The organism is Bacillus sp. RCC_6_1 (genome assembly GCF_041360755.1).
GTDB classification, from domain to species: domain Bacteria; phylum Bacillota; class Bacilli; order Bacillales; family Bacillaceae_G; genus Bacillus_A; species Bacillus_A cereus.
The window spans coordinates 57,672-109,123 of record NZ_JBFUPV010000016.1 but is presented as its reverse complement, the minus strand read 5'-3'; the positions used below and the strand labels follow the sequence as shown (position 1 = coordinate 109,123).

The following is a 51,452-nucleotide window of genomic DNA, read 5'->3' as shown; positions in this document are numbered from 1 at the left end:
TTCCCCGATAGAATATCGGGAAAAGGCCGTGGCATAATACTCTTTTTATTTCTGTCTACTTGACAGGGAGATGACCAATCCTCTTATAAAGAATTCGCTCTTTTTTCTGTATTTAAACTTATTTCACTATATTGGATCTCCCACTATCTAATACTCTATTTGCTGGTACACTGGACATTTCAACCACTGTATTCATACTCTTATCAGTCAGTTCAATGAGTTCGTTTTCATGTTTTATCTTATTTAAATCCCACACCATCCCATGAAATTCATTATGTTGACCACTTACCTGTATAATGCTTTTTGTTTTATTTGAAGGCTGTATTTGAAGGTTTGTAAATTGATTCCCACTAATTTCATTTGGCGTAGTTACTTGACTATCCATATAAATCATATTTACACAGTCTTCTAAAGAAAAGTTCATAAAACGATTGGCATTTATCCAAGCTTGTCCGGTGCTCGGTTTTTTCGCTACTAATTTCAGTCCAGTTTCCATTCCTACAACTTTAATATTTTCGAAGTTAACAAACGAAATTTCATTTTCTTTTCCAGCAGAGTATAAAGAAATTCCGGTACCTTTATTCGTTTCCGTCCAATTGATAATATTTATATCTTTTATTTGTGTTTTGTTCCAAGTGTTATAATATTTATTTTTACCGTCTAAATAAATAACTTCAGAGTTAAATTTAGGATCGTCAATAGTTATATACGCTCCTTCAATGGATGCGTTTTTCTCTAGTTCTAAAACTCTAAAGTTTCCCTCAACTACAAATTGAGATCCATAACCAAATAATAATTTCACACCTTTTTTAACAATGATTGGTGACGTGATTTTATACTTTTTATCATCAAGCAATACAGTTTTAATTTTACTAGACTCTGCTTTATTAATAGCAGATTGTATTTTTATTGAATCATTTTCCCCTTTAAAGTTTTCTACATACAAGTTAGTACTTTTAGCTGCATAGTCTTTTTTGTTGTATTGATAAAAAGCAAAAATAATTAAAACTATACCAATGAGTAAAACAATTATTTTCTTCATCGTACTCACCCCATATCGATTAATCTATGGCTTTTATATTCAGGTTATTATTATTTTGCTTTGTATTTCAGATTACCATTGCTGCTTTGTCTATTAATCCCTTCCTCTATCCTTAATAAGCTCTTACTGGCGATATAAGATGTACTGCTGCAGATTGCTCTCCTGCTTCAATCAATATCGGTCGCATAGAACCTCCAAAACTTAAAGTAATCGTTTCTTCTTTTATTGCTCTTAAAGCATCAACCATAAAACGCCCATCGAAAGATATATTTAATTGTTTTTCACCTTGAATCGCATCTATTTGTTGCGTTTCAGATATTTTCCCAATTTGAGAAGCGTTTGAAGAAATTTTAATTGTGGATTCGTTTATGATTTCTAAGTTAACATTGTTATTAGCCCATTCACTTGCTAATAAACTTGATCGGTCTACACCTTGTAATATCTTTTTTCTATCTACGTTAATAATCGTTTTAAAATCATTTGGAATAAGGTTAGAAATATTAGGATATTTCCCTTCAATTAGTCTTGAATATAATGTAGTTGTTCCGAGCGTAAATATAATATGACTCTCTGAAAGGTAGATATATACGAATTCCGAATTGCTGTTCATTAATTTTAGAAGTTCACTAATGGTTGCGCTTGGTACAATACAATTTGCTTTTACATCTGAGGAAAGTAATGTTTCGCGTATCGCTAGTCTATGTGAGTCAGTTGCAGCACAAATTAACTTATTATTAGCTAACTCTATATGCACCCCAGTAAGAACAGGTCTAGATTCATTTTTTGCTACCGCAAAGACTGTTTGTTTAAATACTTCAATCAATTGCTCTGTCTCTACCTTGATTTCTGCATGATTGTCTATAAGCGGTACATTCGGAAACTCATCTGCAGGAAATCCATTTAAACTTAATGTGATTTCTTCTGATTGTATCTTAATAGTTTGCTCATTCTTACTTTTTATTGCGATATCACTTGGCATTTTCTTTATTATTTCAATGAAATACTTTGCAGGTACAACAATAGTTCCTACCTTTAAAATAGTTGCAATCTTTTCGTCTTCAATTGAAACAGGAATGAATTTTTCAATAAAAATATTTGAGTTACTTGCAATTAAAGTAATTCCAGATTGATCTGCAGTTATTTTTATACCAGATAATATAGGAATTAAAGATTTTGTTGATATTGCTTTGTTGACTTCTGAAAGTGCTTGAGTGAATTGTTTGTGATTAACGATAAACTCCATGTTTCCCCCGCCTTACATGAGATAATATTTTTATGAAGATTGATGAACGATTGTTCCGTTAAAAAAATAAGGTACTGTTTCTTTCTTTTGTAATAAATATAGTAAATGTTCTGGTATGCGTAAATACGGTGCTGCTATATGTAATTCCATCCAAGTAATCTCTTCGATTTCTTTTGGCCTTGATATATATGTCTCCCCGCCGATTATTTCGCCTAGAAAATTAAAGAAAATTGCATGATGATCTCTTTCCTCGAAAAAGGCTTCACTGATAGAACAAATCCCGTTTACGTTTATATGTAACCCTGTTTCTTCTTTTACTTCTCGAATTACTGCTTCTTCTAATGTTTCTCCTAGTTTAACTGCGCCACCTGGTAATGTATAATAAGAACCATTTTCCCCTTTGTTTTTTACCATTAAGATCTTTTCATTAGTTTTATCGTACAAAATCGCGTATGTAACATTAACTTTTTTCATATGTACCTCCTCTATTTTAAATAAAAGGAATTTTCTGCCTTCTATTCATTCTACCATTAACTCCTTTTAATATATATAAGTTAGTTAAGTCTTGCCTTTACCGCTATTGTTGGAGTTAATAAGAATAGGCTACTGATATAAAAAAAGAACGTACCTTAGGAAGATTATCCAAAGTACGTTCTTGCAGTTTTAGTATAAAAATTGATTCAATTAATACTGAAATTAATAATAACCTCGCCCTTATTGCATTTGTATTTCAAATACTAACGTTAACAAATTCTATATACTTTTTAACCGTTTTTCTAAATAATAATGATTATGTCCTTTCGGATGATCTTCACTTACTCCAATTACTTTATATCCATGTTTCTTATAAAAATCAGGTGCTTGGAAACTAAAAGTATCTAAATTAATTAACCTACACCCTTTTTCAATTGCAAATTCTTCAATAAGCTTTATTAACTTGCTTCCGTAACCTTCATGCCTATATTCTTCAGAAACCCATAGAAAGTCAACGTGTACATGGTGCCAAAAAGTTATTGCTGTTACCCCACCTACTATTTCTTCTTTTTCATTTCTTACTATGAAACTAACCTTTTCTGAAGGTGTTTTTTCTTCATCTGCAAGATATTTTTGATTGTATTCAATTACTTTCTCTCTTATGTAATCACTATCTTCTTGTACCCACTGCTGTACTATTTTCATTTTAAGTGTCACGCTCCTTTTTACTTATCTATTCAATTTTATAATGAAATTGTCCTGTCTTTAATAAGTTCGTAAAGAAGCAAAGTTAATGGAATAAAAAAAGAGCCCTAGCATGAGGACTCTTTTTAAAATTAAGCTACTTTCCGATGTAAATGTTTTAGTTCCTTTTTCTTTTCTACATTTGGTGGACGGATTAATATTGAAATAATGAAGGAAATAACACTTAAAACACCGATTATAATGAAAGTTGGTTGAAATCCCCCGAGTATCGCTCCAATAAATGATCCTGCAAGCGCACCAAATCCGAAACCTTGGTAGACAATCCCGTAATTTGTACTATGGTTTTTTAATCCAAAGAAATCTCCGACAATAGCTGGGAATATAGTTATATTACCGCCGAAGCAAAAGGCGACACTTGCTACACAAGCAAAATAGATTCCGTAATTTAGCGGAATAAAACTTAAAGTAAAGACTGACAATCCTATAATAATAAACGTTGCAGAGACAATTTTCATTCGGCCGATTTTATCTGATAACGTCCCAAGAATAATTCTACCTACTGTATTAAAAATTGCAATCATAGCAACGGCGTTTGCAGCGGTTGCTGCGCTAAGTCCAACGAGTTGTACACCGATATCTTTTACCATACTGATTAAATACAAACCACCCATACACGAGGTGAATAACATAAAAAATAGCAGATATACTTGTTTCGTTCGCATCATTTCACGCGGAGTATAGTCATTGTGCAATGTTTCAGTTACAGCATTACTTACAATTGCCTCACGTAAGAAGAACGATCCGATTAATACTAAAAGTAACACGATAATGCCCCAATATAAGAATGCTTGTGATACACCAAGATTATCGATAAGATTTCCGTTTATATATCTAAAGATTAAGCTGCCCATTCCATAAGCTGATACAGATATACCTGAAATAAGCCCTTTCCGATTTGGAAACCATTTAATTAAATTAGATAGTGATGTAATATAAGCTGTTCCATCCGCATAACCAACAACGACACCAGCTAATAAATATAAGAGTGGTAAGGAAGAAACTTGTGAACTAAGTATTAAGCCGAGTCCTAAAACAATTCCTGCAGTAGCAATAAGTTTCCGAAGTCCTAATTTTTTCTGCAATTTTGCTGCAAATAAAGTTGAGAATGATAAAGAAAAACTTGTTATAGAGAAAGTTATCGCTACTGAATTAAGATTCCATCCAAACTTACTTACAAGGGGTTGATTAAATAAACTCCATGTATAAATTGTTCCAAGGCCAATTTGAACAATGATTGTACCTAGAACAATTAGTAACGGATTTATAGAAGTTTGTTTCATACTAACTGTCCCCTTCTTTTATCTTGACATAGATTTTCACAGTTAGTATATCCATCGTAAATTGCAAGATACTGTACGGAAAATGGTAATTAAGTTCATATACACAAAAAGACACTTCATAAAGAAGTGTCTTTTGCAGGTTATATCAGATGTTTCTAAAGAAAGCTTTGTTAAGATAAGCCATTTTCGAATGCTTATGTATATATGTTATCAAATAATTTCTTATATGTGATGAGACTTAAGACGTATTTTTCATTCATCATATAGTCGGATGAAAAATTAATATTCAATTTCATCAAAATCCTTCGGCTGCGGTACAGTTTGCATATTAGCTGCATCTTTAGGATCGCTATAAATTGCATTTTGCTCTGTATTTACATCTTTTATATTTTGTTTTTTATTTTTGTTCACTTTATCTTTCACTTACAATCACTCCTTTTTGTTATAGGAGTAATTATGCCCTATTACCGTTACTAAATGTATCAGCGACTAAATTACTAAATTCACGTAAATAATATAAGTAATTATCACCGCCGTAGTTATATCTTTTGTTATACATTTTTGCAACAACTACATTATATTCAGGTATTACTAAAATAGTCGGTCCAGTAATCCCTAATATTTGATATGACCCTTTTGGAACACGTTCACCAAGTTCGCTTAATTGTGCAGGTTCATTTTGAACGAACCAAAACAAGCCATTTTGTGGTAGCTCTTTATTTACATATGTTGGACTCTGCAAACTCGTAGCGATTTTTATAACTTCTTTTGGAACAATTTGCTTACCGTTTATCACACCTTGATTTAAATGAAGATTGCCCCAATAAGCAAATTCTCTAGCTGAGACAAACAGATTTTTTTCAGTACCGTCATCTACCGTACCAATTTCACTAATTGCGTCTTCATTTGGATTATTAACAACGCCAACTAAATTTTCATCTCGCTGAACTCTCCAACCTGTTTCTTGAAAATTAGCAGGCTTAAAAACACGCTCCTTTAACAATTCAGGAAAACTTTTGTTATATAGCTGATAAATAAGACGTGTCATCATTCTTACATTAATATCTCTATATGCCCATGCTTGTCCCGGTTCAAATTCACGAAAAATTGTCCCGTCATTCATTTCTTCTAATCCGTGTGAATGTGTTACTAAATGTCTTATCGTTGTTTTACCAAGCAATGCAGGATCAAAGTCTTTAAAATATTTTATCGCTTCATCATCAATAGAGTTTATTTTCCCCTCGTAAAGCGCATACGCTATCATTAATCCTAAATAACTTTTTCTAGCAGAAGCAACGTTGAACTGCGAAGATGCGGTTACTTTTTTATTAGTCGATGTATTTGAGTGATAACCGCTATAATGCTCTAATACGACTTTATTATTTTTTATAATACAAATTGCTGTAGCAGAACTATGATTTTTTTCTTTTATATTCTCTACCCAAGAAATCAACTTATCATATGTATACAAATAAATCCCCCTTAATACACATCAAAATTACAGCATGAAAGAAAAGTATAAACAGTATTTACACCTTTCTTTCATATAAAATATTAATGATGTACTATATTTAAATAATCCACCAGTTCCAGCAATTAAAGCAACCAAAACATCCGGCACAACCTACGCAACCACCACATCTGCCACCGCCGCAACCGCCACAGCGTCCACCACAACCTCCGCATCCGCCACAACGACGTGCATCGCCTTGGATGTAATAATATGGATATTGGCTTTGTTGTTGATCCCAATACACAACATTACCAGTTTGATAATCATTAAGGTTTAATGTTTGTAATTCATGTTGAAACTGATTCATTACGAACCCCTCCATTTATAAATATAAATTTCGCCCAAACGTTAAAGTTTATATATTTTTGTAAACAAAATAGAAACAAGACTATAGACTAAATGCGTACATCAACAAAATATGAACTTACACTAGGTGATGTACCTTGTTTTCCAGCCTATTTTCTTTATATTTATTCGATGGACGTATTTACTATAAATAAAGTGATTTAAAAATTACTAATCCAACAATTTAGTAGTTCATCGCTTAACTTTCTTTCTAGTAATTCCTTCACTAAAGGCATTGGCATGATTTCATAATGATTTAAGGCTTCTTTATTATAATCTATCCAGTGAAATGCTAAATGAGACTCGCTCGATTTCGGTGTTAAGTCCGTATGTAAATCTTGTGACTCTACTTCAAAAATGTGATTAATTTCATGATGGAGCACTTCTTTATCTTGCCATTGATTTTCTATGACTCCTAAAAATTGTTGTATACTACAGTTTACTCCAAGTTCTTCTCTTAACTCTCTTATTAATGCATTCTCTACTGATTCTCCAATTTCAACATGGCCACCAGGTAAAAAATAATGATGGCCAATATATTCAGCAACTAATAATTTTTCATCTTTTATCATGACTGCTCGTACAATATGATGGAATTTACTTTTCAATTGATATTCCTCCTAGTTATTCAATGTATAGTTGCTCAAAATAGTCATTTAGTATTGGTATAATATAAATCATAGGTGTTTCATACGGATGCATATCATTAATAACTTCAAGAGCATCTTTTACAAGTTCTCGTTTACACTTTATTTCAACTTTACATTCTTGCCCTTCGCATATTCGACCAATTTCTCCATTAAAAGGAGATGCCTCGTCTAAAGGTCTCCAATATCCTTTCACTGAACTATAGGAAAGACAATGGTCATATTCGCCCGTTTTACATGCTCCAATTTTATTTAATTCATCCCTTAATGTTTCAATATATTCTTCAGGAATGAATACTTCAATTTTCAATTCAGTAAATTGCATATTTCATTTCACACCTTTACTTCATAATAGTTAAACAAATAAACGATATACTTGCTCACCATCATACTCCTGTCCTAATGATATGAAACCATATCGTTCATATAGTTTCTTTGCAGAGATATTATCTTTATGTACTGTTAATCTAATTTCTTTACACGATTTAAAAGTATTTTTTATTATATTAATACTTTCTTGTAATGCTGCTTTTCCATAACCATTACCTTGCTGCGATTGATCAATAATAAATCCGTTAATCCAATACATATCTGATGTCTCTCTTACAACAGCATGCATAACAAAACCAACCATAAGGTCACCATCGTATATAGCGAGTGGTATGTACTCTACATTGTCACCATCTGGTTTTATATATACTTTAGCAAGCGAAACTGCTACGGATGGAACAAATTTCAACTGATTTTCTTTTACTTGTAACTTTAATGTATCTTCCCAATTCTCTCTCGTAACAACCTTTAACTGGACATTCAATATTGTAAGCTCCTTTATAAAGAGGATATATTTTTATATTCAACGTAGTGAAATAATTCCCTTTTTCGACAACAGCTTATAACATGATTTTTATAAAATCTTGAATGAATTTTTGTTCATCTATTTCTAAAGCTATACGGGCTCCTTCAGATTTAGAGTTAGGGCGAAAATCAGCAAATGTTTGTCCTTTCGTATCTCCGTATGTATCTACATTCACTGTACGATGCGCAAATTCAAAAAAACTTTGGTTAACTAATCCACTTATAGCAACCACATCATGAAGCAATGGCCCTTCGATAGATGGATTAAGTTTTTGGTATGCAGAAAAATAGTAATCATACATTGGTTTCATTATCGTATGGAATGGATTCTTTGAATTAGCTTGAATATAGTCAAACACATTTGGTGTTAACACAGCTTTGTTTGTTACATTTAAAGGGAATATTAATAAATTCTTTGCTTGATGGAAAACAATTTTACTTGCTATAGGATCTCCATACACATTTGCCTCTGCTAACGGCGTAACGTTTCCTACTTCTAAAAAAACACCACCCATGAAATAGATTCCTTTTACATTTAGCATTAAATCATTCCATAAATTAAAAGCAATTGCTAACGAGGTAGATCTTCCTACATCAACAATTGTCAAATCTTTTCCGTACTTTATAAGAATCGCAGCAATACTGCCGAAATTATATATCGGAATAGATAATACATTTTCTGGAACATGGATAGGCCCTAATCCTTCTGCTCCGTGAATTTCAGGATAGTACGTAGTAATTTCTTCTGTAAGTGGTTTTGTTGCACCACTAATGACAGGAATGTCTTGTCTATTTGCTAACTGCAAAATATACGCTGCATTATGTGCAGCATGTATATGCTCAACATTTCCGTATCCAGTTACAATACCGACAATTTCAATTTCGGGATGCAGTAAGCCATACATAATGGCAAATGAGTCATCAATACCTGGGTCTCCGAAAAATAATACTTTTTCCAAGAAATACGCTCCTCTCACGAAAAAATTGAGTCATTAGTAACTATGTATATGAAAAAAGCAAGTATATCTATGCAAATTTTAGAATGGATAATGTTTTACAAAATATTAAAAAGGAACTAGCGTATGCTAATTCCTTTCTTGAGTAACCATTCTCAAATTTAATTAATTATCGTATCCTTCATAAATTGCATCATTTATTTGATTTTGTATTTTTGTATCATCAGGTACAGGTTTCCACCAATTTCCTGTAATAAATAACATAGTTAATAAATTATAACTATCACTAAAATAACTTTCTCTCTTATTCTTCATCCAATCCCAACCGCTATTTACCCACTTTTGATTATTGCTACTTGTTATACTTGCAGCAATAAACGGTGAAACAAATACAGCAGTTGAATAACTACCAATATTAGATCCATTTAATTGATAACCATCCACAATTTTAGAAGGATTTCCATTCGTTTTATTTTGAATCCACGAAGAAACTTTATCAGAAATGACTTTACTTCTTTTCTCGCCGTACATCGCATAGTCCATTACAATTCTCAATGGTACCCGACTAGCATTGTAATAATATGCATTTGTATATTCTGACTCATCTAAGAAGTCTTTAGGTGCGGGTTGAGGTGGGTTTTTTACAACGAAATCTGAAATAAGTCCTGTATTTGGAGAGTATTTATTACTAAATTGCGTATAAACACCGTACAAATTATTAATAACAGTAAGCCAAGTTTTATCACCTGTAAATTCATAAAATGCTCTAAGGTGTGACATCATCCAATCAGATGGTCTCGTATCAAGTGAACTTTTAGAATCCCAATCTCCTAAATTTAGTCGGTTATTATTTGTAACATTACTAGCTTTAATACCTTTTGTAATCATGTTTTGTGCTTCTTTCAAATAATTAACTGTTCCATTAGATCCCCACTGCTTATGAGCAAGAAGAAGAGAATACGCAATATCTAAATCTCCATCAGTAGCAGAATCAAAATGACCTTGTGCTTTTTTACTATCTGCGACAACCCATCCCATTAAATTAGGATTTTGAGAACTTTTAAAAGTTCTTGCTGTTTTAAATAAACCGTCATAGATTTTTTGAGCATTCGAATCATAACCAGCCATTAATACTGTAATTATCATCCCATACCCTTGACCTTCTGAAGTTCCAAGTGGCTTAAACCCATCTGCATCACCTGTAATCTCTCCTTTTACGTAATAACCACCAGGTAAAGAAGATAAATCATTTTTCAAATATTTCTTTTTCCAATTATCGTAGTAACTTCTTACAGAAGCATTTAAACTTTCCTGTGTAACATGATTCGGTTTTATAACACCTGCATAATTAACTTGCTGGGGAAATGGTTTCATTTCCTTTGCAGCAGCTACTTGTTGATTAACTACGGGAATAGAATTTTGTACTGAATTGTCCGTTACACTTGCTGCGAAACTAGAATTAGAAAAACTAGCTAGTCCGATTCCTACAATAGAAATACATGTGAAAATTTTTCTTTTTCCATTCATTATGTTGTCAGCTCCTTTTAAAATGCTTACTACATAAAATGTAACATACAATATTTAACTGAAATACAAAATATTATATTTATCAACATAAGAAAGAAACTATATAAAAAAGTATCTTAAAGTCATTATTGAATTACATTATACGGATTGATTATTTGCTAAATTCCCATGTTTTTCTTTTCTTAATACTGGTATATGAGCAATCACAATTCCAAGTATAGTAATCACGCCGCCAATTATCGAAACTAAAGTTGGCACTTCTCCTAACCATATCCAAGTAATGAAACACGCAGTTATTGGCGTTAAATATAGAGAACTTGTTGCTTCAGAAGCACCAGCACGAGATATAATATAGGCCAATGCAATATACGGGAGTACTGTTGGAAAGACACCTAAATATATAACGCTCAAGTTAACTTCAAGAGGAGCTGCTAGTATTTCTTGATAAACTCCAGGTAAGAAAATAAGCATACATATAGTACTAGACAAAATTGTATATATGGTAAATGGTAAGAAGCCGTATTTTTTTAAGTAAGATGTTTGGAAAACGAAAAATAGACTTTCTGAAATTGCCGCTAATAATATAAATAATCCCCCGCTATTTAATTGAATAGCGTCGCCTTGGCTAAATGAAATTAAGGCAATTCCTGCAAAACTCATTACACCACCGATCCAGCCATTTAATTTCATTTTTTCATTCAAAAAAACAAAAGCAAGAATTGCCGTCACTATTGGAGTGACTGAAATTATTAAACTTGCAGATCCAGCATTTACTGTTTTTTCGCCGTAGTTTAATGCGATGTGATAAATAGTAAACCCTAAAGCACCAAATATAAAAAATGCTGGGATATCCTTTAAATCCGGTAGTCGTAGTTTGTATATAAATGAAAATAACAAAAGTATAAATGAAGCGATTAATAAGCGTAGTAAAGTAAGGTGTTCAGGCGTATAAGATTCAAGCCCCATACGAATTGCTGGAAAAGCAGTTCCCCATATAAGAATTGTAAAAGCGTGAGCACATATAATGCGTAAATCCCATTTTTTATTATGCATGTTTTCTCTCCCTCCCTAATAAACCAACCATTTTTAAATTACCAATTATTTCTTTTCATCATATTTAATAGTTGATACAATGTCTTCAACCAGTTATTTATCGGAAAAACCAACCACTTTGAATCTTTTAAATAAACGAGGGAGTTTTTTTATATGACAAACGATAAAAAAGTGCCCAAATATCGGCAGATAATAGACTATATGAAAGAAAAAATTGAAAACGGAGAATGGCCAATTGGAAGTAAAATCCCTAGTCAGCGGCAGTTAGCAAAATTATTTCATGTAAATCGAAGTACTGTAATAACTGCGCTAGATGAACTTATGGCAGATGGTTTAATTCAAGGACAAATCGGAGCAGGAACAATTGTAACAAATAATACATGGTCATTATTAGCAACTAATCCCCCGCCCGATTGGAGTGAATATGTAAAGGCCGGTATTCATAAACCAAGTAAGTTAATGGTGCGAGAAATAAATGAAGCAGAAGCAAATAAAACGCTTATCCATCTTAGTAAAGGTGAACTTGCACCTCATCTTTTTCCGCTCGAAACTATGCAATCTATAATAAAAAACGTCAGTGAGGAATTAGATTATTTCGGATACGAAGAACAAAAAGGTTTTTATCCGTTACGTGAAGCAATAAGCAAATACGTAAAATCATTTGGAATACATGCATCACCGGGTTCTATATTAATAGTCTCGGGTGCACTCCAAGCATTACAATTAATATCAATTGGTCTTTTACATAGAAAATCAACTGTTTTACTTGAACAACCTTCTTACTTATATTCACTTCATGTTTTTCAATCAGCAAATATAAACTTATCCGGTATATCAATGGATCATCACGGTATTTTACCTAACGACTTGTTAAAACAAATTAAATATAGTCAAAAGAATAATATTTTATACTCAATCCCTTGTTTTCAAAATCCAACGGGGATATTGATGTCCAAAGAGCGAAGAAAAGAAATATTAAAAATATGTAAAAAAGAGCAGTTGCCTATCATCGAGGATGATATTTACCGAGAGTTATGGATTGATGAATCACCTCCAGCTCCTTTAAAGTCAATAGATAAACATGGACATGTATTATATATTGGTAGTCTCTCTAAAACACTTAGCCCTGGACTTAGAATTGGATGGATAATTGGACCAGAACCTGTTATTGATAGATTGTCAGATATAAAAATGCAAACAGACTATGGATCAAGCTCTTTATCTCAAAGAGTAGCTGCTGAATGGATAAATGAAGGTTTTTATGAAGAACATGTAGCAAACGTAAGAATGCACCTGAAAAAACGAAGACAAATAATGATACGAGCTTTAAATAAATATTGTGCAGATATTGCATCGTGGGATATTCCTAGTGGTGGAGTTTTTATATGGCTAAAGGTTGTACATAACATTCCGATGAAAAAACTATTTTCAGAGGCACTATCAAAAGGAATTCTTTTAAACCCGGGACGTATTTATGAAGAAGAATCAGATCAGTACATTCGTTTATCATATGGATATGCTTCTCCAGAACAAATGACTAACGGAATTAAATTGCTCAGTGAATTAATTCGGAAGTTAACGGCATAAAAAAATCCTCTTTTGTTTTTGGAGGATTTTTTTACGTATTTTATTTACCACAATTTCATTTCCTGCCCTAATAAAATAAGTTCTTCATAAGGATCTCCGTCAATATTTAATACTTGAGCAAAAGCAGGTTCTGTTTTTAAACCTTGTTCCTTTAAGTGAATAACTTCTTCCCTTATATGAGGATGCTGCATTAATAACATGTGCTCCACTATCATATGTCTATATGCATTTTGATTACGCACTGGCTTAGATTGAGCAAATAATTCAAATTCAAAACCTTCGAATTCAAAATTCACCTTTATCGATTCAGTACCTTTCATTTTTTTCTTTTTTATGTTGAACCCTCTATAAGAACCATATAAAGATCTCATTTCTTGCTCAAAAACATCAAAGTTATATACTTCCATTACAATATCTAAGTCAGATTGAGGAGTATCAATTCTTATCGGGATTGTCCCGCAAAGAACGGGATTATATAAAGCTAAATCCTCCATTATGTTTAGGCTATTCAAAACATCATATATTTTTTGTTGCTTGTCATTGCCCGATTGTAAATATGTAATAGATGTAAACATGGAAGTCTCTCCTTCATTTCACGTAATACGTGTCTCACTAAACTCAAGAAAAATTTGTCCGTTTAAACTTGTTCTTGAAGTACCTTTACTTCAATATATTAAAGTGAATAAACAATATGTTTCAACTTTTCTCCTATGCTGCAATACTATAAAAATAAAAAGGGAGGAATTATGATGAGCATTTTCAACATTCTTTTAACCATCCACATATTATTTGGAACGATATGTTTAATAACTGGGATAATAGCGATGGTTGCTCAAAAGAAGAAAGGTAAACATACGGAATGGGGTGAAATATATCACGCATCCTATGTCGTTATCACCGTTACTGCCATTATATTATCCATTATAAACTGGGATAAAATCGCATATTTATTTTATGTAGCAATCTTCTCTTATTCATTTGCGATTTATGGATACCTTGCACGAAAAAAACGTTGGAAAAATTGGCTCCATCACCATATTAGAGGTATGTTAGGCTCTTATATCGGTGCTGTTACTGCACTTTTAGTAAATGTCGGTATTCATATTCCCTTAATTAATTTATTGCCGCCTATATGGTTTTGGTTTTTACCTACATTAATCGGTATTCCTCTCGTAGCCAGTGTATCAAAAAAATATAAAAAGCGTAGTTAAACTTCATTACATTTTCGTTACTTTCTGATGATTATTATGAAAAATCATACTCAATGTAATATTTTATTTATAAATTCAAGATCGTATTGCTTTAAGTTAGTCACTTAGCGCTAAATAAGAAGAATCCAATAACAGTATTGGATTCTTTTTCAAATTTCATTTCAATATCGGCTTTATGCATTCAATGATCTTACCATTTGGACCAAAAACCATCTTTGTATACTTGTGGGTACTTGTTTTATTGGTTCAGTGATAATTACACCATTATAGTTTAAGATTGTAATAACGAATGTAAACGATCCGGGTAATTCGTAAACATCCCATCAACGCCCCATAAAAGTAACTTTTTCATATCTTTTTCATTATCTACAGTAAATGGATGAACTTCTAATCCGTGTTTCTTTATTCTCTTTACATAAGCGGAATCAATATATTTATAGTTCATCCCAAGACCGATGCAGTATGTTTTATACTTTTTTATCTCTAATTCAGTTAATTGAACTGCCTTTTTGTAAGGTAGTAATTGTACTAGCGGTAAAGTAACATCTAAACTATGAATTTTTTGCAGACTTTCTTCACTAAATGATTGAATAATAACGTTATCACTTATTTCGTAGTGCTTTATAATTTCTAATAGCTTCTCTTCCATACCAGCGTATTCATCTGGTGATTTTGTTTCAATATAATAGTTTGCACCATTCCCGAACGTTTCAATAATTTCTTCTAGTGTTGGGACTTTAGCATCTTCAAAGACTTTCTTTGCTAAACTTGGATGCTTTTCATTGAAAAAAGAACCTGCATTAAGTTTCTTTATTTCTTCTAATGTATGTTCCTTAACTAGACCCGTACCATTTGTAGTGCGGTTTACTGTTTCATCATGCATAGCTACTAAATGTCCGTCTTTTGTCATTTGAAGATCAATTTCTATATAATCTCCTTTTAATTGTTGTCCTAATTTATACGCTGCTATTGTATGTTCCGGCGCATACGCAGAAGCGCCTCTATGTGCAATGTTTTTTATATGATTTGCTTGATTAATAGCTTTCGTGTACTTACGTTCATCTACTTTATGTAAAACGAAAGTACCTAGTAATATAATGGTGCAAATGATTGTAATGATATATATCTTTTTCATAATGATGTATTAACTCCTACATGAAAGCAATTTGGATCGAATAATTTATTCAATTAAATGTCGATTTTCAAATACAGTCATTTGTCCAACAGATTGAAAACCAGCCTTTTTATAAATATTAATCCCATCAGGTGAAGCTTGTAATACGCATTGAGCAACTTTCAATTGTTTTGCTTCTTGCAGCAAGTAATTAAACATAGTGGAGCCAAATCCTTGCCCTCGCATTTTTTCTTTAGTTGCTATATCATAAATACCAATACTATCTTTTGTACATACTAATGAACCAACAGATACGACTTCATCTTTAAAAATCCCTAAATATAGTTTCATATTTTCACTATTCCATAAATCGAAAGAAGCAGTTTCATTATAAAATGTTTGCACATGTATACCTTCCTCTGATGTACCAAATAGATTAGCTAACGTTTCCCCAAACTTTTTAATTTGTCCTAACGAAGATGCTCTTTGTATCGTAAAACCTTCTGGCATTTTTATTGTTGGTTGAATTGTCTTTAAGTCTGCTACCATCGCAATATTTTGTTCTGCTTCTTTTAAGCCAAGTTTTATTAATTCGTTTTTTATAGCCTGTTCATAGCTATTATCCCAAAACCAAACACACATTGGAAACTTCTTTTTATTATAGTTGTTTATCACTTTATATAATTTCTCAATGTCTTCCGTTACATCATTGTTTAGTAAAGTAATGATATTAAATGTATCTGCAGGTAAACCACAATCTACAGCAATGTAGTCCTTCGTTTCTTTTACATTCATTCCATGTACATGACGCGCAATATATGACGTTTTATATGTGAAGTTATCTATTAATAACTGTTTATAATTCATTCTTTTTTCTCCTTTCATAAAAATTCGTATTCAAATCGTTCAGTATTAAATATAACATATACGAAATGTAACTATTTCTATAAAAATATCTCTATAAATCACTCTATACGCTCTGAAAGAATTAAAAATGATATAACGTTGTCGGAATGAAAAAAGTGGTATATAATAAATATTAACATTACTAGTAATTATTTTAGGTATTCCTAGAATAAAGGAGCGATACATATGAAAATTACTATTTATTTCGGAAGTCATGAAGATCAAGATGTTCGTACTATGGACTGTCATTTAGATGTAGAAGATACAGAAGAGATTGTTTCTGTATCATAATATAAATTGTAGGGATGAACCCTCTTCCCTACAGCGTTTAAGGCACCCTTTACAGGTGTCTTTTTTGTTGTTTTTTTCGTCAAAAACCCTTTACTTTATAGCGTTTTAATAGTAAAATATAAATATACGAACAAACGTTCTTTTTATTTTAATTGTACATGAAGGGATGATTTTTACAATGGCTCAAGCAAAGCGCAGAGGAAGAAAAAAGCAAACACCTATCATTTCAAATACAGGCTTTATCGGCTCTGTCTTTATTGATACATTGGAGTTACAAAAGAAATCCTATTATTTCGCTCGTAAAAAACTTCAAATTGTTCATCACGTACTTGATGGCCTCTCTGGGGCAACAAGTTCTCTATTTAAAGAACATAACATTTCAGCATACATGTCATGTGTGTATTTACATAAACAAAAGAAAATCGGCTTTGTTCTTTCAACGAAACCATTTGAACAAAGTGATGGTATTGCTTATTTTGTAAATTATTTAATCGAAAAGAATTTTTACGGTAATGATGAAGAAGTAGAATATCAAGAAGTATTTAATACAGGTTTTATTGGTGTAGTATTCGCTGATTTATGTAGTATAGATCGCTTTAATTTCGAGTTTGAAATGGGTATGTTAACGAAATTAATGAAAGATATGATTATTCCGGTTAAAGAACTCTTTTTACGCCACAATGTACCGGCTTACATCTCCACTTCTCATTTAGAAGAACAAAACAAATTAGGTTTCGTTTTATCTGTAAAACCGTATGATGAACGTGCAGAAGCAGATTTATATTTTGAAGCGTATTTAAAAGAGCGCGGGTTATTTATTGGTGATGAAGAAGATGATATTGATAAGATTGTTATTAGAAAAACAGCTGAATTACGATAGAAAAGCGCAGGATGCTGATCCTGCGCTTTTTAAGTTACGTTAAACACTATAATCTTTTGAATGAATTTCTAAATTTAACTTATTTGCTAAAATTTTATTCAAAGTAAAAAATACAATCCCTCCTGCAATGGGAAGCGTGTAGGCTGGAATGAAATTTAATAACAGTCCTGATATTGCAAGTGCTATTGGCTGCATTATTTTACCTAAGCTTAATCCAATACTAAGAACTCTTCCTCTATATTCTTCAGGAATCTCATTTTGCATGAAATACATTAAAGGAATATCAATTTGTGCTATCATAAATCCTAAAAAGAACATAATCATGCAATACGTAGTAACATATACCAAATTATTTACTACAATAGGTTTAAATAAAACAGGTATTCCTGAAACTATCATAAAAATTGCCAACATAAAACTTATTTTTTTCAATAGATAAGAATAAGAAAAACAATCAGTTATCTTTTTTACTAATATTGCACCAACTATCATACCTATCGGAAAAGTCCCTTGAATCATACCAAATTGCTTAGAATTAAGATTGAGAACTGTGTTAATAATGTATGGCAACGGAACGGTTACAGCAAAGCCTAAAAAGAAATTAAGTGAAATTAAAATACTAAAAGTATTTTTTAAGCTTTTCCGCTCCAATAAGTAAGAGTATCCCTCCTTTATATCTTCAATAAAATTAATTTCTCTAATTGAACATTCCTCATTTATGTTTTGCTCGCACAATTTAAAGTTTATAAACAATATGGATATAGCCGAAAGGATAAATGAAATACCGTTAATAATGATAAAAGTTTTTATATCCAAGATTGCAAAAACAATGCCCCCTAACATAGGCCCTAAAATTAAAGATATAGAATCGATAATTTTACTTATAGAATTAATACTCATTAACCGTTCTTTAGTAACCATATTCGGTTTTACGGCCTCTAATCCTATTCCAAAAAACGTTGTAAATACTGTCATAAGAAGGGTAGTAGTATAAATAATGAATAAGTTTAATCCATAATAGTTGCTTAATATATAAACAGTTATTAATAAGCACCCGCTTAATACATCCATGCAAACGACGAGTTTCTTTTTATCAACCTTATCAGCAATGACACCGGCAAATGGATTCATAACAATCATTGGAATCGTTCCTAATATGAGCGTAATCGCAAAATTTAACGCAGATCCGGTTATTTGTAAAACATACAATCCTAATGCAAAACTATAAATAGAGCTACCGAATAGTGATACTGTTTTTGCAATTGAATATAAACAAATATTTCTTAGTTCTTGGTTTCTTTTTTTATTTTCTATATGTAATCGTAAACTTCCCATCACTTTCCCCTCACTTTTCTTTGTATTACATAAAGTGTAAATTCTCGGGTTAACCCAATATCAATACACTATGTTTAAAAATTACTACAAAGAAATGAAAAAAGATGGGGTTAACCCCGTGCACATCAACTGAAGATATTAGTGCATCCTACAACGATAAAAAATAAAATAATTAATAAGATCACATGTACAAATGCTAATTTTTTATTGAAATCTAAAAAGTAATATGGTATCTTCTATTACATTGATTAATTACATATGAGAATCATGTATAACTCCAAGAATATGGCTTGGGGGTCTCTACCAGGAACCCAAAACTCCTGACTACAAAATGCGTATTATAGCGTTTGTAGTCAGGAGTTTTTTTGTTCTAAGGTAAATAATGACGAGAAGGGATTACAAAAAATGAATTTCAAAGTATTTATATTAGCTTTAGCAACGATAGCGGTAGGTCTTGTAGAGCTTATCGTTGGAGGAATATTGCCAGACATCGCTAAAGATTTTAATGTTTCATTAAGTTCCGCTGGTCAATTAATTACAATTTTCGCCTTTACTTATGCAATAGCAGGTCCTGTATTATTGATTTTCACAAGTAAAGTGGAAAGAAAAAAATTATATATTATTTCACTTTACATTTTTCTAATTGGTAATCTACTTACTTATTTTAGTCCGAGCTTTACTTTTATGATGATAGCAAGAATTTTAACTGCTATGAGTACTGCTTTAGTTGTAGTACTTTCCCTAACAATTGCAGCTAAAATTGTTAATCCCGCTTATCGAGCAAAAGCATTAGGATTAATTTATATGGGTATTAGCTCTTCACTTGTACTAGGAGTACCACTAGGCATATTAATTTCAAACACATTTGGCTGGAGAATTATTTTTTTATGTATAGCTATTTTATCATTGGGGTCTATTATCTTAATTTCAGTATTTTTAGATAAAATACCTGGAGAGGAAAACCGAACTCCTTTATCTATCCAATTAAAGGCCGTTTGTAGTCTTAAACTAGGATCTGCCCATCTAGCTACCATGTTTATGTTAGCAGGACACTATACTCTATATGCTTATTTTACTCCTTTTTTAGAAAATAAGTTTCACCTAAGCCCTTATTGGATTAGCATATTTTATTTAGTGTTTGGTATAGCTGCAGTAAGTGGAGGAGCGTTTGGCGGTGTATTATCAGATAAAATAGGCGCTCAAAAAAGTATTGTGATAGTTATTACTCTATTTGCTCTAATCTTATTTATATTACCGTTTACGGCAGTTTCTATTATCCTATTTATTCCTGTTATGATAGTTTGGGCTGCATTGAGTTGGGGGCTTGCACCACCTCAACAAAGTTATTTAATCCAAACTGCCCCGGATACGTCAGATATACAGCAAAGTTTTAATAATTCAGCCCTACAAATAGGAATTTCACTCGGCTCTGCAGTTGGAGGTATAGCTTTAAAACAAGTACATAATGTCGCCAATATGGCCTGGGTTGGTGGATCTTTAGTTTTATTATCTTTAGGTTTGGCTATCTTTTCTCTTACTAGACATACACCGACAAGAGACTGTCCAGTGAGTGCTAAATATGTAGATTAACATTCTCCTTTTCTTTAAATCACAAAAAGTATAAATCAACATAAAAAGTCCAGTTTTATAACCGGACTTTTTATGTTGAGGTTAACCCCATCTTTTTCCTAAAAATGAATATGTATAAATTTCTTCACCTTGAACAAAGAAATCCTCGTACTTTCCGCCTTGTTTCAAATAATTTGAAGTACTTTCATCAATCGATTGAAACTGTAGATTTTGGATTTCTTTCGTTACTTTTACAGATGTAAAATTCTCTCTGAGTCTAGGTGCAATTTGGCTATTTATACTAAATTTATTAAATAAAATAAACGAACTTAATAAATAACTATTGTGTTTAAAAAGAGAATTTAATTCGCACAATAAGAACTCCTCATGTTCAAAACTATAATTACTTGTACCTGATTGATCAATTACAATATCAATAGAATAATTCTGAATAGGTATGTTTAGAAAATCGGCACAGATAAATACAATATTTCTTTTCACATTTCTTCTCTCAATTACATCTTTTAAAAGTAAAAGTTTATTCAAATCTCGATCAACAGCAATATATAAACACTCTTCCGGTAGTTCTTCATAAATATTTCGTAAAAAGAATCCAATACCAGATCCTAAATCAAGTAGTATTTTTTCATTTTATATATTTGTTTATACATACTTCTTTATTATTTTAAAAAATCCTTTCATCACCCTATACAAAATTATTTATACTATGAAAAAGATGTAATTAATTTTAGGGTTCCGCCACATACCCATTAAGCTAAGCTTATATAAGTTTAGCTACTCCTTTTTTAATCTTGAATTTAAAAAAGAGTAGCAGGTAGTACGTTTATGTCTATATATCTAAAAACTGTGAATTCATGTATGAATTAAAAACTGCGGCGTAAGTACTACAGTTTCTTCCTTTTTCATTGAGTTTAAAATATTTAAGGTTCCGCACTTTTATTGTAGAGGACTTGTACTACGCGTTCATAACAATTTTATAGACATTTAGGATTTTGTTTTATGGGAAGCATTCTTGCTGTGGAATCGGGATTATAAATATAGATGAACGTGATTCAAATCAAAAAAAGGTACTCCTAGAAGTACCTTTTTTACTATTCTATATGTGCGAACGCTTTCAAAATTATTGGATATAAATTGATGTACGCATTGTATTAAATGGTGCATTTATAGATGTCTTTTGGTACTCAAAGGTTCCTTGTTGGTGTCCAGAAGCATCCCATTTATAATACCAGCCAACGATTGGTCTTCCCCCAATTATAGTGGAATCAATACTTTTTACATTAGAACCATTCATTTTAGCAAATGGGTTTTGGCCATAGCCCATTTCTTTCGTTGTAATATATAAATATTTTCCCCCGTGGTTACGCGATGTGCTGAAGCTGTTCTGATTAATTGTTTCTACCCCGCCTAGCTCAGACTCTACTTGTACGACGTTTAGTGAAGTAAGTGGTGCTGCTGGTCCAGCTGAAGCTTCTGTTGCCATTCCTAATCCGACGAACGCTGTAATTGCTAACGATGAAATCCCTAGTGCTGCTTTTTTAAACATAAAAAACATCCCCTTCCATCTATTGTTTTTTCTTTCATTGTCAATATAATCCTAATAATTTTATATGTAAATAGATTGTAGCTGTATAAATATTAGTGTGAATATTCTATTATATATTTCTGCAATTCTATTACTCAATATGAATGATTTACAGTGTAAAACGAAATACACATTACAAATTGATTCTATTATTTTCATTATTAGCTAGCGTATAGCGAATTTAAACCCTATGAACCATTGTTGCTATTTTTTTAGTTCATAAACAGATGCCTATATTTCTTGTTACTATATAATAATGTTACACCAAACTGATATCAGTACACATAGAAACAATAAAAGAGAGCATATTTTAAAAGATTTATTAAAACATGCTCTCTTTTATTAATTTGAATGAATCTTTCAGTAAAAAAGTACATTGATTTGTATCCTTTATGTAACAAAAATAATCGTTTTAAAAATCTTGTTTTTATGCTTTTTTCTATTATTCTTAAAGATAATTTATTGAATATTCTTATTGTACTCTAATTGATTTTGAATTCCTGATCTATCAATTTGAATCCAATACTCTGAAATTTTCCCGTTTTCTATTCTATACACTGCACTTGCTATTTGAATTATAGGGAGGCCTGTAGGTTCATACCCATCTATTTCTCCTATGTGTGTACCTACTTGCTTCCAGCGTACATATACTTTACTATCTTGTACTAATAATTCTTGAATTTCTAATGAAAAGTTTCCATATATTCCTATCATCTCTCTTACATGCTCAGCATAATCTTTTGGCGATCTGTATACTGTTTGTTCCTCTTCAGATATAACTTGATGTGCCAATACTTTATCTGCCATATATCGATTTGAAAAATCCGGATTACTCCCTGAACGCACTTCTTTAAAGAAATTTCTAATAATTATTTCCGGTTTCATTAAACATCCCCCCTTAAAAATAAATCCAATTCTAATATCACCTGAATATATCGGATAAGTGTTATAATTCTCATCCTCACTCTTTCTTAATAAACATGTCAAGTTTGTAGTGTTGACATTAAAAATTGTAAATTTGCTTAGGATTTGCTGAGCATTGATTTAAACATGCAATATTTAATGTTTAAATCAATATATAATGATGTATAATAAATAAGAACTAATCAACATTTTTCGTTTAAGATAGTCTATCCATCTCTTACTACCTAATGACCTCAAATAAACGCTATTCAAGTCATGTTAAGAGGTACCAAAGACGCCCATATGGGCATCTTTGGTGTAAAAACACCTTATAGTATGTAAGGTGTTTTCTTATTTACTATATCTGGAATACCTCTATTTGAATAGTAAAATGTGGCTTAAATTTTACCTCGATTGTTTTGTTTTCTACACCGCCTTGAACATATAAGGAGTTACTACGAGTATAGATTCGTTTTGCCGATTTCATCTCGGCTTCAAAGATACATTTATTTTCATAAGACATGTACAATGAAACAGTTTCCACGTAATTCTTGTTATGAACGAATATCGGAATTTTTGAAGGTTTCAATGAGGCTGGTGAAGCTATCACTGGCATGACCAGTCTTCATGCCGCGCCTGAAGACTTCCAAAACAGTTGCTGGCAAAGCGATGTCGATGCCGGCTTCTTGGGTAGTATGAACAACGTGCTCAACGCTCGCCAAGCCCATTGCGAGTCTGTCCACGTCACCAGGGTGCTCCCCCTCGTCGAGACGCGGGGTATAGAACTCTACGAATTTCGGGAGTGACGACATCATCGCCGAAGCGTATGGTAGGAATTGCTCCGCCGTAATGCCGTTTGCGTTAGCGATTGCAAGAGCATGTAGGTAACTTAGCATTGCTGTCCAGAATATATCCATCTGTATCTGATAGTATAGCATGGCTAATCCGGGGTCCTCGCCCCGGTAATCGGTACTTGTTAACACTTTCAAGGTCTCCCTGTGAGCCTCGAAGGCCACTCGATCACCACTATAGTATGTGTAAGATTCCGACTTACCTATGCCTGACGGTGGAACTTGCACCCCTCCAGTAATATGCCAGGCTCCACGGTCTTCCAACCATTTAGCCGCCTTACGAGCTTTCTCCGGAGTATCCGAACTCAAGTTAACGAGCACCTTACCGAATAAGTTCTCAGAGACGGGTTCAAGAATAGAGTACATCACATTGTAATCTGTAAGGCTAAGGATTACCAACTCGTTAGCAGCTAACGCCTCGTTGACCGTGGACACCCTGATGGCTCCTTTTGCTACAAGCTGGTCTGCTTTACTTGAAGTCCGGTTCCACACGGTCAACGAGTACCCGTATTCCAGAAAAACGTCTGCCATCGCCTGACCCATCGGCCCTAACCCTATGACTGTTACTGATTTTCGGTTCCCAACCGCGTTTGTAGTTTCAGAACCATTTTTCTCATTTTGGCTATTACTTTTCAATGAAAAAACCCCTTTCAGGTGAAATTAAGTAAATCATAAAGGATTACACTAGTGTCAATGTCAACACAAACAAAAATGGCCCCGGAGCAATTTATCATGCTCGGGACCATTTCTACATTAAACAGTTCTCTTTTTCCTAATCGTTAAAGCGATTTGCCTCTCCAGTAATCTCTTTAATCCATGAAGTGCTTCGATTTGATAATTCACATTACTTAGCTTTTTTTCATACGTTTCCAGCATCTCTTCGCAATATTGATATTCGTCAGGATTTGCCGCTTCGCTCTTGAACAATACTTTAATCTCATCTGCTGTTAATCCAAGCTTCAAGTATAACTGAATCGCTTTGACTCGTTCTATGGCCGATTCGTCGAAATCCCGGTAATCGTTCTCCAACCTATCGGCGTTTAGAAGTCCTTTATTGTCATAATGCCGGATGGATCGTATGCTGACATTGGTCAATCGTGCTAGTTCGCTTATTTTCACTCCTAACAAGCCTCCTTGCATGCTCATAATAAATTGATTATACAACGGCGATTTTCCATTATTATTTGCCCTAAATGAACTTGTAGTATTTGTAAAATACAGTTTTTCATAAAAGGAACTTAAAGAAACTCTAACATAACAAACAGTTCACAATGGAGTTTGTGAATTTTTCCCGAAAATATCCTTTATTTGTGATACAAATCCTGGTTCTAGATTTTGAACTACCCTCCATGATTTATATACACAGTTTATGGACATATTTCTAGCTAAAACGGACGAAAAACTCACCCATATGAGAATATTTTAGGTGTTGTTTACGAGTATACTGTATTAAGAGGGCAAAAAACTGTATAATTTTTAGAACTAGCCAGGGCTTATTTATCATGCACATTTATAAGAAAATACTCCTTTTTTAAATGCTTTTATTTTGGTAAACGAAAGCCTTTTTTAATTCTGTTCTTAAGTTAATGGCTATGTAAGGTGACCCCTATTATAAAAGTACGACATTAATACTTCTTTTGATTGATATAATGTATAATAGCGTCATATAAAAATTCAGCTAAGTCTTCATTACTAAATTGATTTATATAATTTTTAAATCGATTATCAAATTTATACGTATTTGCAATACATGTCAACATTTCAGAATCACATACAATAGATTGTTCGAGATAACTTTTCCACTCTACAATTAATTGCTGTACTTCATCGGAAGTAGGTGATTGATTAATATAGGAAGCAATTTTTCTAAACACCCTTTCCATTTTTTGTTCGAATTCGTGAAATAAGTCCGCTTTTTCACTAGGAGAGAGTTCTTTCAGTTTCTCCTCAAATTCTTTGTATTTTTCTGTTTCTCCATAGATGAATTTCGCTTCATGAGCATATTGTTCTTGTAATGGCAAAATAGATGAATTATTAAAAATATTTAAATTGTAGATATCCTTTCCTGATACATACTCATCCACCGCAGTAATAACTGTTTCTAAATGTTGTTTTTTTAACAATAAAGTTTGGTTATGCTTTTTTAATAATTGTAGCTGTTCTTCTCTTGTAAGTTTCAAAACTTCCGCAATTTCCTTTAGAGAAAAGTCCATTTCTTTAAAAAATAGTATCATTTGAAGTCTTGCTAAACTGTTCTTATCATAGAGTCGATAACCATTTTCCGTTAAGTAAATTGGCTTTAATAAATTTATTTTATCATAGTATTGTAAGGTTCTTTTTGTTATGCCTGTAATTTGCACAATATCTTTAACCGTTAAAAATTGTTTCTTCATCCCAAAATTCCTTTATTTCATCTAGTATTTGATTGGCAGGAGTTATTGTGGCTTCAAAGATATTTTTACCTGTTTTTTCTAAATAGTATTTAATTAAATAGTATCCACAGGCATAACCAGCAGCATAAGGCATATCGACTGGTATATAGTTTTGAAGTTTTGCTAATTCATCACCATAAAGATACGGTGCAATTTTATCAAATCCTGTTAATTGTAATTGATCCTTGAGCACGGGTTTGATACGTCTATTAAGCATTTCCATAGTTGTTTTCGATACCCAAGGTCCGAGTAGATCTTCCCCAAAAATAGAAGTAGCAAAATTTTCTGCTAAACCTTCACTAACAATTAATTCACCTAAAGTAACAGTATGGTCCCACTGAATAAATTGATATCGAACATTATGATTACATTCATGTGCTAAAGCAGCTTTCATTCGAGGGATTGTGTATTCATTTGGCAAAAATGTACACAAAATATAACCAGGAATACCTCCATCACCACTATACCCTTCATTTAACATTAATGAAGGACTATTGGGATTCCCTAATAGAATCGTGAATACGTAATCAGATACACGAAGGTTCACATCATACTCTCTAAATAAATGAAGGCTTTTCCTAACAGCTTCTTTACACTCAGACCAAAAAGAATCTGACGAAATCAATTCTAGTTCTGGTGTAATCTCATTTGTAATCTGATTAGGAGAAATGCTCATTATATTATTCAATGTAATAACATCAAAACCATTTGGCTCCTCAGCTTTAAAAGGAACATATTGAATTTCCCATTTCCCCATAAACGGAGCCAACATTTCTTTCCTGTATAACTCAACCTTTTCCTCTTTTGGAGCTTGTAAAATTTTTCGGTATATTCTATCTGACCGTAATGATTTTATATTCATTTCTTTCACTCCTTATTTAATATAGTTAAAATTATGCACTATGACGTTGCGTTATAGTCAAGTGCGTTAACTAAAAATATAGCAAGAGAATGGGATTAGGTGTTTTTTTAATATTAATAGGACACTTTCATTTTTAATTACCTTGGCTTAGTTTGGATGTTAAACATATTTAAAAATATCTCCAAGCCGACTTTTAAACAACCTTATTGGGGTCCCATCACATGCCTATCAAGAATTGATTTTATGAAGATAAAAGAAAAGATTTTAGGTTCTGGTGCAAACCTTCAAAATATCTGCAGTACCTCCCCATACTTGGACATACTGATACTAGTACTCTAAAAAAAGACATGTTAAGTGTGGAAAAGCAAAATCTATTCAAGTGGAAACATTATCAACCTGATATTATTTTATTAACCATAAAATGGTGCCTAAGTACAGCCTCAGTTTTCGGGATTTAATCGAATGGTAGAAATTCATTTTGTTCATAAGCCTTATTTCATTAAATGGGTCCTTTAGTGGAGAAACTTTATTGCTACCCAGCAGTTCCTTAATTCGCCTTACAGTGCAGATCTTCTTTTCACTATAAAAACATCCTTTTAGATAAACTGATTCAAAGGGGCAAAACGTCGCGACTTTATTTCAAATTTAGATAAAACCTAATAATAAACCCTCCCTTGTACTAATGCTCATGGATAGATAAGCCGATACGACCGAAGTAATAATAAATAGCATCCAAAGGGGATTGTCTTGTATATGTTCAAAGCTTTCATGGATCAGATCTTATCCGAGAATGCAAAGTATACCTATAGTTTGTACAAAGAAAAGAATACGGATATTTTGTAGATTCCATAGTACAAGTCTTTCAATTACTGCTAGGTTAAGGGGAACCATCGATTTCTAAGCTCGCTGGAGATATGCCGGGATCCAATTTAATTTTAATTAAAGAAAAACCCGTGAATTATTCACGGGTTTTTCTTTAATAACTAATTGCTATTGTTCCTTCACCTGCATGAACCGCAAATGAAATTGGTAATGGATATAATTTGAAATCCATTTCAGGGAATGCTTGTCTAATATCTGCAATCCATTCTTCCGCTCCAGCTTTATCATTAGCATGGAACATATGAAGTACTTTTGGTAATTCTTTTTCAAGTTCATTTTTAATATATTCTCGACATTTTTGGATTTTACGAACTTTCTTTTCAAGTAAAAGCTCTCCACCTTTTACTTCTAATATTAAGTTAACACTTAATAAACTTCCAAGTAAAAATTGCATGCCCTTTACACGGCCACTTGCATATAGACCTTTTAAACTCTTTGGGAATACATGAAAAGGTCTTCTTTTTTCATCTACTAATGTTTTGTGTATATCTTGTAAAGTCATACCATCATTGTATAACGATTTCGCTTTTCTAATTAGTTCATCCATTGGATAACTTGTTGTTTCACTGTCTAATACCGTTAATGGAAAACCTGCCATTTCTGCAGCTAACTTCATATTTTGATAGGTTCCACTTACTTTTCCGCTAATAGCAACTGCAAATCCTTCTTCATATTCTTCTTTGCATTTTGTAAATAACTCTACCATTTCCCCAATATTAGGTTGTGAAGTAGTGACTGTTTTACCTTCGTTTAACGCATTATAAACCCTTTCACGTACACCTTCTTCACAATCTTTGTACGAAATTCCATCAATAATAACTTCGATTGGGATAACAAAGTTATCTCCTTCTGTTTTAAAATTCGCAGTTGTACTATCAGTAATCCAAGCAACACGCTTCATGTTGTTCCTCCCTTAATTCAATTCCTCTTTTCTAATTTTTCTATATATTTATGTTATGAAAAGAGAATATCCCTGTAATAGTAACAGGACTTTATTGTTTTGGCTATAGTAGATGTATATTAAATGTGACTATTTCTTGTCTATTTCACAAATAAAAAAGAAAATCAAGGAATTTGCTCGATTTTCTTTTTATCATATACTATTTAAAAGTTTCATTATCTAAAATTACAACATAATCATTCGTTAATCGGCCAGCTTCTTTTGTATAACTAACAAGCCTTTGTATATTATCACAGCAAATTTTTGCTCCCCATACGAGTAACGGTACGCCAATAAAATCGATATGGAACCTTCTAGAAAACAGCCCACCGAAAGTCATTGGTAAAGGTACGGTTGGTGATGTATTAGAAAAAATAATCTTTTCATGACTTTGATAATGTTTTTGCAAGATTTCTCCTAAATGCTTCATCGCTGGTACAACAACTTTTGATGCGCCGCATCCAATCGTATATACAGGATGACCATGTTCATCTATGCCATGAAAAATAATTTTTCCCATATCTTCTGTTTTCAATTTATTAAAGTAATCTACATTCAAAATTTCTTCTTTCGTTAACTTGCGATCCGTTGGTAATTTATTTAAATGATACGCTGCAGCTAGTGAGGTAGTATGTGTTCCACCAAAATCTGTGTAAATGTATATCATATTATCATCCCTTGTTGTAAAAGTTCAATGTTAATTAGTATTACCGTTCTTAGCAATGTTAAACAAGGGATGAATGTATTTACGCTTTTTGTGTTAATTCATTATATTTTTTCCAAATATAATAACGTCTACTAATCACAGTGCCTAATGTAATACATAAAAAGGCATTTGTTACAACCATTAATGTCTGGTGCGTACTACCCGAAAACATACTTTGTTTAATCATAATTTTTGCTCCTAAAATAACAAGAAGGATTATTGTACTTACCCAATTTCCTTTTCGTAGTACATGACCTGTTTCACTATCTAATCGAAATGTTAAAGCTCTTCCCCGTATAATCCCAAGACATAAGCCAATTCCAAGCATTACAACAAACAGTAGTCCTTGCAGCAAAGTTATTTGTCCCATATGAATAATGGATTGAACTGTTACAAAACACAACAAAGCCGGAATGAGCCAAATACGGTTTATTTTCACTTTTCGTTCTTTACTTTGCATCAAAACAATAATAAGAACAACAAGTAAAATATCCATTTAGAATCCTCCTATAAACTTGTTTATCTTTAAAGATTATATTCTCCTCTTTTCATTCCATACTTGAAATACGATAGCTACTTTCAAGTGTAAGATGGAAAATGTGATTTCTCATCAGCCTTAAGCATTATTTATAAAAATAAAAAAACGTACTTTTTACTCGTACGCCTTTAATAACTCGTTTAAACTCCTATTTATCAACTAATTCCACACCTTTAGAATTAGCTTTACCCAACACTCGAATGTTAAATTTATTAATAGCTTTTAAAAAGATAATATAAATACAATATCCAACAATAGAACCTATAACATTACAGATCACATCATCAATATCAGTAATACGTCCCACTCCACTAAATAAAGACTCAATTAATTGTAGCAATTCAATACTAGCTGATATAGAAAATCCTAATAAAATTGTATTTTTGAATTTCTTATATTTATCCCATAGGATTGGTGCTAAAAATCCTAAAGGCATTAATAATAAAATATTCCCGCCTACATTTCTTACAATTAGACCAATCATAAATAGGGTATCTCCATCATAAGCACTACCAATTTGATTGATGTCTTTAATAATTGATGCGAATGGTATTATATTGACCGAGCGATTCAGATTTTCAATATTAAAAGGAAAACCGATTGGTAAAGGGAATAAAGTTACTGCAACAACCATACAAATGTAGATCACAAATAAAAAACTTATTATTTCTTTCCACCAAATTACATGTTTTGTATTTTTGGTACCAATTAATATTCCACGTACAATTAAATAACAAATAACTCCTAAAATAATAAACACACTACCGTTAATCATATACAAATTGTTAACACATCCTTTCATATGAATTAATAATAAAAATTTACAACTATATAGTAATGTTTTCTAATTTAAAAATCCATATAATTATATATAATTGTACAGAATTACAAAAAAACTTATTTAATAAATAAAGGGTTCCTCGTTAACTAAAATATTTTTCAAAACAGAAACAATCATGAACCCGTTTAAATTATTTTCGTATCTCTTCTTTTAAATCCATATAATTAAAAAGCTCTTTCTATTTCTGTCATTAATTTTTCAGGTCCTGCCCCTTTATTCGACGTAATAACTAAAGTTATTCCTAATTCTGGATATATAGCCGAGCGAAAACTGACGCCTGGATCATATCCCATTACATGATATTTGAATACCTTGTTCTCTCGTGTTTCAATCCATATTCCATAGCCGTAGGACTGTTTATCATTTACTTGAATGTGAGGAGTTAAAAGTAATTTTGTATATTCCTTTCCTAAAATTTCATTATTAAATAGGGCCGCCCAAAATTTCAGCATGTCTGGCGCAGTAACATATGCACCTCCATCAGCTCCTCCTTTTATCGGTATAGAGTAGGCGTTTGTTCTCCAATTTTGGTTGGTTTCGTCCTTTATATATCCTAGAGCTGTATGTCTTGGTAATCTATCTAACGAAAAATAGCCAGAATCATTCATGCCAATCGGATTAAAAATGTTCTTTTCTATATACTCCGTAAATTTAAGTCCCGTCTGTTCTTCTATTATTAATCCAAGTATGATAAAACCTGCATTGTTGTAGTGAAACTTAGTTCCAGGTGCAAACATCATATTACTTTTTTGGAATAATGGTAAAAAGTCTTTTAAGCTCTTTAATAGATACATAGGTGTTTGTTTCCAAAGATCTTCGAAGTTATCCATAATACTTTCATCAAAATAATCTGGTATACCAGCGCTATGCGTTAGTAGTTGATGTATTGTAATATCTTCATCGAAGTTTGAAAATTTTATCTCTAGACAATCTTTTAATTTTGTATGAAAAGAAATAAAACCTTTTTCAACAAGTTGACAGATGCCAATTGCAGTGAAAATTTTACATCCTGAGGCAATGCTAAATCTTGTTTGTATCGTATTGTTTATACATTCACTTTGGTTTGCGTAACCCAAAGCTTTTTCATAGACTAAGTCTTTTTCTTTTTTTACTAAAACTACTCCAGAGAAATCTATTTTCTTTTGTATTTCTTTTATAATTTTATCAATTTCATCTTTTGTTTTTATCACGACAACCACCCTTATCTTTCGGTATTGTTCTTTCCCCTTATTGATTTTTCCATATAAAGGGGAAAGAACCCTTTTATTAAATACGATAAATTGTTAATGAGAACACAAAGTTCATTTCGAATTTATCCCGCTATTTGTGGGCAGTAAGACCCCCATCTCAAAATTCAGCGAAAGCAAAGAAGTTAAGTGGGGACCCTGCTGCCCGTAAAAGCCCGCTTGGTGAGGGCTGATAATCAGTGGGGGGGATGCCCCCTGATTAAAGTTTCACTTTATTGATTCAGTAAAATACAACTTAGATTGTGATGGGAATAAAGTAAACACACACAAGACGATAGTAATAAATAACATGATGAATGAACCTACAATAACTACAAGTTGTATAGAAATGAACTGAGTCGCAACACCAGATAATATTGTAATAAAGATTGTTACTAACGCAATAACAAGTCCATATATACTCCCGATCCGTCCCATTATATGAACGGGAACGTTATTTTGGTAAAATGTATAAAATCCTGTATTTGCATATGCCATAGAGAAAGATAAAATAAAGAATCCAATAGCAGCTATTAAAAATACATTTGAAAAAGCATAAATTAAATAACCAATTGCGATGAATAATGATCCTATTCCAATTAGAAATGAAGGTGCTAATTTCTTTGATAAAATTGTATTTGTTATGGCACCTAAAATAATTCCTGCACCAGCTATACTAACTAGAAAACCGTATTCGCTATCTGTTAGTAGTAATACCTCTTTCGCAAACGATAGTTCAAGTGAATCAGTAGCAGTTGCTAATACGAACATACTTTGAAATAAGAAATACACACATACGACATACACATGTTTTCTACTAAAATTTATAACAGTGTTCCAATCTTTTTTTAATACTGTAAGAGATAATGTATTACTAGTTGTATCCAAATCTTCTTTCTTATCAGGATTAGGTAAAAGTAATGTAATGAATCCTGATAAGAGAAATGCTATAGCATTTATATATATAGCAATCTCTGGTGTACTCGCAATTAATAAAACCCCTGCTATCGCTGGACCAATTAAAAATGCACCAGATCCTATTAAACTACGTAATGAGTTGAAACGTTGTCTTTGTTCTACTGGAATTAATTTCGTCATATACGTCATAGCAGTTGGCTCATAAATTGCACTGGCCATACTTATAAAGAATACAAATACATAAACAATCCAAAGTGACGGAAGTAAAGGTAAAATAGCGATAAATAACGCCCGATATATATCGAGGTGAATCATTAATTTCCGTTTATTTAAACGATCAATCATACTCCCAGACCAAGCGTTTGTAAATAAAGTGGCTAATGGTTTTATTACATATAAAGCAGCAACAGCTAAGGCTGATCCACCCATATTATAGACAAGTACATTCAGTGCTATTAAGTAAATCCATGCCCCTAAATTCGCAATACCAACACCGGACAGTAGTAATAAAGGATATTTCCAATCTTTAAGAAAGTTTTTCATTTTTGGCCCCCGCTTTCCAAATTGTTTTAAAACAATAAAAAAATCCCACCCCCAAGACTTTTAATCTTAGGGACGAGATTTATCATCGCGGTGCCACCCTAGTTTGTTAATATGTCACCATATTAACCTTATCAGGTACTGCATTCTAACTCATGCTTATACCATAGCTCTATAACGGGAGCTCCCGTCACACCATCCCCTAATAATAGGTTCCGATGCGCTGCTCAGAGGCTTGGTTCAATAAAGAATTTTTACTCCTTTTCAGCTAAATGGAGCTCTCTGTAAAAAATTCATTTTATTTACTCTTCTCTTCACTGCATTTGATTTTTTCCATATTATCACAATTATTTTTAACTGTAAATAAAAAATAATCAGATATTTAATAACGTGTCTCTATTAATTCATTTATTTATTGTTTTTTCTGAAAATTACGGTGCGTGAAATTACTTACAGCTCTAAAGAAAGAGCCATTTGCATCTAGCTCCTTCCAAATACCTGAATTAATTCGTATTCGCCTCTGTTAACGGTTGTAACGGCGGTTCTAATTCTAGTTCTAGTGTATCTCCTTCATGTAAATCTTGTCCTTTTTCAATACTTTGGCTCGTTACATAACCTGTACCAGAAGTTTTCAAATCTAATTTCAAAAGCTTAGAGAAATACATAACATCACGCATGGACCAACCTTTTACATTTGGCATTTGTGCGTTATTCCCTAATAAAAATATACGATCACCTTCACTCATTACCTCGCCAGACTGTGGATATTGTTTTATTATTTTTCCTTCTCCTAAAATTACCGGCTGTAGCTTCTCTTTTTCTACACTTTTCTCTGCTGTACCCATCGATTGATTTACATAATTTTGTACTTTTAATTGAGATTGTTTCGCTGCATCAGCTATTTGTTTTTCGGTATACGGTTTCACCTTTAAATATTCAAGGCTGTTTTTTATAACAGGTTTAAATATTTCAGCAAGAGGCTGAGCTCCATACTCATCTCCTTTTAACTTTGGCTGCTTAATAGCTAAGTATACGATTAACTCCGGATCATCAATTGGAGCCATTCCTAAAAAGGAGAAAATGTAATTCTCTTTCCCTTCCATATATCGGCCGTTTTCAGGATTCGGGATTTGTGCTGTTCCTGTCTTACCTCCAATTGGATAAGCATCCACTTTATACATTGTACCAGTTCCTTTTGAAGATGTTATAACACGCTCCATTAAGCTTCTAACTTTGTCCGCTGTTTCTTTTTTTATCGGATTCCCAATTTCTTTCGGTTGATTTTCCATAATAACTTCTTTGTTTGTTGGATTTACAACTTTATCAACGATATATGGTTGCATCATTTTCCCGTCATTTGCTATAGCAGTAGCCGCTTGGATTAATTGAATCGGAGTTACTGTAGAACCTTGACCGAAAGAAGTTGTAACCTGTTGAATTTGCGTATTTAATAATAAAGTATTTTTACTTTCTCCAGGTAAATCTATTCCTGTTTTTTGATTGAATCCAAATTTATTCATATATTGCTTAAATTTATTTGGTTTCAGTAACTGATCTTCTAAAATAGAAAAAGCTACGTTTGATGATCTTTCAAAACCTTCATCAAATGTAATTGATCCCCATCCAAATCCACCATTATGATCTTTTATATCAGAGGAACCAACGGAATATTTTCCAGATTGAAAATATTCTTTTCCGTTATATACACCTTCATTAATGGCAGCTGCTAACGTAAAAACTTTCATAGTTGAACCTGGTTCATATGCATTTGCAATCGGATCATTTAAAAAGTATTCGATATCACCTACATTAGGATTGTAACTAGGTTTACTAGCCATCGCTAAAACCTTTCCTGTTTTTGGATCAGCAATAATGCCAATTAACATAGAAGGATCATAATGCTCTTGTGCTTTGTTCATCGCTTCTTCTAAAAAGCTATTAATTTGTTTATCAAGCGTTAAATACACGTTATTCCCATTTTTAGCAGGTTCTACTTTACCTATATCATTTGTAAGCGGAATCCCCCTTCGTGTACCCACATATTCTATATTCCCGTTTGTCGAGCGCAAATATTTATCCAAACTCTTTTCAAGCCCAAACTTCCCTTCCGTATTCCCTTTATCATCTGGTCTAGCAAAACCCAGTATATAGGATGCAAAGTCTTCATTCGGATACACTCTTGCTTTTTCCGACATAAAAGATACACCTGGTATTTTTAAATCATTAATTTTTTCCTTCTTTTCCCTAGATAAGTTCCGACCAATTTTCCCAATTTCAACTTGCGTACGCCCTTCATGAAAGTTTTTTAATACTTCTTCTTTATCAATTTCAAGCGCATCGGCTAATTGTTGTGCGGTTTCATCTTTATTTTTCACTTTATCTTTTCCTTTTAAATTAACAACAACTCGATATGTTGTAGAATCTTGTACTAACACCTTTCCGGTTTGGTCATAGATAGTACCACGATTCGCTTCTAAAATACCTTTTTTATTATGTTGTTCATCCGCGAGGTCCTTTACATTTACATTATGCACGACTCCTACTGCCTGAATATAGACTATACGCAAAATCATAATAAGAAACAAAACAATAAAAGCAATCATCATATATCGAGCGCCTTTATTCGTTTGAAGTTTTTGCATACTTATCTCCTCTCTTTTGGAATGGATTCGTACGAAGATGCGTTTTATAATTTGAAGTTTTTGTTTACGATACTATATGTTTCGAAGTTTTCTTTTTAATTCCTTTAAAACAATACGAAACTAACTATTGTTATTTTTTGTTTTTGTTTTATTTCATTAAAATACGGTGCGTGAAATTTCTGAATATTAACTTCACCAAAACTTGATTGCATAGCACTCTAAACTCTTTTCTTATTTACTATAAAAAGTTCCCCTCTGGATTTCCAAAGGGGAACTTTTTATAAGAAAATTATGCGATATGGTTATATTTTGCTAAGAAAGGAATTCGTCTCGCTACTAATGCATACATTTTGAATACGAATTTCGCTATTGGTTCAAACATACGTGTACTTTGCATTACTAAACCGCTCGTAACAAGTGTTATGAAAGCTGCACCAAGTATATCTAAAGGATAATGAACACCTACATACATACGTGATATACCGACTAACACTGCCCATAATAGCGCGATATATTTCAGTTTTTCTCCTCTAAGAATAAATACGAAGGCGATTGAAAATACAAGTACAGAATGATCACTAACAAATGATGAATCTGCTGCATGTGGTACTAATTGATGTACATCATGTGATACGAACGGACGCGGATGGTAATATACCGCATGTATAAGAACATTTACTACTAATGCAATAATAACCGAAAGCGTCGTATATAAAACTGTATATTGTTTTCTAATTGCATTCTCTTTCTTTCCATTATTAAACCATAAGATAAGCATAAATAAAATGGCTACGTATGCAGCGCTATTTGTAATAGCAACCATTATCGTATCTAATAGTTTGGATGAATCAGCAAAATTATTAAACCACTGAAATACTGTGTAATTCATAATACTCTCTCCCTACTTACAAGTGTTCTTGATTTACACAGTATACAATACCATTATGAAAATGGGCTTAAACTTTTCTCATCTAATTCTCATTTTACTATTACTCATGTGACAATTATAAAACAAATTTTATACGCTATTTATGTATAAAGTTCATAAACCTTTATAATAAGGCGATTCGTATTTTTTTCATGTTTGGAATACATAACATGTTCATTTAAATATACTAATTGCAAAATCATATTTTTTAATTCATTTGAAGTACAATATTTCCAAATTGTTCTCCATGTTCCATACGGCTTAGTGCTCGAATTGCTTCTTCTAACGAGTAAACTTTATCAATAATTGGTTTAATTTGATGTTTTTCTATAAACTTTATCATCTCATTAAATTCCTCACGGCTACCCATGGATGTTCCCATAATATCAATTTGATTGTAAAATAGCGCGCGTAATGGTAATTCAATTTTATCTCCTGAGCTTGCACCAAAATTCACGATTCTTCCGTTTGGTTTTAATACATCAAAATATTTCAAAAAAGTTGCTGGACCTATACTATCTATTATTAAATCTACTTTTTCACCTTGTAAGCTCTCTTCCCAATTTCCGGCACTATGAAAAGAAATATCTGCACCATATTTTGCAGCAAGTTCCATTTTATTCTCTACCCTTGAAGTAACACTCACTTTTGCGCCAATTGCTTTCGCGAATAACATGGCAAATGTAGCAACACCACCGCCTATTCCCGGAATTAAAACGTGTTCGCCGCGGTTCAATCTACCTTTAGTAAAAAGCGCTCTATATGCAGTTAATGCGGATAAAGATAAAACACCTGATTCTTCCCAAGTAAGATATGACGGCTTTTCTACAACATTTTCAACTGGTACAATTACATATTCAGCAAACGTTCCATCTTTCGGCCCACCTAGCACTTCCGGTAACTCCGGTACTTCAGTAGCATGTTCCCATCCAATACTAGGATTAATAATAACTTCTGTATGTAATATGTTATCAGAAACACCGTTTCCAATTTCCGTAACAATACCTGCACCATCTGATCCTAAGATTAAAGGTAATTGCATTTCTTTTCTATTATTCATAATAAATAAATCCCGATGATTTAAGCCTGCTGATTTTAATTTCACTTTAACTTCCCCATCATTAAGTGCTCTCTCAGGTGATATTTTATATTCTACACCGTCAAACCCAGTTTTATATTGATGTACGATAGCTTTCATTATTATTCCCCCTTAATAATTTTAATGTACTAGAAATTTCGAAATAAACAAAATGATTTGATCGTAAAAAAAGAAGGAATGCAAAACGCACCCCTTCTTTGAAGGCTTATTTTATTATACATGGTAATGTAATCGTAACGATTGTTTCTTCATTTTCTTTACTCTCTATTTTAATAGCTCCGTTATATTTTTCTACAAGTCGTTTTGCAATAGACAAACCTAGTCCGTTTCCACCTTGTTTTCGACTTCTCGCTTTGTCAACTCGGTAAAACCGATTAAGAACAAATGGTAAATCGGATTCAGGTATTCCCGTTCCATGATCTATTACACGAATTGTAACTTTCCCTGATTGTAAACTGGATTCTATGCAAATATATTTATTAACCTCTTTTGTATACTTAACTGCATTATCCATTATGATAATAATAATTTGTTCTAAGTAAGATGATGGCATTGACACATAAGCTGCATCATCCGAAAATTTCATATCAAATTGAAAATCACTTTGAATTACTATAAAGTTTTGTGTAACATGTTTTAATACGCTATTTACATGGACTGGCTCAGCTGCTATTGGATACATTTGTTCAGATTCAGCTCTTGATAGTTCTAGCAATTCTGAAACTAATTTATTTAAACGCTCTACTTCCTTTAAACTAGATTGAAGAGATTTATCTAATACTGCTGGATCATTTTTTCCCCATCGGTTTAACATCGCTAAGTGACCATGAATAATTGTTAACGGTGTTCTTAGTTCATGAGATGCGTCTTCGACAAACTGTTTCTGTTGTGCAAAAGAAGTTTCTACTTCATCCATCATCTCGTTAAAGAGAAATGATAATTTTGCAAGCTCATCATTATTTTCTCGTACTGGAACCCGTTCATTTAGTCCATTCTTTTTAATACGTTTCATCGTATCTGTTATATTTTGAACACTTGATAATAGTTTCTTCGTTATAAGAATCCCACCTAAAAAACTAAATATCAATCCAAATATTCCAGCAATAAGCATTACCACTAAAATAACTTTTAATAAATAATCAAATGTCTCTAGGTTTTTCGTAAGTTCAATAGTGCCAGTAAACTCTTTCGTTTTAATTGGTATGCGCTTAACTAATATTCGATCTTCTAAATGCCTTTTTATAAATGACTCATCTTTTATAACCTGTTTCGGCTTTATCCACGTTTCATTAAAATCTCGTGAAACAGTAATAATCGGCCCCCCATCCATGTCAATAATACGAATCATTTGATGCTTATCAATCATATTGTTTAGAAAATCTTTACTGTTTTCAAATGTTTTACTCGAAAGGGTATCATTTTTATCTTGGAAATATGCCGCTATTTCCGTCACTTGCCTATTTATTTGTTTCTGTTCATAATCTATAGTCCACTTATTGATTACAATAAACTGCAAAGCACTATATAAGATGAACAAAATAAATACTAGTGTAGTGGACCAAAGTGTTAGTTTCCACTTTATAGGTAGATTTCGAATTCGAAACATAATATTTTTTATCATTTCATTATATATCCCGCACCACGGACTGTTTGGATATACTCCTCCTTATCTACACTATGTAACTTGTTTCGCAAATAACGAACATATACATCAACGATATTTGTCTCAACAATTGCATCATATCCCCATACTTGGTCCAGTAAAACATCACGAGTAAGTACGCGATTAATATTTTTCATAAACATAAGCAATAACTCGAATTCTTTATTTGTAAGTTCAATTTCTTCATTTCCTTTAGTTATAGTTCGAGATTCAATCTGAAGCTGCAAATCTTTGAATGTAAGAAATGAAACCTGCTTGTTTTCAATATGTTCTTCTCTTCTAAATATCACTCTCATACGTGCTAACAGTTCTTCAATTGCAAATGGTTTCGGAAGATAATCATCCGCTCCACTATCTAAACCTGTCACACGGTCCATAATACTATCACGAGCAGTCAGCATAATAATAGGTGTATTTTTAGTCGCTCTTAGTCGACGACATACCTCTAGTCCATTTAATCCAGGCAGCATTAAATCAAGCAAAATGAGATCGTAATTCTTTTCAAGTGCTGCGCTTAACCCTTTTCTTCCATCTAGTTGTATATCTACTTTATACCCTTCATATTTTAGTTCTAATTCTAGAAAATCTGCTAAACTTTCCTCATCCTCAATAATTAAAATGTGTTGCAACGGTAGTTCCTCCTAGACAATTAAATGAATAAATAATCCTATTCCAAATATAATTACAATGATTTGATGCACTTTTCTATACATCATAAATTTTTCTTTCTTATTTATTTTCTGTAAATAAAACCCAACAACCCCTAGTGCGATTAAGGCTAATAGAGAAAATATGCCACTGTATATGAGTAAAATATGAGGACTCCCTTTTATAAAAAAGTAAACACCATGAGTAATTGCAACAGCTATTATAGCGTATCCAATTAATACATGAAACTTTTTTGCAAATAGATACACTTCTTTAACTTTTTTAAATCCTTGTATATTTTTCTTCTTTAAAAACACCCATATATGGCGTAAAAACCATAATGAAGCAGCGATAATAGCCCCATATTCACCAAAAGAGCCTAATTTTTTATTTAACCATTTTACATTCAAAACATTGCCGTATATAACATTAATAAATAGCATCAATACACTACAAATAATAATAGTAATGCCCATAATTTTAACACACACACGAAAATATTTATTTCTTAATATCTTCTCCATTTTATTTAATCTCCTTACTCACAAAAGCTTTGTAACAAGCAGTCTATCAAATAAAAAAGAAAAGAACATGAGAGAAAGATTAAAATAAAATGAGAATTTCAATATCACTGACAATTATTATTGATTTTTTTCAGCTAACTTTATTATGTTTTGAATAAACGGTGCTTTTGCCTTTGTATATGAAACACGATCAAAAGCATATGTAATAGCAAGCATCTCTTTTAATTCTCTATATTCTTTACGTGCCCATTCATGGCTTATTAGAAAGTCACGAAATAAAATATTGTTCCTCCATTCGTCACTATTATAAATATAAACATGCAAATGATGAGTACCTGCTCTCCATTTTCCCTTTCTAAAAAAACGCCAATTGGTTGCATCTTTTGGAACATACTCATATCCAATTTCCGATAGAACTTCAATCCACTTTTCAGTTATTTGCAATTCTGTTACGCCAATCATCATATCAATAAGAGGTTTAGCTCCTAATCCTTCTACTGCTGTGCTCCCTATATGTTCAACAGCGATTATTTCTTGTCCTAACAAGGAACAGAATTTCTCTTTTTCTTTTATATACTCTTCAACCCAGTCTTTTTGATACGGTTTAATAACAATTTGTTGATCCATTGTATCCACCTCTTTATAAGTGTTTATCATTATATTTATAAAATTTCATATTATTAGCATAGGATTTCCATAAAATATGTCGAATAGTGGAATGTACAACTTAATTATATTAAATGTGAGGTAAGCTATGAAAGATAATTCCGTCGAAATTCAGTTAAATAGTGTAACATTCCAATTAAAAGAATATCATAATTTTGATTGGCTTATTAAATTAGGTACCGTATTTGCAGTTTTTGACCAGCAAGACTCAGGTAATATAAGTTTTGGTGTAGAAAAAGATGGTCACAAGAAATTTATCAAATACGCAGGAGCACAAACAATTGCATATGAAGGAACAACGGGTGATGCTATTAAAAGGCTAAAAAATTCAGTTACTATTTATGAAGATTTAAAGCATGAATCGCTCATAAAATTAATTGATCATTTTCCAGTTCAATCTGGATATGTATTAATTTTCGATTGGTTTGATGGTGAATGTCTTCATTCGCATTGGCGCTTCCCACCTCCTGAGAAATATGAAAATCCAAACTCTCCATTTTATAAATTTAGACATTTATCTACTATAGAACGAGTTCATTCCTTACATTCCATTTTTTCTTTCCATACTTATGTAGAAAAGAAAAATTATGTAGCGATAGATTTTTATGACGGTAGTATTTTATATAATTTTAATACAAACGAAACAAAAATTTGTGATATAGATTTATACAGTAAGAAACCTTACATAAATAAAATGGGCCGGCTATGGGGTTCCTCCCGTTTTATGTCACCAGAGGAATTTGAACTAAACGCAATAATTGATGAAAGAACAAATGTATTTAATATGGGAGCAATGGCTTTCTCACTTTTAGGCGATGAAAAAGATCGTTCTTTTATAAAATGGGAAGCAAGTAAGGAATTATATGCGGTAGCGTATCGTGCTGTAAATGACAATCGAGCAGAACGGTATGCATCAGTTACAGAATTCTACGAAGCGTGGTTAAAAGCGTCTAATGCAGAAAAGATATAACCCTAAATTATTAAAAGAAATATAGAGTTTATACTATTATCATGTATATCAAGAATGATTTTATGAGCATTTCATATTAGTGTGTTCTAATTGATTATGGCTATTATTAAGGAAGACATATCAGCGATAATTTATGTCTATTTTGTATGAGTGTTAGCAAGTTCGTTTGCAAACTTGCTAACACTTTTTTGTTTAAATATTTCACAACCAAAAGGTGCATACATATGATGATCAACATATAAACCGACTTTCTTAGCACCTAATTTACATAATTCATCGATAAAAGCCTGTGTACCTGCTCGCATATCATCCATTGTTTTCACTTCTACATCAGCCACCCAAACTGTTGCACTCTTGTCACCACAGTTTCAGAAATCACGGGCTTCTACGCGTGCATCATTTTCAGAAACGACAGAATGCATAGTTACCAAAAGAAATCACATGCTGCTTCATAGCTTGTACATAACCTTTATACGATACCTCTGCACCACTTGTATGTAAAACTGATATATCATTAATTAATAGATGATAATGCATTACACCTTTTATTTCTACATCTTTTTCACGCTCTTTTATGCTACCCGTAACACGTATAACGTGTTTTGTAGTTTCCATACTTCCATCACTTTTCTAATTAACGACCTGTCCACATATCTTGCACAATTCCATTTTTAAATAATTCATATGGGAAATAACAATATCCTTTATCTCCCCAGTCTTCTCCCCAGCTGTTGCGAATAATAACCGTTTGCTTATCATCGTCATATCCAACAGCACAAACAGCATGTCCCGCTGGTTGACCATCTTCAACAATTACATCATCTGTTCCTGATACTGGAACTATACCAGTCTTTTTCACTTCTTCTGACATAAAAGATTTTGGTACAGCAAATCCAAGTACAGCAACTAATCCATGAGCAAGTGCAGCCTTTAATCCCGATAAATCTTGAATACGATGATAGGTTCCAATTTTATAAAGTGCAGCATCTGATTCAGCCTTTGGTGATGGCTTATCTCTAAAATTCTCGGTATAAGGAAAATCCTCTTCAGGGCATACCCCAATATTTTTAAGAACCCCCATACCATCACGAACATTCGCTCCACTATCTTCCTGAATATGTCCTTCTATTTCTCGTTCATGATAATATAAAAACAAACGAGATAAGCAAGTAAATGGACGACCTGATTGTAATAATAGATATTCTCGTAACCCTGAAACAATTGCATTTGCCGTACAAGAACCTATATTCCATTGATTTACTATACCTGACATTTTAGGACGAAGATCGACTTGCGTTGGCAAATCCGCCTCATTACTAAACAAGTAACTCCGAAACATTTTGTCTCTTAAATCAACAGGGTCTTTTCTTACATTAAGGTACTTTACAATATCTTTGTTACTGGTAAAACTGAAATTTGATTCATTTGAACTCATTGTAAAAATCCATCCTTTCTTAATATCTAGATAATTCATTTCTTCTCTATACTTAACTTAAAAATTAAAAATATACCTATTTAATTTTTATTTCATTTGCATTCAATACATCCGCATGTTTAATTATTTATCTTTTTACTTATCAATTTCTATTTTCAATTTATCTCACAACTACTTGAACTCTATATCTTTTTTTCTTTCTTGTTTGATTCAATTGCTTTTTCCACTCACGTAATTAGTCTTGTAGTGCCCTCATATTTTCCTATCTCCCCCTTCCAAAATAAAAAGGACACCAATTCATTAAAACAACTTGAATTGCTGCTTTAATGAATTGGTGTCCTCTAGTTTTCTAGCCGGACTATATTTATTTCATTATACTTGTCTGTATAAAAAGATTCCTCCAAGCTTTATCTATTCTGTCTTTCTCATATTTTTGTATAACCTTTGTCCGACGAGCAATTGCTTTTTTTAGTTTCTTTTTCTTTAAATTATCCAATCCTCTCACCCCTTCTTATAAAACAGTTTTTTCCATTTTAGGCGTTTTTATTAATTTAATACCTTCTTACATTCAAAAAGCGGCTCAAATGTGAATTGTACCTATATAATTTCAAAAGGATTATTTTATTAGATTTTCAATCAAACTTCATTTCAAAATTCTCAGTTTCAGATGAACCACTAGACGCATACACCATATACTAATTTAAATGCTTCCTAGGAAAGAAGGTGAAAGCTATGCCATCTATTGTCGGAAATATGGTTGTGCAAAATAGTAACGGTTCTTTCAACTTAGGTGATTTTTATAACGTTTCTCCAAAAGAAAATACAAAAGCTTATAATGGTTCAGGTTCATCTAACGTTGCTTTTGTTCTCAATACATTTAACGGTGTTAGTGCAACAAACACATTTGATTCTGATGTTGCAGACCAAAACCAAGTTGGAACAGTCTAAATTTATTCATTTCCCTCTAACTCCTGAATAAAACCCAATATTCCGTTAATAATGTATATACAGTTTCTGATTTCCCTTCATACCCGAAGGCTGAGTAGCTAGTTTTTACTAGCTGCTCTTTTTATGTTTCACACGAATAAAATTCTATATTTCACCGATACTATATAGGACTGTAAAAAGTCAGCTTTAAATTCTTCCCACTCTAGCTCTCTTGGTCAAGGGTTGAGCAGTTAGCTCTTGCTAGCTGCTCTTTTATTTGGTTACTGCTTCTGTTTCTTAAAGAGATTCTTTAACTATATTTCACTAATAAGGACAAATTCTTTAATCCGTCTCGAATAAAATAAATAATTTGGCATATAATATCTATGCATCTAGATTATTACCTCTGTATGGAGCAGTTAGGCTGGGCTAACCGCTCTTTTATTGAATAAATTCCCAAAAAGTGTTAACAATATAAGTACACCAAGGTTGAATACGAATGACCATTTCGTTCTTCTTATTCACCAGGATAGTTAGCTTTTGCTAGCTGTCTTTTTTTAGTTTATCCGAATAAAATTTTTAATTATGTCCGATACTATAAATGGGCTGATACAGCTTGAATTCACATTGACATCTGTAATGTTCTTTTTCCTTTCTCTGAGGACTGAGCGGTTAACCTTCGTTAACTGCTCTTTTGTATTGAGTTGATAATAAATTTTAGGTCGTATTTCTCTTCTATACCATATACTTTTTAAGTATCCAACTCAAAGTGTTACCTCCTATCTGAAAGGGCACTGATGCATGGTGCTCTTTTTTTAGTTTCTTTATTTCTACAAAATGAAATTTTTATAACATTTTTCAGTTCAAATATCCTTTCCATCAATGTACGAATAATATTACTTCTTCTTTAAGCATCTTTATGAACAAAATTTATAACCTTTACTCCACTTGGATTTATATTAAAAGTAATAGTTTCTATGCCATTCGGAGGGTTATGAGCTCCTATATAAGTTTTATATTGAACTGTAACAATAAAATTAAAGTTTTCTTCTGGGAAACGTTCAATTTTTATAATTTTTGTGTCCGTCAAACTATACTGATGATCTGGTCCAAGCTTCCTTCTGATAACTTGACTTGCATATGGTGCTAATAAAGTATTATAAGAATCATAAAACTCTTGATTATCAATATTAAACGCTTTGGTATCTAACGGATTTAAAAATAAAACTACCATAGTAATTCCCAAAAACAAACTAACCACTTTTCTTTTCAACATATACTCATCCTTAATTCATTTAGATATCCGTTAAGCTCCCCAGCATAAGAGATGACTATTCTTCATCCTTATCTAACTTCTTTTTATTCAAATAACGTTTTTGTTAAAATTTTACTTAAACCTTATTCATTCATGGTATAATCTGGATTATTTATTTTTCCAAGAAAGGCTAAAGTAATGAGAAAATAATTCGGTTTCATTTCAAATTTGTTAACTATTATCGTATTTTTTACCTTTTATAGTGATAGTAATTTAATTTATTTAATATTTGTATCACTGGTTTTAATTATTTTCGCTCCAAAAGGTACATCAAAAAAAGTCGTTATAACTAGTATAATAATTTCGTGTATTTTTTACCCTCTCATATTCGGCCTGCTTTTTATAATTGGTTGAGGATTAGCAGAATCAAAACTAAACTAATCCCTTTTTCTCAAATAACGATTTTGTTAAGTTATACCCCATCCATTTTTCACACGTCTTTCCGCTAAACACATTTGTCTAGAAAACCCTATATTATTAAAAATGGTTATCGACTCTCAACTTGAAATTTTTCACTTTTGATAATGCAACCACCTACAACGGAAATATACCTTTTTCAAAGGAGGCATCTAATGTATATATCAAATAGGATTGGCTTATTTAGTTGGATTGCAACTTGCCTATACTTTTTAATTGAACCTTTCTTTATTTTCACTTCTACAGCATCTTATAACTATTTGCATCATGCAATGAGTGATCTAGGTGTAACAACCTGTGGAGAATTCACCTACGAAATAGCTCCTTATGAAATATGCTCCCCTAATCACTTTTGGATGAATTTACTCTTTATTCTTAATGGAATAACATTTTGTATTGGAGTACTATATATTTCACAACATCTAGAAAAAACAAAAATTAATAAAATAGCAACATTTTTTATAATTATAATAGGAGTTTCCACTATAGTCTCAGGATTAATTCCTGCAGATGTAAACCTAATTGGACATTCTATTCTAGTTTGGATAGGTATGCTTACTGTATTTCCAGGACTATTTATTTTTGCAAAGAATCTTAAAAAAACTAGAAAATGGACATATTTCTGCTTACTAAACTTAATAGTAATAACAATCATTATCTCACTTGTTTTTCTTTTCCCCTTACCTGCAGGTCTACTACAAAGACTTTTTTACTTGGTTCTTTTCGTTTGGGGAACTGTATCAACCTACAAATTAATAAAATAAAGATTTCATTAAAACTTTTCACCTTTTAACTGGACAAGCATATAGTATTGTATGGAGATATCCACTCATAGAAATCTACCTTTCTTGTCCAAGAGCATGCTTATATGCGTGCTCTTTTTGATTGCATTTAAAGATTTCACATTCATTAGAAATGTACATACAATAATCATGATCATCTCATTATTAATCTTTTGGTATCCTTATCGATACACATCTTGGTCATGGAGCATCTTAAAAAGCGCTCTTTATATTTGTTAATAAATAACCATTTTGTTCAAACATACACACGGTATATATTAGTTAAGCATATATTTACATAGACAAGACATAACTTTTTTAAACATGCACAATTTTTGTGCATGTTTTTTTATTTAACAAAATAATTATTTTATTATGTTTCCTAACTTACAGTAATGTCCTTAAAAAACATTCATATATATTTATCAGATGCACTTTTAAATTCCAGAGTATCAAATACTTTTAAAAGTTAACTGACCAACAATATTCGACTTATCTTTAAAAACTTATTAAAAATCACTTAGATACAAAAAAGCTACGTTTTATATAGGATAAAAAATTATCTTACGCAAAGGAGCTTGATTATTTGTGAATTACCAAAATGATAATAACTCTAACATTCACAAACCTTGCACTTGTCCATCCCCCACGGCTAACAGTTTAAATGTTGTTCAAACTACCCCATCAATAGTCTCGGTAAATTCTGCGATTCCACTAGATACCGTGGTAAATTCTAATGGTACGGCAATCTCATTCACACCACCAACAACTGTTTTACTTGAAGGTGGAAGAACCTATTTGGCAATCTATGAAGTGCAAGTTATCATTCAACCAGGAGGTAATTCGGCAGGTATCACTATGTATCTTAATAATAATCCAATCATTGGCTCTGGTACTTCTCTGGGATATACTGCAGGATTCACTTCTGTATCAGCACCCGCTATTTTCACTACACCTTTAGGTATAACAAGTACTCTTACTGTTAATGTAGGACCATATTCTAATACATTAAATACATTGGGCTTAACTCTTGCTGTTGTAGCATTAACATAATAAAATGTAAAACTCTCTAAAATGATTTTATTTATCCCTTAACTGTCTATTGGGCTAGCCTCTAAGAACTCCACATAACTACATATAGAAAAAGAACATTATTTGGTTCCATAGTACTAGGTGACTCGGCTAGCACAATTGCTGAGTCACCTATTTATCTATAATAAAATAAAGCTTTTGTTTAATTTATTACTTGTTCTTTTTTATGCATTATTCTATTACAATCCATTTTCATGTTATAATTACCAACAGTACATATTTTAATAGGCACAACAAATTCCTATTATTTCTAAATGGATTAACAAATAAAAATACGTGTAAAAGAATTCAGAGTTTTACTGAATTCTTTTTTATGGATCTTTCAAAATCTTTTACATCTTCCTTCATTCCTTCTTTTTAATAAACTTCAAATTTTATTACAATAACGCTTTTTTAAAATACAATCGCTTGCCTATAAACTTTGTAACCTTCATTTTCTTTCCTATGATTACAACATCCTCCTAACAACCAAGTATTGGTTATATATCCCATATGAACACCTCTATTTTATTGGCATATACTTTGAAGGAAAAAACATTTCACATTAAACATATACCTACAAACTCAGTTGCTAATAATTTGCCGAAAATTACTTAATATTCAATTTTTAAAAGGAGGTATTTATGAGATATAATCGAAAATCAAATTCCCAAAATTCGTGTGATAAATTTCAGCAACCCTGCTTTATTTCTATATCCCCTTGTGATCAAAGTAATTGCTGTACACCTGTTTTTTTCTCGAATTCTCAACAACAAGAATTATTACAAATAATAAATCAATTAAATCAAGCCATCCTTTCTTTTTTCACAACACCAAATCCAACAACTATACAAATACTCCAATCAGCATTACAGGCATTAAATGATTTATTAATAACAGTACAACCAAATACACCAAATAGAAATTTAGTTATAAGAACTATAAATCAATTAATTAATTCCTTACCTACTGCATCCCTCACTCAAATCTCAGCATTATTCCAATTTCTATTCCAAAGCTTGTCTTCACTTATAAGTTGTTCAAATATATCGGACCCCTTATTACAGCAAACATTCAACTTAATTTTACAAGGAATCTTAAATAGTTCGCTATTAAGTAACATCGGAACACCGGGGCCGACTGGAGCCACTGGACCTAGAGGATTTCCTGGACCTAGAGGCGCTCAGGGTTCTCAAGGTGTGCAAGGAATTCAGGGGCCGGAAGGACCAGAAGGACCGGAAGGACCTCAAGGTGTGCAAGGGATTCAGGGACCTGAAGGGCCGGAAGGACCTGAAGGACCTCAAGGCGTACCAGGGATTCAGGGGCCGGAAGGACCACCGGGACCTCAAGGACTTCAAGGCGTACAAGGGATTCAAGGGCCTCCGGGACCTCCGGGACCTACTGGTTCAGGGACCGGAATGGGAATTCCCGGACCACCGGGACCCACTGGACCTCAAGGTGTACAAGGAATTCAAGGACCTGAAGGGCCGGAAGGATCCACTGGACCTCAGGGTGTGCCAGGTATTCAAGGGCCGGAAGGACCACCGGGAACCACTGGACCTCAAGGTGTGTCAGGTATTCAAGGGCCGGAAGGACCACCGGGACCTACTGGACCGACCGGACCGACCGGGCCAACCGGACCTGCATGTAATTTCCTAGTATATGCTACAAATGCAGGACTCATAGATGACCCTACAAATGATACAGTATCTGTAATTAACACCGGAACAAATATAGTAGTTGATACAATTACTGTAGGTAATGCACCACTTGAAGTAACAGTTTCACCAAATGGAGCTCGTGCTTATGTTACTAATATTTTTTCTAATACCGTTTCCGTTATTGATACTGCTACGAATACTGTTATCGCTACCATTCCTGTTGGAACTAATCCAATAGGTGTAGCTGTTTCTCCAAATAACACAACTGTTTATGTTGGAAATCATGGTAATAATACGGTTTCTGTCATTAATGCGGCAACAAACACAGTTATTAATACTATTCCTGTTGGCATCGCTCCACAAGGGATTACTGTTTCCCCAAATGGTGCCTTTGCATATGTTGCAAACGAATTAAGCAACACAATTTCTGTCATTAATACTGCTACCAACACAGTTATTGCTACCATCCCTGTTGGCATTCGTCCTAGAATAATCGTGTTTACACTAGATGGTACTCGTGCGTATGTCACGAATCAAAACAGCAATACAGTTTCTGTTATTAACACCGCTACCAATGCAGTTATTAATACAATTAACGTAGGTACCGAACCTGTTGGTATAGATATTACACCGGGTGGAAACCTTATTTACGTTGTAAATAAGGTTAGCAATAATGTATCGGTAATAAATGTTGCGACAAATACTGTGATTGATACAATTTCTGTTGGTTTATCCCCTGATCAAGTAACCATCATACCTGATGGCACTCGAGCATATGTTACAAATCAAGCTAGTAATACTGTTTCCGTTATTGATATTGCTACGAATACTGTTATCACTAATGTCCCAGTAGGTGTCGCTCCAAC

The 51,452-nt window shown here is 32.5% G+C and carries 49 protein-coding genes, 5 pseudogenes, 1 riboswitch and 1 other annotated feature (1 of these 56 only partly in view); of the genes and pseudogenes, 10 read left to right on the top strand and 44 right to left on the bottom strand.

Going from position 1 to position 51,452, the window contains the following annotated elements; genetic code table 11:
• Positions 1–118: 118 nt before the first annotated feature.
• The 14 genes from AB6801_RS27495 to AB6801_RS27430 all read right to left on the bottom strand — a co-directional run bounded on the left by AB6801_RS27495 (position 119) and on the right by AB6801_RS27430 (position 11,700).
• Entirely contained in the window at positions 119–1,042 is a 924-nt protein-coding gene (locus AB6801_RS27495; RefSeq protein WP_000721076.1) for a hypothetical protein, read from the bottom strand.
• A gap of 112 nt (positions 1,043–1,154) precedes the next feature.
• Entirely contained in the window at positions 1,155–2,285 is a 1,131-nt protein-coding gene (gene dnaN / locus AB6801_RS27490) for a DNA polymerase III subunit beta (protein WP_000394481.1), read from the bottom strand.
• Between the two features lie 30 nt (positions 2,286–2,315).
• Positions 2,316–2,759 carry an NUDIX hydrolase gene (locus AB6801_RS27485; protein ID WP_000757608.1) on the bottom strand — a complete coding sequence of 148 codons (444 nt, stop codon included), beginning with the start codon at positions 2,757–2,759 and terminating at the stop codon, positions 2,316–2,318.
• 279 nt (positions 2,760–3,038) lie between these two features.
• Positions 3,039–3,464 carry a GNAT family N-acetyltransferase gene (locus AB6801_RS27480; RefSeq protein WP_000706906.1) on the bottom strand — a complete coding sequence of 142 codons (426 nt, stop codon included), beginning with the start codon at positions 3,462–3,464 and terminating at the stop codon, positions 3,039–3,041.
• 131 nt (positions 3,465–3,595) lie between these two features.
• Positions 3,596–4,804 carry an L-lactate MFS transporter gene (locus AB6801_RS27475; protein ID WP_000815136.1) on the bottom strand — a complete coding sequence of 403 codons (1,209 nt, stop codon included), beginning with the start codon at positions 4,802–4,804 and terminating at the stop codon, positions 3,596–3,598.
• 279 nt (positions 4,805–5,083) lie between these two features.
• A complete protein-coding gene (locus tag AB6801_RS27470; protein WP_000653680.1) occupies positions 5,084–5,227 on the bottom strand; it encodes a hypothetical protein in 144 nt (47 codons plus the stop codon).
• Between the two features lie 31 nt (positions 5,228–5,258).
• Positions 5,259–6,275 (bottom strand): serine hydrolase domain-containing protein, encoded by a 1,017-nt coding sequence (locus AB6801_RS27465; RefSeq protein ID WP_370941252.1) that lies wholly within the window; start codon positions 6,273–6,275, stop codon positions 5,259–5,261.
• Between the two features lie 100 nt (positions 6,276–6,375).
• Positions 6,376–6,624, bottom strand: coding sequence for a heterocycloanthracin/sonorensin family bacteriocin (locus AB6801_RS27460; protein ID WP_001071345.1), 249 nt, complete (start codon positions 6,622–6,624; stop codon positions 6,376–6,378).
• A 199-nt stretch (positions 6,625–6,823) separates the two neighbouring features.
• Positions 6,824–7,270 (bottom strand): NUDIX domain-containing protein, encoded by a 447-nt coding sequence (locus AB6801_RS27455; protein WP_000836836.1) that lies wholly within the window; start codon positions 7,268–7,270, stop codon positions 6,824–6,826.
• A gap of 16 nt (positions 7,271–7,286) precedes the next feature.
• Positions 7,287–7,634, bottom strand: coding sequence for a divalent cation tolerance protein CutA (cutA, locus tag AB6801_RS27450; protein ID WP_001160775.1), 348 nt, complete (start codon positions 7,632–7,634; stop codon positions 7,287–7,289).
• 30 nt (positions 7,635–7,664) lie between these two features.
• A complete protein-coding gene (locus AB6801_RS27445) occupies positions 7,665–8,123 on the bottom strand; it encodes a GNAT family N-acetyltransferase (protein ID WP_001102678.1) in 459 nt (152 codons plus the stop codon).
• Between the two features lie 76 nt (positions 8,124–8,199).
• Entirely contained in the window at positions 8,200–9,123 is a 924-nt protein-coding gene (locus AB6801_RS27440) for a nucleoside hydrolase (protein WP_000416780.1), read from the bottom strand.
• A gap of 162 nt (positions 9,124–9,285) precedes the next feature.
• Complete coding sequence (locus tag AB6801_RS27435; RefSeq protein ID WP_001013601.1) at positions 9,286–10,647, bottom strand: family 8 glycosyl hydrolase; 1,362 nt, start codon at positions 10,645–10,647, stop codon at positions 9,286–9,288.
• A gap of 138 nt (positions 10,648–10,785) precedes the next feature.
• Positions 10,786–11,700: a DMT family transporter gene (locus AB6801_RS27430; RefSeq protein WP_097999654.1), complete on the bottom strand. Its 915-nt coding sequence runs from the start codon at positions 11,698–11,700 to the stop codon at positions 10,786–10,788.
• Positions 11,701–11,853: 153 nt separating this feature from the next.
• Between AB6801_RS27430 and norG the strand changes: the two genes are divergently transcribed.
• Positions 11,854–13,287, top strand: a complete 1,434-nt coding sequence (norG, locus tag AB6801_RS27425; RefSeq protein WP_000180304.1) for an efflux pump transcription regulator NorG — start codon at positions 11,854–11,856, stop codon at positions 13,285–13,287.
• Positions 13,288–13,331: 44 nt separating this feature from the next.
• On the opposite strand, the gene AB6801_RS27420 is transcribed toward norG, so the two are convergent.
• Positions 13,332–13,862, bottom strand: coding sequence for a DUF4269 domain-containing protein (locus tag AB6801_RS27420; protein WP_000495170.1), 531 nt, complete (start codon positions 13,860–13,862; stop codon positions 13,332–13,334).
• 174 nt (positions 13,863–14,036) lie between these two features.
• Between AB6801_RS27420 and AB6801_RS27415 the strand changes: the two genes are divergently transcribed.
• Entirely contained in the window at positions 14,037–14,498 is a 462-nt protein-coding gene (locus AB6801_RS27415) for a DUF2306 domain-containing protein (protein ID WP_000021728.1), read from the top strand.
• A gap of 271 nt (positions 14,499–14,769) precedes the next feature.
• Here the strand turns inward: AB6801_RS27415 and AB6801_RS27410 are convergent, their stop codons facing one another.
• Together AB6801_RS27410 and AB6801_RS27405 are read right to left on the bottom strand one after the other, a co-directional pair.
• The gene (locus AB6801_RS27410) at positions 14,770–15,633 is read right to left on the bottom strand and encodes a glycerophosphodiester phosphodiesterase (RefSeq protein ID WP_097999655.1); all 864 of its coding nucleotides are present in this window, start codon (positions 15,631–15,633) and stop codon (positions 14,770–14,772) included.
• 45 nt (positions 15,634–15,678) lie between these two features.
• Positions 15,679–16,479 carry a GNAT family N-acetyltransferase gene (locus AB6801_RS27405; protein ID WP_001107075.1) on the bottom strand — a complete coding sequence of 267 codons (801 nt, stop codon included), beginning with the start codon at positions 16,477–16,479 and terminating at the stop codon, positions 15,679–15,681.
• 496 nt (positions 16,480–16,975) lie between these two features.
• Between AB6801_RS27405 and AB6801_RS27400 the strand changes: the two genes are divergently transcribed.
• Positions 16,976–17,689, top strand: a complete 714-nt coding sequence (locus AB6801_RS27400) for a hypothetical protein (protein ID WP_002196556.1) — start codon at positions 16,976–16,978, stop codon at positions 17,687–17,689.
• Between the two features lie 39 nt (positions 17,690–17,728).
• On the opposite strand, the gene AB6801_RS27395 is transcribed toward AB6801_RS27400, so the two are convergent.
• The gene (locus AB6801_RS27395; protein WP_000535170.1) at positions 17,729–19,024 is read right to left on the bottom strand and encodes an MFS transporter; all 1,296 of its coding nucleotides are present in this window, start codon (positions 19,022–19,024) and stop codon (positions 17,729–17,731) included.
• A 247-nt stretch (positions 19,025–19,271) separates the two neighbouring features.
• Positions 19,272–19,371: riboswitch (purine riboswitch) on the top strand.
• Positions 19,372–19,429: 58 nt separating this feature from the next.
• On the opposite strand from AB6801_RS27395, the gene AB6801_RS27390 reads away from it, so the two are divergent.
• Positions 19,430–20,614 carry an MFS transporter gene (locus AB6801_RS27390; RefSeq protein WP_001009826.1) on the top strand — a complete coding sequence of 395 codons (1,185 nt, stop codon included), beginning with the start codon at positions 19,430–19,432 and terminating at the stop codon, positions 20,612–20,614.
• A gap of 81 nt (positions 20,615–20,695) precedes the next feature.
• Here the strand turns inward: AB6801_RS27390 and AB6801_RS27385 are convergent.
• The 8 genes and pseudogenes from AB6801_RS27385 to AB6801_RS27350 form a co-directional block, all read right to left on the bottom strand.
• Positions 20,696–21,244, bottom strand: a pseudogene (locus tag AB6801_RS27385) (class I SAM-dependent methyltransferase); the annotation flags it as partial.
• 490 nt (positions 21,245–21,734) lie between these two features.
• Positions 21,735–22,160, bottom strand: a complete 426-nt coding sequence (locus AB6801_RS27380; protein WP_000472916.1) for a DUF4879 domain-containing protein — start codon at positions 22,158–22,160, stop codon at positions 21,735–21,737.
• 498 nt (positions 22,161–22,658) lie between these two features.
• A complete protein-coding gene (locus AB6801_RS27375; RefSeq protein WP_000801679.1) occupies positions 22,659–23,084 on the bottom strand; it encodes an ester cyclase in 426 nt (141 codons plus the stop codon).
• A 376-nt stretch (positions 23,085–23,460) separates the two neighbouring features.
• Positions 23,461–23,649: pseudogene (locus tag AB6801_RS27370) on the bottom strand (hypothetical protein); the annotation flags it as partial.
• Between the two features lie 7 nt (positions 23,650–23,656).
• On the bottom strand, positions 23,657–24,589 hold the full coding sequence (locus AB6801_RS27365; RefSeq protein ID WP_000841637.1) for an NAD(P)-dependent oxidoreductase: 933 nt from the start codon (positions 24,587–24,589) through the stop codon (positions 23,657–23,659).
• Positions 24,590–24,706: 117 nt separating this feature from the next.
• A complete protein-coding gene (locus AB6801_RS27360) occupies positions 24,707–25,072 on the bottom strand; it encodes a MerR family transcriptional regulator (RefSeq protein WP_000703056.1) in 366 nt (121 codons plus the stop codon).
• A gap of 506 nt (positions 25,073–25,578) precedes the next feature.
• A complete protein-coding gene (locus AB6801_RS27355) occupies positions 25,579–26,346 on the bottom strand; it encodes a MerR family transcriptional regulator (RefSeq protein ID WP_000743883.1) in 768 nt (255 codons plus the stop codon).
• Positions 26,321–27,247, bottom strand: a complete 927-nt coding sequence (locus AB6801_RS27350; protein WP_001022649.1) for a DUF2268 domain-containing putative Zn-dependent protease — start codon at positions 27,245–27,247, stop codon at positions 26,321–26,323. The genes AB6801_RS27355 and AB6801_RS27350 overlap by 26 nt, the downstream gene beginning before the upstream one ends.
• A 356-nt stretch (positions 27,248–27,603) precedes the next feature.
• Here AB6801_RS27350 and AB6801_RS27345 point away from each other — a divergent pair.
• A pseudogene (locus tag AB6801_RS27345) lies at positions 27,604–27,710 on the top strand (IS6 family transposase); the annotation flags it as partial.
• A gap of 513 nt (positions 27,711–28,223) precedes the next feature.
• Here the strand turns inward: AB6801_RS27345 and AB6801_RS27340 are convergent.
• From AB6801_RS27340 to AB6801_RS27275, 14 genes and pseudogenes are all read right to left on the bottom strand, one after another.
• Positions 28,224–29,030 (bottom strand): DegV family protein, encoded by an 807-nt coding sequence (locus AB6801_RS27340; RefSeq protein WP_000831921.1) that lies wholly within the window; start codon positions 29,028–29,030, stop codon positions 28,224–28,226.
• Between the two features lie 199 nt (positions 29,031–29,229).
• Positions 29,230–29,736, bottom strand: coding sequence for a DUF3189 family protein (locus AB6801_RS27335; protein ID WP_000639421.1), 507 nt, complete (start codon positions 29,734–29,736; stop codon positions 29,230–29,232).
• Positions 29,737–29,815: 79 nt separating this feature from the next.
• Positions 29,816–30,271: a CcdC protein domain-containing protein gene (locus AB6801_RS27330; protein ID WP_097796960.1), complete on the bottom strand. Its 456-nt coding sequence runs from the start codon at positions 30,269–30,271 to the stop codon at positions 29,816–29,818.
• A 190-nt stretch (positions 30,272–30,461) separates the two neighbouring features.
• Entirely contained in the window at positions 30,462–31,094 is a 633-nt protein-coding gene (locus AB6801_RS27325) for a VanZ family protein (protein ID WP_000281849.1), read from the bottom strand.
• Positions 31,095–31,236: 142 nt separating this feature from the next.
• Positions 31,237–31,305: pseudogene (locus tag AB6801_RS27320) on the bottom strand (GNAT family N-acetyltransferase); the annotation flags it as partial.
• Between the two features lie 13 nt (positions 31,306–31,318).
• Positions 31,319–32,344, bottom strand: a complete 1,026-nt coding sequence (locus AB6801_RS27315) for a serine hydrolase domain-containing protein (protein ID WP_103653132.1) — start codon at positions 32,342–32,344, stop codon at positions 31,319–31,321.
• Between the two features lie 264 nt (positions 32,345–32,608).
• Complete coding sequence (locus AB6801_RS27310) at positions 32,609–33,841, bottom strand: MFS transporter (RefSeq protein WP_000787868.1); 1,233 nt, start codon at positions 33,839–33,841, stop codon at positions 32,609–32,611.
• Positions 33,842–33,906: 65 nt separating this feature from the next.
• Positions 33,907–34,165, bottom strand: a binding site (T-box leader).
• 176 nt (positions 34,166–34,341) lie between these two features.
• Entirely contained in the window at positions 34,342–36,480 is a 2,139-nt protein-coding gene (locus AB6801_RS27305; protein ID WP_097879668.1) for a penicillin-binding protein, read from the bottom strand.
• Positions 36,481–36,769: 289 nt separating this feature from the next.
• Positions 36,770–37,369, bottom strand: a complete 600-nt coding sequence (locus tag AB6801_RS27300) for an undecaprenyl-diphosphatase (protein ID WP_001110118.1) — start codon at positions 37,367–37,369, stop codon at positions 36,770–36,772.
• 247 nt (positions 37,370–37,616) lie between these two features.
• Positions 37,617–38,606 carry a zinc-binding dehydrogenase gene (locus AB6801_RS27295; RefSeq protein ID WP_097856704.1) on the bottom strand — a complete coding sequence of 330 codons (990 nt, stop codon included), beginning with the start codon at positions 38,604–38,606 and terminating at the stop codon, positions 37,617–37,619.
• Positions 38,607–38,712: 106 nt separating this feature from the next.
• A complete protein-coding gene (locus tag AB6801_RS27290) occupies positions 38,713–40,128 on the bottom strand; it encodes a HAMP domain-containing sensor histidine kinase (protein ID WP_097856703.1) in 1,416 nt (471 codons plus the stop codon).
• Positions 40,125–40,799: a response regulator transcription factor gene (locus AB6801_RS27285; protein WP_001163828.1), complete on the bottom strand. Its 675-nt coding sequence runs from the start codon at positions 40,797–40,799 to the stop codon at positions 40,125–40,127. The genes AB6801_RS27290 and AB6801_RS27285 overlap by 4 nt, the downstream gene beginning before the upstream one ends.
• A 12-nt stretch (positions 40,800–40,811) precedes the next feature.
• The gene (locus AB6801_RS27280) at positions 40,812–41,342 is read right to left on the bottom strand and encodes a hypothetical protein (RefSeq protein ID WP_000411453.1); all 531 of its coding nucleotides are present in this window, start codon (positions 41,340–41,342) and stop codon (positions 40,812–40,814) included.
• Between the two features lie 117 nt (positions 41,343–41,459).
• A complete protein-coding gene (locus AB6801_RS27275; protein ID WP_000372690.1) occupies positions 41,460–41,969 on the bottom strand; it encodes a GrpB family protein in 510 nt (169 codons plus the stop codon).
• Positions 41,970–42,096: 127 nt separating this feature from the next.
• On the opposite strand from AB6801_RS27275, the gene AB6801_RS27270 reads away from it, so the two are divergent.
• Positions 42,097–42,978: a protein kinase family protein gene (locus tag AB6801_RS27270; RefSeq protein WP_000654548.1), complete on the top strand. Its 882-nt coding sequence runs from the start codon at positions 42,097–42,099 to the stop codon at positions 42,976–42,978.
• A 206-nt stretch (positions 42,979–43,184) separates the two neighbouring features.
• Here AB6801_RS27270 and AB6801_RS27265 read toward each other — a convergent pair.
• The 3 genes and pseudogenes from AB6801_RS27265 to AB6801_RS27255 all read right to left on the bottom strand — a co-directional run.
• Positions 43,185–43,452: pseudogene (locus AB6801_RS27265) on the bottom strand (glycoside hydrolase family 25 domain-containing protein); the annotation flags it as partial.
• Positions 43,453–43,612: 160 nt separating this feature from the next.
• Positions 43,613–44,413, bottom strand: a complete 801-nt coding sequence (locus tag AB6801_RS27260; protein WP_000097509.1) for a C1 family peptidase — start codon at positions 44,411–44,413, stop codon at positions 43,613–43,615.
• Positions 44,414–44,777: 364 nt separating this feature from the next.
• Entirely contained in the window at positions 44,778–44,909 is a 132-nt protein-coding gene (locus tag AB6801_RS27255; protein WP_000369348.1) for a DUF3983 domain-containing protein, read from the bottom strand.
• Between the two features lie 236 nt (positions 44,910–45,145).
• Between AB6801_RS27255 and AB6801_RS27250 the strand changes: the two genes are divergently transcribed.
• Entirely contained in the window at positions 45,146–45,361 is a 216-nt protein-coding gene (locus tag AB6801_RS27250; RefSeq protein ID WP_001139345.1) for a spore germination protein, read from the top strand.
• Between the two features lie 886 nt (positions 45,362–46,247).
• Here AB6801_RS27250 and AB6801_RS27245 read toward each other — a convergent pair.
• Positions 46,248–46,616 carry a DUF3888 domain-containing protein gene (locus AB6801_RS27245; protein ID WP_000919725.1) on the bottom strand — a complete coding sequence of 123 codons (369 nt, stop codon included), beginning with the start codon at positions 46,614–46,616 and terminating at the stop codon, positions 46,248–46,250.
• Positions 46,617–47,227: 611 nt separating this feature from the next.
• Between AB6801_RS27245 and AB6801_RS27240 the strand changes: the two genes are divergently transcribed.
• The 3 genes from AB6801_RS27240 to AB6801_RS27230 form a co-directional block, all read left to right on the top strand.
• Positions 47,228–47,836: a DUF998 domain-containing protein gene (locus AB6801_RS27240; RefSeq protein WP_000275962.1), complete on the top strand. Its 609-nt coding sequence runs from the start codon at positions 47,228–47,230 to the stop codon at positions 47,834–47,836.
• Between the two features lie 606 nt (positions 47,837–48,442).
• The gene (locus AB6801_RS27235; RefSeq protein WP_001109248.1) at positions 48,443–48,907 is read left to right on the top strand and encodes a hypothetical protein; all 465 of its coding nucleotides are present in this window, start codon (positions 48,443–48,445) and stop codon (positions 48,905–48,907) included.
• Between the two features lie 662 nt (positions 48,908–49,569).
• On the top strand, positions 49,570–51,452 hold the 5' portion of the coding sequence (locus AB6801_RS27230; RefSeq protein ID WP_370941251.1) for a YVTN family beta-propeller repeat protein. 31 nt of this gene lie beyond the right edge of the window; only the first 1,883 of its 1,914 coding nucleotides appear in the window; the start codon lies at positions 49,570–49,572; the stop codon falls past the right edge of the window.

Coding starts and splice junctions, on each gene's coding strand:
- AB6801_RS27300 (WP_001110118.1), bottom strand. CDS start 37,369: ATGAATTACACAGTATTTCAGTGGTTTAATAATTTTGCTGATTCATCC.
- AB6801_RS27270 (WP_000654548.1), top strand. CDS start 42,097: ATGAAAGATAATTCCGTCGAAATTCAGTTAAATAGTGTAACATTCCAA.
- AB6801_RS27305 (WP_097879668.1), bottom strand. CDS start 36,480: ATGCAAAAACTTCAAACGAATAAAGGCGCTCGATATATGATGATTGCT.
- AB6801_RS27340 (WP_000831921.1), bottom strand. CDS start 29,030: ATGAAGCGTGTTGCTTGGATTACTGATAGTACAACTGCGAATTTTAAA.
- AB6801_RS27245 (WP_000919725.1), bottom strand. CDS start 46,616: ATGTTGAAAAGAAAAGTGGTTAGTTTGTTTTTGGGAATTACTATGGTA.
- AB6801_RS27260 (WP_000097509.1), bottom strand. CDS start 44,413: ATGAGTTCAAATGAATCAAATTTCAGTTTTACCAGTAACAAAGATATT.
- AB6801_RS27355 (WP_000743883.1), bottom strand. CDS start 26,346: ATGAAGAAACAATTTTTAACGGTTAAAGATATTGTGCAAATTACAGGC.
- AB6801_RS27460 (WP_001071345.1), bottom strand. CDS start 6,624: ATGAATCAGTTTCAACATGAATTACAAACATTAAACCTTAATGATTAT.
- AB6801_RS27390 (WP_001009826.1), top strand. CDS start 19,430: ATGAATTTCAAAGTATTTATATTAGCTTTAGCAACGATAGCGGTAGGT.
- AB6801_RS27275 (WP_000372690.1), bottom strand. CDS start 41,969: ATGGATCAACAAATTGTTATTAAACCGTATCAAAAAGACTGGGTTGAA.
- dnaN (WP_000394481.1), bottom strand. CDS start 2,285: ATGGAGTTTATCGTTAATCACAAACAATTCACTCAAGCACTTTCAGAA.
- AB6801_RS27415 (WP_000021728.1), top strand. CDS start 14,037: ATGAGCATTTTCAACATTCTTTTAACCATCCACATATTATTTGGAACG.
- AB6801_RS27475 (WP_000815136.1), bottom strand. CDS start 4,804: ATGAAACAAACTTCTATAAATCCGTTACTAATTGTTCTAGGTACAATC.
- AB6801_RS27380 (WP_000472916.1), bottom strand. CDS start 22,160: ATGTTTAAAAAAGCAGCACTAGGGATTTCATCGTTAGCAATTACAGCG.
- AB6801_RS27405 (WP_001107075.1), bottom strand. CDS start 16,479: ATGAATTATAAACAGTTATTAATAGATAACTTCACATATAAAACGTCA.
- AB6801_RS27395 (WP_000535170.1), bottom strand. CDS start 19,024: ATGGGAAGTTTACGATTACATATAGAAAATAAAAAAAGAAACCAAGAA.
- AB6801_RS27290 (WP_097856703.1), bottom strand. CDS start 40,128: ATGATAAAAAATATTATGTTTCGAATTCGAAATCTACCTATAAAGTGG.
- AB6801_RS27435 (WP_001013601.1), bottom strand. CDS start 10,647: ATGAATGGAAAAAGAAAAATTTTCACATGTATTTCTATTGTAGGAATC.
- AB6801_RS27310 (WP_000787868.1), bottom strand. CDS start 33,841: ATGAAAAACTTTCTTAAAGATTGGAAATATCCTTTATTACTACTGTCC.
- cutA (WP_001160775.1), bottom strand. CDS start 7,634: ATGCAATTTACTGAATTGAAAATTGAAGTATTCATTCCTGAAGAATAT.
- AB6801_RS27375 (WP_000801679.1), bottom strand. CDS start 23,084: ATGAAACCGGAAATAATTATTAGAAATTTCTTTAAAGAAGTGCGTTCA.
- AB6801_RS27350 (WP_001022649.1), bottom strand. CDS start 27,247: ATGAATATAAAATCATTACGGTCAGATAGAATATACCGAAAAATTTTA.
- AB6801_RS27330 (WP_097796960.1), bottom strand. CDS start 30,271: ATGGATATTTTACTTGTTGTTCTTATTATTGTTTTGATGCAAAGTAAA.
- norG (WP_000180304.1), top strand. CDS start 11,854: ATGACAAACGATAAAAAAGTGCCCAAATATCGGCAGATAATAGACTAT.
- AB6801_RS27240 (WP_000275962.1), top strand. CDS start 47,228: ATGTATATATCAAATAGGATTGGCTTATTTAGTTGGATTGCAACTTGC.
- AB6801_RS27335 (WP_000639421.1), bottom strand. CDS start 29,736: ATGATATACATTTACACAGATTTTGGTGGAACACATACTACCTCACTA.
- AB6801_RS27295 (WP_097856704.1), bottom strand. CDS start 38,606: ATGAAAGCTATCGTACATCAATATAAAACTGGGTTTGACGGTGTAGAA.
- AB6801_RS27480 (WP_000706906.1), bottom strand. CDS start 3,464: ATGAAAATAGTACAGCAGTGGGTACAAGAAGATAGTGATTACATAAGA.
- AB6801_RS27430 (WP_097999654.1), bottom strand. CDS start 11,700: ATGCATAATAAAAAATGGGATTTACGCATTATATGTGCTCACGCTTTT.
- AB6801_RS27250 (WP_001139345.1), top strand. CDS start 45,146: ATGCCATCTATTGTCGGAAATATGGTTGTGCAAAATAGTAACGGTTCT.
- AB6801_RS27400 (WP_002196556.1), top strand. CDS start 16,976: ATGATTTTTACAATGGCTCAAGCAAAGCGCAGAGGAAGAAAAAAGCAA.
- AB6801_RS27485 (WP_000757608.1), bottom strand. CDS start 2,759: ATGAAAAAAGTTAATGTTACATACGCGATTTTGTACGATAAAACTAAT.
- AB6801_RS27495 (WP_000721076.1), bottom strand. CDS start 1,042: ATGAAGAAAATAATTGTTTTACTCATTGGTATAGTTTTAATTATTTTT.
- AB6801_RS27280 (WP_000411453.1), bottom strand. CDS start 41,342: ATGGAGAAGATATTAAGAAATAAATATTTTCGTGTGTGTGTTAAAATT.
- AB6801_RS27420 (WP_000495170.1), bottom strand. CDS start 13,862: ATGTTTACATCTATTACATATTTACAATCGGGCAATGACAAGCAACAA.
- AB6801_RS27410 (WP_097999655.1), bottom strand. CDS start 15,633: ATGAAAAAGATATATATCATTACAATCATTTGCACCATTATATTACTA.